Source organism: Pseudomonas kilonensis (assembly GCF_001269885.1).
GTDB lineage: Bacteria > Pseudomonadota > Gammaproteobacteria > Pseudomonadales > Pseudomonadaceae > Aquipseudomonas > Aquipseudomonas kilonensis.
This window is the reverse complement of the sequence record NZ_LHVH01000017.1, coordinates 746,620-803,028: the sequence shown is the minus strand read 5'-3', so window position 1 is coordinate 803,028 and position 56,409 is coordinate 746,620. Positions and strand designations below refer to the sequence as shown.

The 56,409-nt window shown below is 58.8% G+C and carries 54 protein-coding genes and 5 pseudogenes (2 of these 59 cut by a window edge); 29 read left to right on the top strand and 30 right to left on the bottom strand.

The features are described 5' to 3' along the window. Nucleotides 1-169, top strand: the 3' end of a protein-coding gene (locus tag AD662_RS10145) for a YceH family protein (protein ID WP_018610040.1). Its footprint begins 479 nt before the window's first position; only the last 169 of its 648 coding nucleotides appear in the window; its start codon lies off the left edge, out of view; it ends in the stop codon at nt 167-169. A 6-nt stretch (nt 170-175) separates the two neighbouring features. Here the strand turns inward: AD662_RS10145 and AD662_RS10140 are convergent, their stop codons facing one another. Beyond that, on the bottom strand, nt 176-997 hold the full coding sequence (locus AD662_RS10140) for a shikimate 5-dehydrogenase (RefSeq protein WP_018610038.1): 822 nt from the start codon (nt 995-997) through the stop codon (nt 176-178). Between the two features lie 263 nt (nt 998-1,260). On the opposite strand from AD662_RS10140, the gene AD662_RS10135 reads away from it, so the two are divergent. Next, entirely contained in the window at nt 1,261-1,611 is a 351-nt protein-coding gene (locus tag AD662_RS10135) for a hypothetical protein (RefSeq protein ID WP_018610037.1), read from the top strand. Nucleotides 1,612-1,829: 218 nt separating this feature from the next. On the opposite strand, the gene AD662_RS10130 is transcribed toward AD662_RS10135, so the two are convergent. The 6 genes and pseudogenes from AD662_RS10130 to AD662_RS10105 all read right to left on the bottom strand — a co-directional run bounded on the left by AD662_RS10130 (nt 1,830) and on the right by AD662_RS10105 (nt 10,120). Continuing rightward, nucleotides 1,830-3,350 (bottom strand): nucleobase:cation symporter-2 family protein, encoded by a 1,521-nt coding sequence (locus tag AD662_RS10130; protein WP_053186959.1) that lies wholly within the window; start codon nt 3,348-3,350, stop codon nt 1,830-1,832. 125 nt (nt 3,351-3,475) lie between these two features. After that, nucleotides 3,476-4,300: an arylamine N-acetyltransferase family protein gene (locus tag AD662_RS10125; protein ID WP_053186955.1), complete on the bottom strand. Its 825-nt coding sequence runs from the start codon at nt 4,298-4,300 to the stop codon at nt 3,476-3,478. A gap of 169 nt (nt 4,301-4,469) precedes the next feature. Then, nucleotides 4,470-4,663, bottom strand: a pseudogene (locus AD662_RS28400) (endonuclease/exonuclease/phosphatase family protein); the annotation flags it as partial. 68 nt (nt 4,664-4,731) lie between these two features. Next, nucleotides 4,732-7,308 (bottom strand): bifunctional diguanylate cyclase/phosphodiesterase, encoded by a 2,577-nt coding sequence (locus AD662_RS10115; RefSeq protein ID WP_053186949.1) that lies wholly within the window; start codon nt 7,306-7,308, stop codon nt 4,732-4,734. Nucleotides 7,309-7,513: 205 nt separating this feature from the next. Further along, nucleotides 7,514-9,085, bottom strand: a complete 1,572-nt coding sequence (locus AD662_RS10110) for a sensor domain-containing diguanylate cyclase (RefSeq protein ID WP_053186946.1) — start codon at nt 9,083-9,085, stop codon at nt 7,514-7,516. A gap of 375 nt (nt 9,086-9,460) precedes the next feature. Further along, entirely contained in the window at nt 9,461-10,120 is a 660-nt protein-coding gene (locus AD662_RS10105) for a ribonuclease T2 family protein (RefSeq protein WP_024616346.1), read from the bottom strand. 178 nt (nt 10,121-10,298) lie between these two features. Here AD662_RS10105 and chrA point away from each other — a divergent pair, with 178 nt between their 5' ends. Further along, a complete protein-coding gene (gene chrA / locus AD662_RS10100) occupies nt 10,299-11,657 on the top strand; it encodes a chromate efflux transporter (protein WP_053186943.1) in 1,359 nt (452 codons plus the stop codon). Here the strand turns inward: chrA and arsN2 are convergent. Next, a complete protein-coding gene (gene arsN2 / locus AD662_RS10095) occupies nt 11,654-12,085 on the bottom strand; it encodes an arsenic resistance N-acetyltransferase ArsN2 (protein ID WP_018610020.1) in 432 nt (143 codons plus the stop codon). The two genes, chrA and arsN2, sit on opposite strands and share 4 nt — an antisense overlap. Before the next feature lie 135 nt (nt 12,086-12,220). On the opposite strand from arsN2, the gene AD662_RS10090 reads away from it, so the two are divergent. Beyond that, on the top strand, nt 12,221-12,709 hold the full coding sequence (locus tag AD662_RS10090; RefSeq protein ID WP_053186938.1) for a hypothetical protein: 489 nt from the start codon (nt 12,221-12,223) through the stop codon (nt 12,707-12,709). A 207-nt stretch (nt 12,710-12,916) separates the two neighbouring features. Here the strand turns inward: AD662_RS10090 and AD662_RS10085 are convergent, their stop codons facing one another. Further along, the gene (locus AD662_RS10085) at nt 12,917-14,140 is read right to left on the bottom strand and encodes an MFS transporter (RefSeq protein ID WP_053186935.1); all 1,224 of its coding nucleotides are present in this window, start codon (nt 14,138-14,140) and stop codon (nt 12,917-12,919) included. 522 nt (nt 14,141-14,662) lie between these two features. Then, on the bottom strand, nt 14,663-15,712 hold the full coding sequence (locus AD662_RS10080) for an NAD(P)-dependent alcohol dehydrogenase (RefSeq protein WP_018610014.1): 1,050 nt from the start codon (nt 15,710-15,712) through the stop codon (nt 14,663-14,665). 186 nt (nt 15,713-15,898) lie between these two features. Here AD662_RS10080 and AD662_RS10075 point away from each other — a divergent pair, with 186 nt between their 5' ends. Together AD662_RS10075 and AD662_RS29760 are read left to right on the top strand one after the other, a co-directional pair. Next, a complete protein-coding gene (locus AD662_RS10075) occupies nt 15,899-16,807 on the top strand; it encodes an AraC family transcriptional regulator (RefSeq protein ID WP_053186934.1) in 909 nt (302 codons plus the stop codon). Nucleotides 16,808-16,932: 125 nt separating this feature from the next. Next, nucleotides 16,933-17,070 (top strand): annotated as a pseudogene (locus AD662_RS29760) (LysR family transcriptional regulator); the annotation flags it as partial. Nucleotides 17,071-17,080: 10 nt separating this feature from the next. On the opposite strand, the gene AD662_RS10070 reads toward AD662_RS29760, so the two are convergent. The 3 genes from AD662_RS10070 to AD662_RS10060 form a co-directional block, all read right to left on the bottom strand. Then, nucleotides 17,081-17,923 carry a nickel/cobalt efflux protein RcnA gene (locus tag AD662_RS10070; protein WP_053186931.1) on the bottom strand — a complete coding sequence of 281 codons (843 nt, stop codon included), beginning with the start codon at nt 17,921-17,923 and terminating at the stop codon, nt 17,081-17,083. Between the two features lie 7 nt (nt 17,924-17,930). After that, nucleotides 17,931-18,218 (bottom strand): metal-sensing transcriptional repressor, encoded by a 288-nt coding sequence (locus tag AD662_RS10065; RefSeq protein WP_053186928.1) that lies wholly within the window; start codon nt 18,216-18,218, stop codon nt 17,931-17,933. A 647-nt stretch (nt 18,219-18,865) separates the two neighbouring features. Beyond that, the gene (locus AD662_RS10060; RefSeq protein ID WP_018610006.1) at nt 18,866-19,141 is read right to left on the bottom strand and encodes a hypothetical protein; all 276 of its coding nucleotides are present in this window, start codon (nt 19,139-19,141) and stop codon (nt 18,866-18,868) included. 508 nt (nt 19,142-19,649) lie between these two features. Between AD662_RS10060 and AD662_RS29255 the strand changes: the two genes are divergently transcribed. From AD662_RS29255 to AD662_RS29245, 6 genes are all read left to right on the top strand, one after another. Next, nucleotides 19,650-19,820 carry a YhfG family protein gene (locus AD662_RS29255; protein ID WP_139213095.1) on the top strand — a complete coding sequence of 57 codons (171 nt, stop codon included), beginning with the start codon at nt 19,650-19,652 and terminating at the stop codon, nt 19,818-19,820. Further along, entirely contained in the window at nt 19,820-20,419 is a 600-nt protein-coding gene (locus AD662_RS10055; protein WP_053186925.1) for a putative adenosine monophosphate-protein transferase Fic, read from the top strand. Before AD662_RS29255 ends, AD662_RS10055 begins: the two co-directional genes overlap by 1 nt. 143 nt (nt 20,420-20,562) lie before the next feature. Next, on the top strand, nt 20,563-21,234 hold the full coding sequence (locus AD662_RS10050) for a metallophosphoesterase (protein ID WP_231139211.1): 672 nt from the start codon (nt 20,563-20,565) through the stop codon (nt 21,232-21,234). Nucleotides 21,235-21,963: 729 nt separating this feature from the next. After that, nucleotides 21,964-22,374, top strand: a complete 411-nt coding sequence (locus AD662_RS29250; protein WP_139213094.1) for a hypothetical protein — start codon at nt 21,964-21,966, stop codon at nt 22,372-22,374. Between the two features lie 597 nt (nt 22,375-22,971). Next, entirely contained in the window at nt 22,972-23,721 is a 750-nt protein-coding gene (locus tag AD662_RS10040) for a hypothetical protein (protein ID WP_139213093.1), read from the top strand. A 73-nt stretch (nt 23,722-23,794) separates the two neighbouring features. Next, nucleotides 23,795-24,790, top strand: a complete 996-nt coding sequence (locus AD662_RS29245) for a hypothetical protein (protein WP_139213092.1) — start codon at nt 23,795-23,797, stop codon at nt 24,788-24,790. 34 nt (nt 24,791-24,824) lie between these two features. On the opposite strand, the pseudogene AD662_RS10030 reads toward AD662_RS29245, so the two are convergent. Further along, a pseudogene (locus AD662_RS10030) lies at nt 24,825-25,477 on the bottom strand (Y-family DNA polymerase). After that, nucleotides 25,470-25,895, bottom strand: a pseudogene (locus AD662_RS10025) (LexA family protein). The pseudogenes AD662_RS10030 and AD662_RS10025 overlap by 8 nt, the downstream one beginning before the upstream one ends. A 330-nt stretch (nt 25,896-26,225) precedes the next feature. Here AD662_RS10025 and AD662_RS10020 point away from each other — a divergent pair. Then, nucleotides 26,226-26,732, top strand: coding sequence for a DarT ssDNA thymidine ADP-ribosyltransferase family protein (locus AD662_RS10020; protein WP_053186906.1), 507 nt, complete (start codon nt 26,226-26,228; stop codon nt 26,730-26,732). A gap of 1 nt (nt 26,733) precedes the next feature. After that, nucleotides 26,734-27,432 (top strand): DarT1-associated NADAR antitoxin family protein, encoded by a 699-nt coding sequence (locus AD662_RS28385; protein WP_074849621.1) that lies wholly within the window; start codon nt 26,734-26,736, stop codon nt 27,430-27,432. A gap of 97 nt (nt 27,433-27,529) precedes the next feature. On the opposite strand, the gene AD662_RS10015 is transcribed toward AD662_RS28385, so the two are convergent. Then, nucleotides 27,530-28,309, bottom strand: a complete 780-nt coding sequence (locus tag AD662_RS10015; RefSeq protein WP_053186903.1) for a DNA adenine methylase — start codon at nt 28,307-28,309, stop codon at nt 27,530-27,532. A 233-nt stretch (nt 28,310-28,542) separates the two neighbouring features. On the opposite strand from AD662_RS10015, the gene AD662_RS10010 reads away from it, so the two are divergent. Next, nucleotides 28,543-28,878 (top strand): GrlR family regulatory protein, encoded by a 336-nt coding sequence (locus AD662_RS10010; RefSeq protein ID WP_053186902.1) that lies wholly within the window; start codon nt 28,543-28,545, stop codon nt 28,876-28,878. A 50-nt stretch (nt 28,879-28,928) separates the two neighbouring features. On the opposite strand, the pseudogene AD662_RS10005 reads toward AD662_RS10010, so the two are convergent. After that, a pseudogene (locus tag AD662_RS10005) lies at nt 28,929-29,198 on the bottom strand (lysis protein); the annotation flags it as partial. 263 nt (nt 29,199-29,461) lie between these two features. Here AD662_RS10005 and AD662_RS10000 point away from each other — a divergent pair. Both AD662_RS10000 and AD662_RS09995 read left to right on the top strand, forming a co-directional pair. After that, entirely contained in the window at nt 29,462-29,704 is a 243-nt protein-coding gene (locus AD662_RS10000; RefSeq protein WP_053186896.1) for a CopG family ribbon-helix-helix protein, read from the top strand. Then, complete coding sequence (locus tag AD662_RS09995; protein ID WP_053186893.1) at nt 29,694-29,978, top strand: type II toxin-antitoxin system RelE/ParE family toxin; 285 nt, start codon at nt 29,694-29,696, stop codon at nt 29,976-29,978. The genes AD662_RS10000 and AD662_RS09995 overlap by 11 nt, the downstream gene beginning before the upstream one ends. Before the next feature lie 155 nt (nt 29,979-30,133). Here AD662_RS09995 and AD662_RS09990 read toward each other — a convergent pair whose 3' ends face one another. Beyond that, on the bottom strand, nt 30,134-30,442 hold the full coding sequence (locus tag AD662_RS09990) for a BrnA antitoxin family protein (RefSeq protein WP_028237682.1): 309 nt from the start codon (nt 30,440-30,442) through the stop codon (nt 30,134-30,136). Continuing rightward, nucleotides 30,420-30,695: a BrnT family toxin gene (locus AD662_RS09985; RefSeq protein ID WP_053178631.1), complete on the bottom strand. Its 276-nt coding sequence runs from the start codon at nt 30,693-30,695 to the stop codon at nt 30,420-30,422. Before AD662_RS09985 ends, AD662_RS09990 begins: the two co-directional genes overlap by 23 nt. A 177-nt stretch (nt 30,696-30,872) precedes the next feature. Between AD662_RS09985 and dusA the strand changes: the two genes are divergently transcribed. Both dusA and tal read left to right on the top strand, forming a co-directional pair. Further along, a complete protein-coding gene (gene dusA / locus AD662_RS09980) occupies nt 30,873-31,859 on the top strand; it encodes a tRNA dihydrouridine(20/20a) synthase DusA (protein WP_053186890.1) in 987 nt (328 codons plus the stop codon). A gap of 178 nt (nt 31,860-32,037) precedes the next feature. After that, complete coding sequence (tal, locus tag AD662_RS09975) at nt 32,038-32,964, top strand: transaldolase (protein ID WP_018609992.1); 927 nt, start codon at nt 32,038-32,040, stop codon at nt 32,962-32,964. Nucleotides 32,965-33,189: 225 nt separating this feature from the next. Here the strand turns inward: tal and rssC are convergent, their stop codons facing one another. The 3 genes from rssC to AD662_RS09960 form a co-directional block, all read right to left on the bottom strand. After that, the gene (rssC, locus tag AD662_RS09970) at nt 33,190-33,672 is read right to left on the bottom strand and encodes an anti-sigma factor antagonist RssC (RefSeq protein WP_018609990.1); all 483 of its coding nucleotides are present in this window, start codon (nt 33,670-33,672) and stop codon (nt 33,190-33,192) included. Beyond that, on the bottom strand, nt 33,672-34,853 hold the full coding sequence (gene rssB, locus AD662_RS09965; RefSeq protein ID WP_014339338.1) for a two-component system response regulator RssB: 1,182 nt from the start codon (nt 34,851-34,853) through the stop codon (nt 33,672-33,674). Before rssB ends, rssC begins: the two co-directional genes overlap by 1 nt. A 345-nt stretch (nt 34,854-35,198) precedes the next feature. Further along, a complete protein-coding gene (locus AD662_RS09960; RefSeq protein WP_018609988.1) occupies nt 35,199-35,888 on the bottom strand; it encodes an MlaA family lipoprotein in 690 nt (229 codons plus the stop codon). Nucleotides 35,889-36,089: 201 nt separating this feature from the next. On the opposite strand from AD662_RS09960, the gene pcrP reads away from it, so the two are divergent. Together pcrP and AD662_RS09950 are read left to right on the top strand one after the other, a co-directional pair. Next, entirely contained in the window at nt 36,090-36,710 is a 621-nt protein-coding gene (gene pcrP / locus AD662_RS09955; protein WP_053186887.1) for an HAD superfamily inactivated hydrolase PcrP, read from the top strand. 109 nt (nt 36,711-36,819) lie between these two features. After that, a complete protein-coding gene (locus AD662_RS09950) occupies nt 36,820-37,083 on the top strand; it encodes a DUF4404 family protein (protein ID WP_018609983.1) in 264 nt (87 codons plus the stop codon). A gap of 170 nt (nt 37,084-37,253) precedes the next feature. Here AD662_RS09950 and queF read toward each other — a convergent pair whose 3' ends face one another. Together queF and copI are read right to left on the bottom strand one after the other, a co-directional pair. Next, the gene (queF, locus tag AD662_RS09945) at nt 37,254-38,084 is read right to left on the bottom strand and encodes an NADPH-dependent 7-cyano-7-deazaguanine reductase QueF (RefSeq protein WP_013692631.1); all 831 of its coding nucleotides are present in this window, start codon (nt 38,082-38,084) and stop codon (nt 37,254-37,256) included. Between the two features lie 61 nt (nt 38,085-38,145). Then, nucleotides 38,146-38,691: a copper-resistant cuproprotein CopI gene (gene copI, locus AD662_RS09940; RefSeq protein WP_053178624.1), complete on the bottom strand. Its 546-nt coding sequence runs from the start codon at nt 38,689-38,691 to the stop codon at nt 38,146-38,148. Nucleotides 38,692-38,848: 157 nt separating this feature from the next. On the opposite strand from copI, the gene AD662_RS09935 reads away from it, so the two are divergent. Together AD662_RS09935 and AD662_RS09930 are read left to right on the top strand one after the other, a co-directional pair. Further along, a complete protein-coding gene (locus AD662_RS09935; protein WP_014339344.1) occupies nt 38,849-39,529 on the top strand; it encodes a heavy metal response regulator transcription factor in 681 nt (226 codons plus the stop codon). Continuing rightward, entirely contained in the window at nt 39,526-40,878 is a 1,353-nt protein-coding gene (locus tag AD662_RS09930) for a heavy metal sensor histidine kinase (protein ID WP_053186884.1), read from the top strand. The genes AD662_RS09935 and AD662_RS09930 overlap by 4 nt, the downstream gene beginning before the upstream one ends. A gap of 168 nt (nt 40,879-41,046) precedes the next feature. Here the strand turns inward: AD662_RS09930 and AD662_RS09925 are convergent, their stop codons facing one another. The 3 genes from AD662_RS09925 to AD662_RS09915 all read right to left on the bottom strand — a co-directional run bounded on the left by AD662_RS09925 (nt 41,047) and on the right by AD662_RS09915 (nt 44,296). Next, on the bottom strand, nt 41,047-42,291 hold the full coding sequence (locus AD662_RS09925) for a lipoprotein-releasing ABC transporter permease subunit (RefSeq protein ID WP_018604884.1): 1,245 nt from the start codon (nt 42,289-42,291) through the stop codon (nt 41,047-41,049). Between the two features lie 63 nt (nt 42,292-42,354). Continuing rightward, a complete protein-coding gene (gene lolD, locus AD662_RS09920; RefSeq protein WP_162843734.1) occupies nt 42,355-43,038 on the bottom strand; it encodes a lipoprotein-releasing ABC transporter ATP-binding protein LolD in 684 nt (227 codons plus the stop codon). Nucleotides 43,039-43,045: 7 nt separating this feature from the next. Further along, nucleotides 43,046-44,296 carry a lipoprotein-releasing ABC transporter permease subunit gene (locus tag AD662_RS09915; RefSeq protein ID WP_014339347.1) on the bottom strand — a complete coding sequence of 417 codons (1,251 nt, stop codon included), beginning with the start codon at nt 44,294-44,296 and terminating at the stop codon, nt 43,046-43,048. A gap of 94 nt (nt 44,297-44,390) precedes the next feature. Here AD662_RS09915 and AD662_RS09910 point away from each other — a divergent pair, with 94 nt between their 5' ends. Together AD662_RS09910 and AD662_RS09905 are read left to right on the top strand one after the other, a co-directional pair. Beyond that, entirely contained in the window at nt 44,391-44,987 is a 597-nt protein-coding gene (locus tag AD662_RS09910; protein ID WP_018604881.1) for a PilZ domain-containing protein, read from the top strand. After that, the gene (locus AD662_RS09905) at nt 44,984-45,706 is read left to right on the top strand and encodes a glycerophosphodiester phosphodiesterase (protein ID WP_018604880.1); all 723 of its coding nucleotides are present in this window, start codon (nt 44,984-44,986) and stop codon (nt 45,704-45,706) included. The genes AD662_RS09910 and AD662_RS09905 overlap by 4 nt, the downstream gene beginning before the upstream one ends. Before the next feature lie 42 nt (nt 45,707-45,748). Here the strand turns inward: AD662_RS09905 and sthA are convergent, their stop codons facing one another. Both sthA and AD662_RS09895 read right to left on the bottom strand, forming a co-directional pair. Continuing rightward, nucleotides 45,749-47,143 carry a Si-specific NAD(P)(+) transhydrogenase gene (gene sthA / locus AD662_RS09900; protein WP_003183399.1) on the bottom strand — a complete coding sequence of 465 codons (1,395 nt, stop codon included), beginning with the start codon at nt 47,141-47,143 and terminating at the stop codon, nt 45,749-45,751. A 211-nt stretch (nt 47,144-47,354) separates the two neighbouring features. After that, nucleotides 47,355-48,353 carry an FAD:protein FMN transferase gene (locus AD662_RS09895; protein ID WP_235862391.1) on the bottom strand — a complete coding sequence of 333 codons (999 nt, stop codon included), beginning with the start codon at nt 48,351-48,353 and terminating at the stop codon, nt 47,355-47,357. 267 nt (nt 48,354-48,620) lie between these two features. Here AD662_RS09895 and tcuC point away from each other — a divergent pair, with 267 nt between their 5' ends. Next, nucleotides 48,621-49,919 carry an MFS transporter gene (tcuC, locus tag AD662_RS09890; protein WP_053186881.1) on the top strand — a complete coding sequence of 433 codons (1,299 nt, stop codon included), beginning with the start codon at nt 48,621-48,623 and terminating at the stop codon, nt 49,917-49,919. A 154-nt stretch (nt 49,920-50,073) separates the two neighbouring features. Here the strand turns inward: tcuC and AD662_RS09885 are convergent, their stop codons facing one another. Further along, complete coding sequence (locus AD662_RS09885; RefSeq protein WP_024617303.1) at nt 50,074-51,537, bottom strand: glyceraldehyde-3-phosphate dehydrogenase; 1,464 nt, start codon at nt 51,535-51,537, stop codon at nt 50,074-50,076. Between the two features lie 168 nt (nt 51,538-51,705). Between AD662_RS09885 and mfd the strand changes: the two genes are divergently transcribed. The 3 genes in view from mfd to AD662_RS09870 are tightly spaced (at most 11 nt apart) and all read left to right on the top strand, a layout consistent with a single transcriptional unit that may run on beyond the window. Further along, on the top strand, nt 51,706-55,155 hold the full coding sequence (mfd, locus tag AD662_RS09880) for a transcription-repair coupling factor (protein ID WP_018604873.1): 3,450 nt from the start codon (nt 51,706-51,708) through the stop codon (nt 55,153-55,155). Between the two features lie 10 nt (nt 55,156-55,165). Beyond that, the gene (locus AD662_RS09875) at nt 55,166-55,732 is read left to right on the top strand and encodes a CsiV family protein (RefSeq protein WP_018604872.1); all 567 of its coding nucleotides are present in this window, start codon (nt 55,166-55,168) and stop codon (nt 55,730-55,732) included. Between the two features lie 11 nt (nt 55,733-55,743). After that, nucleotides 55,744-56,409, top strand: partial view of a DEAD/DEAH box helicase gene (locus tag AD662_RS09870; RefSeq protein ID WP_018604871.1) — the 5' end (the start) only. 2,028 nt of this gene lie beyond the right edge of the window; 666 of the gene's 2,694 nt are visible here — the first part of the coding sequence; its start codon is at nt 55,744-55,746; the stop codon falls past the right edge of the window.

Sequence of the window (56,409 nt, the reverse complement as noted above, 5' to 3'; positions counted from 1 at the left end):
AGACCGCTATGTGCATGCCATGGGCGATCCGGCGGACATCGAGGCCATTCTCGCCGCCCGCCAGCACCCGGTAGAGCGCGGCGCCGGCGGTGGTGTCTCGCTGGAGCGCATCGAAGAACTCGAAGCCCGGATCGCGGCCCTGGAAGAACGCCTGTCGCGGCTGGAATAGCAGCGCCTACGCCGATCGGGCGAAGGCCACGGCTTTTTCAAATTGCTCCAGGTTGGGCCGCACGCCGGTATATAGAACGAACTGCTCCAGGGCCTGGATCGCAATGACTTCCAGCCCGGTGATGACCCGCTTGCCTTCGGCCCGGGCGCGCACGATCAGTGGCGTTTCTGACGGGATCGCCACGACATCGAACACGGTATCAGCCGCAGCGATGGTCTCGGGCTCAAACGCCAACTGGTCGGCCTCCGGGCCGCCGGTCATGCCGATCGGCGTGACGTTGATCAGCATCTGTGGCCGCCGGGTGCCCAGGTCAGCTTGCCATTCATAACCCAGGGACTCGGCCAGGGCTCGCCCGGCGGCTTCATTGCGGGCAACGATCAGCCCGTTCTTGTAGCCCCCATCGCGCAAGGCACTGGCCACAGCCTTGGCCATGCCGCCGCTGCCACGCAAGGCAAAGGTCGAGTCCTTGGGCACCGCGTGGCTTTGCAACAACTGGGCGATGGCGATGTAGTCAGTGTTGTAGGCCTTCAGATGGCCGTTGGTATTGACGATGGTGTTGATGGACTGGATCGCCGCGGCAGAAGGATCCAGCTCGTCCACCAGGGCTATGCAGGCTTCCTTGAACGGCATCGACACGCCGCATCCACGAATCCCCAGGGCACGGATACCGCCCACAGCTCCAGGCAAATCCTGGCTGCTGAACGCCTTGTAATAGAAATTCAGGCCCAATTGTTCATACAGGTGATTATGAAAGCGCAGGCCGAAATTTCCGGGACGCCCCGATAGCGACATGCACAGTTGGGTGTCTTTGTTGGGATTGATCTGCATGCGTGTCTCCTTGCAATTCACTTTCGGACAGACGGAATCACCGCTGCGAAAGGTTTTATTCGATGATGATACCGCCAGCCCCCGGCCCGGTCTCAGGCCCCCGGATGACGCGGCGCGGTAAAGAAAAGCGCTACAGACCTTACACAATATTTACCCAACGGCGTCGCAAATCCCGAGAAAATCGCTGTCATAGCAAGTATCCCCGCGACTCTCATCGGGTCTGTTGCAGACCACAGGCGTCGGGGCCGAAACGAGGAACAGCCATGAATCGTAAACTTCCCATCATCGCCCTGCTCCTGGGGGCACTCGCGGTCACCGGCCAGGCATCCGCCCACGGTCGTGGTGGTTGGGAGGGGCCCGCAGTGTTTGGCGCCATCGTCGGTTCGGCCATCGTTGGCTCGGCCCTCATCAACCGTGACCGGCCGGTGTATGTGCAGCAACCGGTCTATGTCCAGCCACAGCCGGTCTACTACCAGGCTCCACCACCGGTCTACTACCAGCCGCAGCCGGTGTATGTAGAGCGACCGATCTACTATCGCCCAGCGCCGGTGTATTACGGGCCACCACGGGGCTACTACTATGGCCCGCCTCGTGGTCATTACGGTCGCTGGTAATCAGCCTTCCGGGTGGCACAAAAAAGCCTGTGATCAATGATCACAGGCTTTTTCATATTCGCTGGTTAACCGCTCCCACTGTGTAGGAGCTGTCGAGTGCAACGAGGCTGCGATCTTTCCCCTGACAGTTGAGTCTCAAGCGAAAGATCAAAAGATCGCAGGCTTCGCCAGCTCCTACAAAGCCCAGCGGGAGCAAGCTCCCTCGCCACAGGGATTTGTCAGACGTGCTCACTGCTTTTCAGTCGGATCGGTGCATGCTCCGCCGCCCCGTGAACAGGCTCCGCCACCACGGGAATCTCGTTGCCATCGCAGTCGTGCAGCTTGCCATCGCTGAAGTAATCACCTTCACGGAGCGCCGCCAGGTCCTGATAGCGCAACACCCGCTCGGTGCCAGCGGCAAAAACCGATTGCTGGTCGGAGTTACCCGCAGTGAAGTGGTTGAACGCCAGGTTCAGCGCGATCGCCATGATTGCCGAAGAACTGATGCCCGAATGGAAAATGGTCGCGAACCAGTTCGGGAAATGGTCATAGAAGTTCGGTGCGGCGATGGGAATCATGCCAAAACCAATGGAGGTGGCGACGATGATCAGGTTGACGTTGTTGCGGTAATCTACTTTGGACAGCGTGCGGATGCCACTGGCAGCCACCGTGCCGAACAGCACGATACCGGCACCGCCCAGCACCGAGGTCGGCACCGCCGCGATCACCCGGCCCATGAACGGTAGCAGGCCGAGCACCACCAGGAACACCCCGCCGGTCGCCACCACGAAACGGCTCTTGATCCCGGTCACCGCCACCAGCCCGACGTTCTGGGCAAAGGCACTCTGGGTGAAGGAGCCAAAGATCGGCGCGATCATGCTCGACAGCATGTCAGCCCGCAAGCCGTTGCCCAGGCGCTTGGAGTCGACTTTGGTGTCGATGATCTCGCCCACGGCCAGGATGTCGGCGGAGGTTTCCACCAGGGTCACCATGATCACGATGCACATCGACAGGATCGCGGCGATGTGGAAAGTCGGCATGCCGAAATGGAACGGTGTCGGGAAGCCGAACATCGGGCCTTGGCTGACCGATGAAAAGTCCGCCATGCCGAGGAACACGGCGATAACGGTACCAATGACCATCGCCAGCAGAATCGACAACCGCGAGATGGTTGCGCTGCCCATTTTGCTCAGCAATAGCACCAGCACCAGGGTCACCGCCGCCAGGCCGATGTTGGCCATGCTGCCGAAATCAGCGGCGTGGCTGTTGCCCCCCATCGCCCAACGCGCCGCTACCGGCATCAGGGTCAGGCCGATGGTGGTGATCACGATGCCGGTGACCAGTGGCGGAAAGAACCGGGTGATGCGCGAAAACACCGGGGTAATCAGCAGACCTATCAGGGACGCGGCGATCACCGCGCCAAGGATGGCTTGAAAGCCGCCTTCCCCGCCGCTGCCGACAATCGCCACCATGGTCGCCACGCCCGAGAACGATACGCCCTGCACCAAGGGCAGTTGGCAGCCGAAAAACGGCAGGCCGAGGGTTTGCAGCAACGTTGCCAAGCCCCCCGCGAACAATGACGCGGCAATCAACAGACCGATGTCCGCGGGCGAGAGCCCGGCCGCCTGGCCGATGATCAACGGCACGGCGACGATGCCACCGTACATGGTCAACACATGTTGCAGGCCGTAAGCCATATTCGCGCCGACGCCAAGGTTTTCGTCCTCGGGCCGTGGGAGTGAAACATGGGGCGTTTTCATGGTGCGGGGGTTCCCTGTTTTTTGTTATGGGCACACTGTATTCAAAACTCAGGACAAATGTCCATAGAGTTGTATACAACTTGTTGCCATACACAGGAACAGAATCCCCCGGCCAACAGCCTTTTTTATGGCTGAAGCAACCCCACGATCGCCGGCCGCAACAGCTCGCGCGGTGGTACGCGCAGGCCAAACTCTTGTTCGAGCAAGTCGATCAACTCATCGGCATCGGTGATCAACCGGCGTTCGCTCTCCTGCCCTATCCGGTGCACCGCATAGCTGTTGCCGTTCAGGGTCTTGCGCAACCCGTCACCGGTGCGTGCAACCATCAACCGGCCCATGAACGGGGATTCCGGGTGGCTGCTGACGTACCAATTGCCGAGGGTATAGTCGATGTCTTCCTGGCGTTGCAGATCGAACAGGTACATTGGCCGCCATTCGTCGGCGACGTTGGCGCGCAGCAGGTAACCGTCCGCATGGGTGTCGATGCGGTACGGCTCATGGGGCGTGACTTGTGCTTCACGGCTGTCCAGCAGCAACGGCGCAGTGGGCACCATGCCACCAAAGCCGACGTCGGTGATGTAGCGCACGCCGTCGAACGTCACCAGGCTCAACCGGTGGGTGCGGGCCGCCCAGGTGCCTTCAGGTGCATTCATCACCACGCGGCCGGTGATGCCGCGGGCGTCGAAACCCAACGCCAGCAACAGCGCCAAAAATAATTGGTTGAGTTCATAGCAATAGCCGCCGCGTCCTTGCTCGAACACTTTTCGCTCGACCGATTCAAGGTCGATGGGCACGGGTTGACGCAGCAACGTCGACAGGGTTTCAAAAGGGAATTCGGCAGTATGGCGCCCTTGCAGTTGACGCAACGTGTCGAGGGTCGGCGCTGGAGGGGCATCGAAACCCAGGCGCCGCAGATAGCGAGCCGTATCGCTCAGTTGGGGATGACTCATGAGGGGTGTCCTTTTCCGGGGTCGGCGCAGCGCTCACGACAAGCGCACTGTTATTGGGCGCCAGGTATAAGGCATTCCCCTCACCGAGACAACAATCGACCGGGATGCCTCGCCCGGTCACCGCCGCTTGCGTGAAGCCAGGCGGATCCAGGTAGCGCAACGAATCGGTCCAGGACGCCTGCCCATGCCAGATCGCCCCGTACCCGACCGACTCCAGCTCCGCCGCCGGGAAATCCTTGTCCACGGCCTTGAGTTCTTGCAAACAGGCAATGTCAGGTTTTCCCGCTCCAGCCATTCCAGCAGGTTGGGCAGCCGGGCCCGGATGCCATTGATGTTGAAGGTCACGATCCGAAGGTTTTTCATGCGCCAGAACTCGAAATGCCAAGTCACCGTTGTGACCGACAACCGGACGTAGAGGTTGCAACAGGTCTTCAGGAAGCCGTTTTCGGCAAGGGCTGGCCTTTCTCCAACAAGTGCGCAAAGGCTTGCTTGTCGATCGGCCGGCTGAGTAAATAACCCTGTACTTCATGGCATTGGTCCGTGCCCAATGAACCGAGCTGGGCCAGGGTTTCCACGCCCTCGGCAGTCACCGTCAGCCCCATGGCCTTGCCCAGGTTGATGATTGCCTGCACCACGGCGCGGTCGTTGCTGCTGTTGCTCATGGAAGCAATGAAACGCCTGTCGATCTTGATGCCATCAAATGGATAGGTGCGCAGATAACCGAGGGACGAATAGCCGGTACCGAAATCGTCCATGTTCAAGCGCACGCCCAGTTCCTTCAGGGCATTCATGACCTGCAGAGCACCATCAACGTCGTTGAGCATCACGTTTTCAGTGATCTCCAGTTCCAGGCGACTCGCCGGGAAACGGGTTTCGATCAACACCTGTCGCACATCCTCCACCACATCGCTGCGCTCGAACTGCGCCGGTGACAGGTTGACCGAGACCATCAATTCTCCCGGCCAAGTCAGTGCTGTTTCGCAGGCCTCACGCAATACCCAACGCGAAAGCGGGACAATCAGGTCGGTTTGCTCGGCCAATGGAATAAACGCGTCGGGGGCCAACAAGCCTTGGGTTGGATGCTGCCAGCGAACCAACGCCTCGACCGCCACGATCTCTCGACCATCGACGGTGTAGCGCGGCTGGAAATGCAGGACGAATTCGTTGTTTTTCACGGCCTGGCGCAGGTCGCTTTCCAGTTGGCGACGATGCTGGATCTGATCGTTCATTTGCGAGGCGAAATAGCACCAGGTTTTCTTGCCCTCGGACTTGGCCTGGTACATGGCAATGTCGGCGCAGCGGATCAGTTCACCGGGCACATAACCCTGACGGTGGCTCAGGGCGATACCGATACTGGCGCTGATGTGCAACGAATGGGTTTCGTAGAAAATCGGTTGCTGCAGGCTGTCGATCAGCCGCCCACAGAATCGATCGATCTCAGTGGTATTGTCCATCCCGCCGAGCACCACCACGAATTCGTCGCCCCCCAGGCGCGCCACCAGGTCTTCTTCGCGGGTGCTGTCGCGCAGCCGCCGGGCCACTTCCAGCAACACCGCGTCGCCGGCCGGGTGGCCGAGGGAGTCGTTGATCGGCTTGAAATTGTCCAGGTCCACCATCAGCAACGTCAGGGGGGCGGAATGCTCCTTGGCCACCAGCGCATCATCCAGGTGTCGCGCCAGCTTGTTGCGGTTCGGCAGGCCGGTCAGCGCATCGTGCATCGACAGGTGCTGAACCTGGGCATGGGCGGCCACCTCATCGGTGATGTCGCTGGCGGTGCCGCGATAACCCACCACCTCGGCCTTGTTGTAGATCGGGCGTGCCGACACCCGGCAGAAGCGCAGTTGCCCGGAATAATCACGGTAGGAGCAGCGCAAGCTGTTGGCGTTCTGCTCCTCCGTCAACTTGATCAACCAGAGGGCAATCGGCGTAGTGTCGCAATACAGCAGTTGCTCGAGCTGCTGCCCCAGCCATTGCTGATCGGAAAACCCGGTGACCGTATTGAAACGCCCCGACAGATAAGTGATGTGCTGCTGCCCGTCGATTTCCCAGATCCAGTCGGAAGCGGCTTCGGCCACGGCCCGAAAGCGCTCCTCGCTGGCCTCAAGGGCGTGCGCCGACCGTTCCAGGCTGTCGTAACTGGCGTCCACATGCCGTGCCGTGCGCAATGCATAGCGAAAAAAGTAAGCGGTCAGCAGGGCCAGGATCAGCAGCGCCCCACCCAGCGGCGGCACCAGGGACCAGAGCAATTGCAGGCCCGGGCGCTCCAGTCGGGACACCAGGCTGTAGCCGGTACCGTCCAGCGACACGGCCGGCTGGCCGGGCTTGAGCTCGGTGTCTTTCTTGAGCTTCAAATCGGTGAGGCCATAACTCTTGCCCAGTTTGCGCAACTTGACGGGCGTCAGTTGGTCGACGAACAGCAGGACCGAGGTGCTTTGGGCCTCGACCTGGGACCGTTCGTCATTGGGCGTAATCACCGATGCGTTGACGATAGCCGGCCAGCCCTCGAACAATGTGTAGCGGACCATGGGTATCGTCAGGTCGGGCTGCGCCTGGAGCTGGTCCATCAGGTCCGTCAGCGGCGCGTCCATATAAACCGCGGTATCCGTTTGGACATTGAGCCCGCGTACCACGGCATATTTGGTGCGTAGCCGATCAATGACAAACAACCCCTCGTATTCATCATTGGTGAACAGGGTCTTGCCCATGTTCTGTTCGGCGTAGGCCCATTGCACATCGACTTCACCGTTGAGGTGGTCATAGGCCGTGGTCCAATAGGCATAGCTGGTGATGTAGTTTTTCGAGGCGGTGATGCGATTCTCGAGGGCGCGCTCGGTATAGAAATGCGTCTTGCGCAAATCCTCCGCGTCGAGCTTGTGCGCAATGTTGAACAGCGCGGCAATCGCCACCAGGACGCCCAGGACAAACAGCCCCCCGACCGCCACGACCAGGCGATGGGTAATCGGTGTGTGACGCGCGGTGCCTGAAGGGGTATCGGCAGTGGAATCCATTGACCTACTCCTGTCCTTTCAACGCTGGCTTCGCTATCGAGAACGGAGAGGACCGAGCCAGTCGTCTACCCAACCTTAGCACCCACTGCCTGATCAGTTGGCGAGCCCACGGTTTTTTGCGAAAGAGACTACACACCGCTTGAAGTTCGCCAGCGCAATGCCTCAATAGTGGACCGGGGCAGACTGCCGATGATTCCACCCGACCTCAACGATCCGAACGCGCCAGCGTATCGAGCCCGTCGTCGGTCGATAACACCGCCACACGGTTGCGGCCGCTGTGCTTGGCCTGGTAAAGCGCCGCATCGGCCCGCTGGATGAAGACTTCGATGCTGTCCTGGCCGCTGGGCACAAAGGCATAGCAGCCCAGGCTCACCGTGAGGTAACCGGTCGGAGACCCGGAATGGGTGATGTGCTTGTCGATGACGCTGCGGCGGATCTGCTCGGCCAACGCCATGGCCCCCGACAGATTGGTGTCGGGCAACAGGACCGCGAACTCTTCGCCACCATAACGCACCGCCAGATCGGCCTTGCGATGGCAGCAGCTCTTGAGCACCTTGGCCACTTCCGCCAGGCAATGATCCCCGGCCACGTGCCCATAGGCGTCGTTGTAGCGCTTGAAGAAATCGATATCGAGCATGATCAGGCTCAAGGGGCTGCGCTGACGGGCGCCCCGGCCGAACTCGATGTCCAGGGCCCGTTCGAACAGGCGCCGGTTCGCCAGCCCGGTGAGGCTGTCATGGGTGGCAATCAGTTCCAACGCTTCCTGAGCCTGGCGCAAGTCCGCCTCGATCCGTTCGCTGTTACGGACCTGGCGCACGAATACCCAGCCGAACAAGCAAATGCCCAGCACCACCAGGCCCACAATGAGACTGGATTGGAAAGCCCGGTCATGCCAGCCCGCCAGGATCGCGCCTTCGGACATCGCGGCGGTGACCACCAGCGGATAAGCCTGCAGATGTTGGTGCCCATACAGCCTGACGACACCATCGATGGTCGAACGGATGAGTGCATCGCCAGACATCCCACCCGCCAGGGCATGGTTGTAAATATTCTCCTGGGCCAGCGGGTGACCGATCCGCCCCTCATCGAAGGGACGACGAGCCAAGAGCGTCCCGTCAGACAAAGCCAGGGCCATCTCGCCTTGATCATCCAGATTGAAGCTTTTGAAGAATCGATCGAAGTACGACATTTTGATGCCGGCCATCAACACGCCTTGGAAGTTGCCATCCTGATCATTCAAGCGCCGGGAAACCGGAATGATCCAGCCGCCGTTTTGCCGGCTGCGGATTGCCGGGCCGATATGGGCGATCAGGGAGGCATTCTGTTGATGGAAAACGAAGTACTCTCGATCCGCCACCCCAGCACCCCGGTGCAGGTTTTCAAAGGAGGTCACCACCCAGTGACCGTGCTTGTCGAACAGGAACAGGCCATGCAATTGCTCGAGCGATTGCACACGTCGGGCAAAGGTTTGCTGCAAGCGTGGCTGTACGGCGGGACCGTAGCCGTCTACTTGGATCCAATCTGCCAGGCTGGCCAATACCAGATCAGCCTGGAGGAAGGTGTCCTGCGCCTGCTGGGCCATGGCCCGGCTAAGGGTCGCCGAAGCGACGCGGGCCGACTCCAGGTCGTGGCTGCGCGACTGCTCCAGTTGCAGATAAAGCAAACCGCACAGGCACAGGCATACCGCCGCGATAAACGAAACCGCTGCTTTGAGCAACGGCAGGCGCTTCAAGGCACCGCCAGGGACATGGAAAGGATCGAGAATGGAGATAGGCAAGCGAATTCCTGAAGAGGGCAAAACATGAGCGAATTCGCTCAAAGCCCTCAATATTCGTGAGCTTAGCCTACCGCTTGTGAGGCGGCAATTTGCCTGTGCAGCAGAGCCGATGGGTGGCTTGAGTGGATCCAAAAACTCGCCCTGGAGCCAACAAAAATACCCGTTTCAGAACGAAGAAATTCCCCGTGTAGGAGCTGCCGAAGGCTGCGATCTTTTGATTTTGATCTTTCGCTTGGGATTCAAGTGTATTGGGAAAGATCGCAGCCTCGTTGCACTCGACAGCTCCTACACAGCTCCTACAGCGCAGCCGAGCGGGAGCAAGCTCCCTCGCCACGGGTGTACGGATCGGAGACAGGGGTCAATGGGTCTTGGCTCTCACCGTACCGGCGGCACCCGGATCTCCCCGGCCCGGCATTGTGTCCTGACACCCCTGCCACACGCGGCGAACGCCAGGTCCTTGTCCATGCACACCCGCACTTCCGACAGTTGCGGCCCGCTGCAAATCACCGCAATGCCGTCGGGCGCAATGCCTGGATTGCTTTGGCGGAACAGCCGGATGATTTCATCAGCCGCGAAGTAATACGAGGAATTGAATGCCTGCAACTGCGGTGGGATTTTCACCGCGCCCAAGGCTTTGTCGGCAACCTCCAGGTAGCCCATGGCGCCCAGGCCACTGCAAGTGCCGTGCTTGGACCATTCATGCGCCATCAACTTGCGGGTGGGAAACAAGGTCAGGCCCTTCTGCTGCTCCGCCGCCGTCAACGGCACCTGAGGCGCACAGGATTGCGGCCAGCCGCCCCGGGTGTATTGCGGCCAGAGGCCATGGAGCACAAAGCCGTAGCCTTTGCCGGAACACTGCGCATCCTTCTGGTGAGTCAGGCAGAACGTCGGCGACCAGGACAGCGCCAGCAAATAGTAATCGAACACTCCGGCCACGGATTGCGCCCGTGCATTGCCGGATTCGCGGGCATTGGCCGCGCCCATGGAACCCAGTGTCAGTACGATCAGCACGACAATGGCAAGACGTTGTTTCATTGACCCACTCCTTGGGGCGATTGTGCGAAAGCAGGATGATCGGGCGATGATTGTTCCAACCTTGTGTTTCAAATCTCTGAAGGGCTGTTTTTTACAAGCAATCCTTGCCGGGGGCTATCTAAATTGCGTAACGCCCCATAACGTAGATCGCCTTTGACTTTTACGTGCCCCGTCGCCCATGAGCAAACCGATCCGAACCGATGACGAACAGCCCCTGACCCGACCCGACGCCGTCAGCCTGCGCGTGGCCTTCTGGTTCTGGCTCAAACTGGGCTTCATCAGCTTCGGCGGCCCTGCGGGGCAGATCTCGATCATGCACCAGGAGTTGGTGGAGCGCCGACGCTGGATTTCCGAACGACGATTCCTGCATGCCCTTAACTACTGCATGTTGCTGCCGGGCCCCGAGGCCCAGCAACTGGCCACCTACCTGGGCTGGCTGATGCATCGAAGCTGGGGCGGGGTGATCGCCGGGGCACTGTTCGTGCTGCCTTCGTTGTTCATTCTCATCGCGTTGTCGTGGCTGTACGTCGCCTTTGGCGAAGTGCCGATAGTGGCGGGCATTTTCTATGGCATCAAGCCGGCCGTCACGGCAATCGTGGCGCATGCCGCCCACCGGATCGGCTCCCGCGCACTCAAGAACAACTGGCTGTGGGCGATCGCTGCGGCGTCGTTCACCGCGATATTTGCCTTTGATCTCCCCTTCCCACTGATCGTGCTGGGCGCGGCGGTCATCGGTTATTTCGGCGGCCGCTGGGCACCGGAAAAATTCAGCCTGGGCGGTCACGCTACCCAGCACCAATCCTTCGGCCCCGCCTTGATCGACGACGACACGCCGCCTCCGGACCACGTCCGATTCAGCGCCTTCAGGCTCGCCCGACTGGCGATCATCGGTGCCCTGTTGTGGGCGTTGCCTATGGGCCTGCTGACCGCGGTGTTCGGCTGGGAAGGCACGTTTACGCAAATGGCCTGGTTCTTTACCAAGGCCGCATTGTTGACCTTCGGCGGCGCCTATGCGGTGTTGCCCTACGTGTACCAGGGTGCCGTCGGACACTTCGGCTGGCTGACGCCGACACAAATGATCGATGGCCTGGCCCTGGGCGAAACCACGCCGGGGCCGCTGATCATGGTCGTGGCCTTCGTCGGTTTCGTCGGAGGCTACGTGATGCAGGTGTTCGGTCCCGAACAGGCGTTTCTCGCCGGGGCCGTCGCGGCCACGCTGGTGACCTGGTTCACGTTCCTGCCCTCGTTCCTGTTCATCCTGGCCGGCGGCCCGCTGGTGGAATCGACGCACAACGCGCTGAAATTCACCGCGCCGCTGACTGCGATTACCGCGGCGGTGGTCGGGGTGATTCTCAACCTGGCGTGCTTCTTCGGTTACCACGTACTCTGGCCCAACGGTTTTGCAGGTGCCCTGGACTGGCCGTCGGCAATCATCGCAATCGCGGCGGCCATTGCGCTGTTTCGCTACAAGCTGGGGGTAATCCAGGTGTTGCTGGCGTGCGGGCTGGCTGGGCTGGCGGTGCACTTGCTGCGCTAGACGAGGCGTTTGCTCAGGTACGTCGCCGAAGCCGGGCACAAGGTTTTGAATTGGGCCGTCGCACCGATCGAAGCAGGCGCCAGCGAGCGGTCCCGCGCCTGATAGCCCTGGCCGGTAAAAAACGCGGCGGCGCTGTCAGTCAGCAGATGGAGCTGCTCTACACCCTCACGTTTCGCAAACGCCTCGATAGCGGCCAACACCGCTGCGCCAGCCCCCTTCCCCCGCTGCCCCTCGAGGACAACCAGCGAGCGCAGCAACCGGTCAGCCCCCTCCCCCTCGATACCAGCAAACGCCACATCGACGCCTTGGTGGCTGAAGCTGAAAAACTGTCGACCGGGATACGCCAGATCGTCGACGGGAAGACCGGCCAGGGTGAGTGCATCGCGCAAGGGTCGCAGGTCGTTATTGCTCAGCATTCTCATGTGCATGACGTGCTCCTCGTAAATTGTTCCGGCGCTCGTCATCGTACCGAAACTCAACAACACACCACCACATGACCCAGCGCAAATGATCACCCCAGCCCATCAGCTAAGCTCAACCTATCATCACGACAGGGAATCGACATGAGCAAGGCAGACGAGCTAGCGGCCAAACTGAGGAAAGCCCAGCAAACCCGCGCGGATACCGACAACTGCGCCGACCTGGCGATCGAGCATTGGCCCGCCCAAGTCTACGAATTGTATCGCCAGATCGAAATCTGGCTGGCGCCCGTGTGCGAGGCGGGCCTGGACATTCGGCGCAACCCCACCCATGTATTTGAAAGTCATTCCAGCGGCTCGACGTACAGCTACGCCATCGATCAACTGGTGATCGAAGGCAATCATCACCGCATTTCATTCGACCCGATTGCGCGTTTCTCGTCCAAGGGCGAGGGCTGCATTGAAGTCCATATGAAGGGGCAGGAACACTGCATCGTGCGCTCACTCGGCGAACATGGTGAATCGCTTTGGCATATCCAGGCCCTGCGCCAGACCGGGCAACCGCGTCTTGAACCCACCATGCTGGACGAGGACGCCTTGCTCGCGCTGGTAGAGCAAGGTCTGGGGCTTTAACGCAAATGGGCGACCCTTGAGGTCGCCCATTTCGTTGGAGAACCCACTAGAACTGCGGCGCTGATTCGACGGTTGGATCGCTCCCTGGCACCGGTAGCGTCAGTTCCTCCACCGGTCTTCCCACGAGTTTATGCAAGGCATTGTCGATTTCGTCAGCCGCGCCTTGCGCGTATCGGGTATCCGCCCAGCTCCAGTACGGATCGAACATCAGCCCGCCGAGCCATAGGGCGCTGCATCCGTAGTCGATGAAAACTCCCGGAGCGCTGACCGAGCGGCCAGCACCGTCAGAACAGCGGCAACGCCCAACACCGCCGCACTGGTTTCGAAGGTCGCGCGATAGCCACTCAGGTCGAACAGAAGGCCGCCCACTGTCGCACCCGCAGCGATGGCGAGCTGGACGATCGCCACCATCAGACCGCCGCCGGCTTCGGCATCTTCCGGCAGCGTTCGCGAAAGCCAGGTCCACCAACCTACGGGCGCCGCCGTGGCCACCAGGCCCCAGAGGCCGAGCAGGAGGGTCGCGATCATCACCGACCCGCCGAACCCCACCAAGGCAATGGCAATCGCGGCCATCAACAGCGGGATGATAATGAGCGTCCGATAGAGGTTGTTTTTCAAGCAGGCCCCGATCAGGAAGGTGCCCAGCAGACCCGCCACACCGATCACCAGCAGCATGAAGGACAGCATGGAAACGCTCACCTGCGTCACCGCTTCAAGGAACGGGCGCAGGTAGGTGAACAACATGAACTGGCCCATGAAAAATGTGCTGACCGCCAGCATACCCAGCGCGACCGGTGCCCGGGTCATCAACTTGAAGACATTGGTGCTGCCCTGCTTCGCCTGCGAAGGCATGGAGGGCAGGCGTAACAGCAGCCAGACCAGGGCGATGGCGGCGACGGGCACGATGCAGAAAAACGCGCCACGCCAACCGATGATCGACCCCAGGAAACTGCCCAGCGGCGCAGCGACCACCGTCGCCAAGGCATTGCCGCCATTGACGATAGCCAGTGCCTGCGGAACCTGATCGTCTGGCACAAGCCGCATGGCGGTAGCCGCCGACAACGACCAGAAGCCGCCAATCGCCACGCCGATCAACGCGCGACCGAGCATGAATACCGAGTAATTCGGCGCGAACGCCACCACGGTGCCGGAAACGATCATCAGCAAGGTCAGCCCCAGGAGAAGCCATTTGCGATCGACCCGGGCGGCGATCGATGCGATGAACAGGCTCGTGATCAGGGCAAAGGCGCCAGAGACGGCAATGCCTTGGCCGGCCTGCCCTTCGCTGACGTGAAGATCGGCCGCTACCGGCGTCAGCAAGCTGACTGGCATGAACTCCGAGGCAACGAGCACGAACGCGGCGAGGGCCATGGCAAGTACCGCGCCCCAGGCGGGTTGGACTTGTGGTTTAGGTAATGAGGTATCGGTCATTGGACAAAAATCCTGTGTTTCTTGTGTGGGAGCGAGCTTGCTCGCGATGATGGCGGCACATCCAACATCACCGTCTCAGGCAGACCGCTATCGCGAGCAAGCTCGCTCCCACAGTTTTGAATGGGGGTGTTCATGCATTCGTGCCCGCCACCTATTCCCCTGTGGGAGCGAGCTTGCTCGCGATGACGGCGGCACATTCAACATCACCATCTCTGGCAGACCGCTATCGCGAGCAAGCTCGCTCCCACAGTTTTGAATGGGGTGTTCATGCATTTCGTGCCCGCCACCTATTCCCCTGTGGGAGCGAGCCTGCTCGCGATGACGGCGGCACATTCAACATCACTCTCAGGCAGACCGCTTTCGCGAGCAAGCTCGCTCCCACAGTTTTGAATGGGGTGTTCATGCATTTCGTGCCCGCCACCTATTCCCCTGTGGGAGCGAGCCTGCTCGCGATGACGGTGGCACATTCAACATCACTGTCTCAGGCAGACCGCTTTCGCGAGCAACCCGGTGGCGCGTCTATCAGCCGACCAAGGTCGCGTTATCGATCACGAAGCGATACTTCACATCGCCCTTGAGCATGCGCTCGTAGGACGCGTTGATCTGCTCGGCCCGGACCAGTTCGATATCGGCGACGATGCCGTGCTCTGCGCAGAAATCGAGCATTTCCTGGGTCTCGGGGATGCCGCCGATCATCGACCCGGCGAGGGTGCGTCGCTTCATGATCAGGTTGAAGACATTCGGCGAAGGATGCGCAGTTGCCGGCGCGCCCACCAGGGCCATCGTGCCGTCGCGCTTGAGCAGCACCAGCAACGCGTCCAGATCGTGAGGGGCCGCCACGGTGTTCAAGATGAAATCGAAACTCTTGGTATGCGCGGCCATTTCTTCAGCATTGCGCGACACCACAACCTCGTCGGCCCCCAACTGCCTCGCATCCTCACGCTTGGACTCGGACGTGGTGAACGCCACGACATGAGCCCCCATCGCATGGGCGAGCTTGATGCCCATGTGACCCAGGCCACCAATGCCAACCACACCCACCTTCTTGCCCGGCCCGACGTTCCAGTGGCGCAGCGGCGAATAGGTGGTGATGCCTGCACAGAGCAGCGGTGCGACGGCGGCAAGCTGGGCTTCGGGGTGACGAATGCGCAACACATAGCGCTCATGCACCACGATGTTTTGCGAATAGCCACCCAGCGTCCAACCGGGCTCATCCGGGGTGGGGAAGTTGTAGGTCCCGATCATCCCGTCACAATAGTTTTCCAAGCCGCTGTCGCAGTCGTCACAGTGCTTGCAGCTGTCGACGATGCAGCCGACGCCCACCAGGTCGCCGGTCTTGAAGCCGGACACATGGGCGCCGACCGCTGCGACTCGACCGACGATTTCGTGGCCCGGCACGCAAGGGAACTGGGTACCCGCCCACTCGGCACGCACCTGGTGCAGGTCCGAATGGCAGATACCACAAAAAGCGATGTCGATCTGGACGTCGTGGGCACCTGGCGTGCGACGCGTGATCTGCAGGGGTTCAAGGGGCTTGTCACCCGCGTGGGCGCCATAGGCTTGTACACGCATCAGAAGACTCCTTGCTGGATTGAATGAGGTTGTATCTTCAAGGCTCGGCCCGGCCGGCCGGTAGTGCATTACGCTGAGATGCTTGCCTGATCCTATGAGTGTTTCTATTGCGTATAGGCAGCGCTTCGCTTGGCGAGTTAATGTTCTGCCTATAGCGCTTGAGCTCAGATGACACCCGGACCCGACATGGCCATTCAACGCAGATCCGTACAAGAGACTCTGGCCGCCATCATTGGCACCCGGACCCCACGCGCGGGGGACTTTGAAACGCCCATCGCCGGCCTCGTCTTCTTCCGGCGTGACGCCCCGGCGCCGCCGGTGACTTGCATGATCGAACCGAGCATCGTGCTGGTGGTTCAAGGCGAGAAGCAGGTCTGGATCGGTGGCGAAGCCTATGGCTACGACACCAGGCGATTCCTCATGACCTCCCTGGACATCCCGGCCAATTCCGAGGTGATGCAGGCCAGCCCGGAACAGCCCTGCCTGGGCCTGGTCCTGAGGCTCGACTTGCGCATGGTGGCCGATCTGATCGCCCAAGGCAGCCTGTCGCCGCCGCGTGATCGAGCGGTCGGGATCGGCGCGGGAATCGGCACCGCAACGCCGGACCTGCTGGAACCGTTCGCGCGCCTGCTGGGGTTACTGGATGAGCCCGAAGCCATCCCCATACTGGCGCCGTTGATCCAGCGCGAGATTCACTACCGGCTGCTGCTCAGCGACCAGGCCGCCCGACTGCGGCAGATCGTTTCGGTCGATAGCCAGGGCTACCGGATCGCCAAGGCCATCGACTGGTTGAAATTGAACTACACCGAAGCCGTGCGCGTAGACGACCTCGCGGCGCGGGTGCAAATGAGTGCGCCGACGTTTCACCACCACTTCCGCCAGCTCACGGCGATGAGCCCGCTGCAATACCAGAAGTGGCTGCGGTTGAACGAAGCAAAACGCTTGATGCTCAACGAGCACGTGGACGTGGCGAGTGCGGCCTTCAAGGTGGGCTATGAAAGCCCTTCCCAGTTCAGCCGCGAATACGCCCGCTTGTTTGGCGTGCCGCCCAAGCGGGACATTGCGGCGTTGCGCGGGCCGGCCAAGGCTGGTTGATTCATCAGTGGGAGCAAAGCTTGCTCGCGATGCAGGCACCTTGGCCTTCGGGAGACCGCGTCAGCTTCATCGCGGGCAAGCCTTGCTCCCACAGAGCGGTGCCTTTTGTGCCAACGCAACACACTTCAACGCGATTGGAGATTCGCTCGTACTGCGCGATTGCCAATCGCAACCCAACGATGCGTAAACTCTGGAAGACCTTGGAAGGCGCTTCGCTGCAGCGGCCGGGCAGCGCACCCTCTGCGCCAGAAGGTGCGAACTGATCGGTGGAGGCTACGCGTTCAAGCCGATCCAGCCATGGATCCCCACGTAGAGACCGACGCCGATGATCAACAGACTGGACAAGTAAGGTGCCCGGCGAGCAACGGTGCCCAGCCAAGGCCAGCGATTGGAAGCCTGCCGTGCACCAATGGCCGCCGCCGCCCCCACCGTCACCAGGGTAATCGCCAGGCCAATGCTGAAGCACAGGACAAGCAGACCGCCCAGCGCGACTTCTTTGACTTGCAGGCACAGCAGCAGCACGGTAATGGCCGCGGGGCAAGGAATGAGCCCGCCCGTCAGGCCGAACACGATGATCTGGCCGGTGGTGACCTCCCGATGGGTGAAGCGCTTACGGATGTCATTGGCATGCGCCTGCTCGTGGGCATCCTGATAACCCTCCAGCGACAGCGCCAGGCCTTTGGGTTCGGGATGCCCGTGGTCATGTTCGTGGTGGTGATGATGATGATCGTGATGATGGTGGTCATGTCCCTGTTGGAACCTGAACATCCGCTCGCCACGCCAGGTACGCCACAGCATCCACAACGCGATAGCAACGATCAGCGCGGCAGACGCCAGCTGGAAATAAGGCTCGGTGGTTTCAGCGTCCAACCCCTGGCCCAGGTACATGCCGCCGATCGCGACCAACCACACCACCGCAGTGTGGGATAGCGTAGCCGCCAAGCCCAGCAACACCGCCTGCTTGACCGAGCCCCGAATCGCCACGATAAACGCCGCCATCATGGTTTTCGAATGACCAGGCTCCAGGCCATGCAAGGCGCCCAGCAAGATAGCACTGGGGAAATATAGCCAGGCGTGAGTGCCACCCTGTTGCAGCAGTTCAGCAAAATTGGGCATGTCGAGCCTAGAGGTACTTGGTGATTTGTTTGAAAGCTTCCAGCGGCGCGCGCTCGCCTTTATGCAACGACGAAACGGTGTCCTCCAGGCAGTGATCGATATGATCCTGGATCAACGTCCGCTTGGCCTGGCACACCGCTTTCTCCACCGCATGCAACTGCTGGGCGATGTCCACGCACTCACGCCCCTCTTCGATCATCGTGATAATGCTGCGCAAATGACCGTCCGCGCGCTTGAGGCGCTTGACGATCGCCGCATGGCTTCGGTGGGGATGTTCGTGGTCGTGCGCACTCATGACTTGAGCCCTGGCTTTCGATGAATTTACCCCGTCATCCTATCCCCCCAGGGGGGATATAAAAAAACCCATCAAAACGCCGCCGACTAACCTGTGGGAGCGAGCTTGCTCGCGATGACGCCATCACATCCAACATCCTCACCAACTGCCCCACCGCTATCGCGAGCAAGCTCGCTCCCACAGAGGATTGAGGGTGTACGCAACATTTGTGTACCCACCAAACCCTGTGGGAGCGGGCTTGCTCGCGAAGGCGTCAGCACAACCAGCATCCTGCAAACTGACACACCGCTTTCGCGAGCAAGCTCGCTCCCACAGTGGATTAAGGGTGTACGCAACATTTGTGTACCCACCAAACCCCGTGGGAGCGGGCTTGCTCGCGAAGGCGTCAGCACAACCAGCATCCTGCAAACTGACACACCGCTTTCGCGAGCAAGCTCGCACAGAGGATTGAGGGTGTACGCAATATCTGTGAACACCCCGAAAAAAACTGTGGGAGCGAGCCCGCTCGCGATGACGGCATCACATCCAACATCCTCACCAACTGACCCACCGCTATCGCGAGCAGGCTCACTCCCACAGGATTGCAGACTGCACAGGGTGATGAGCAAGACAGTGCAGGCGACCCCGTGTGAAGTCGCCCACTACCCTTACAACGCGAGGACCTGCGCCTGCAATCGCCGCCCAATCACATCCAGCAAATCACACCCATCGCGCAGGGGGATCGCTAGCACTTGGGCGAAATCATGGAGTATCACGGCGTCCGTACTAATGTCGGACCGCATGGCGAGGTTTTCCAGCAACTGGGTGACAGCGGCGATGCGGTAAGCGGCGGTGTCGTGCAGCACGTCCAGCGGCGCTTCTGTGTCGATCAGGAGCGCGTGGAAATTGTTTTCGATACCGGTGATAGGCATGTAGCGGGACATGAGGGGTTACTCCTGCGGGGATGGGAGGTCAGTGCTAGGTTGAAGATGGGAATGCCACTGATGAAGGATCGAATCCGGGGTCGGAATTCGTAGGCTGAGCAGGAGGTGATAATTGAAGGAATGGAGGATAGATAGGATGAGGTTGAGATGATGCGTGCCTTGCGGACACAGTTTTAAAGCAACAGCTGTACCTTTTTTCATTGGGCGATCTCAGGATTAATTGAAAAAATCCTAGGCATTAGGGCTTCCACACCCTACCGCTGAATTTTCAGCGACGGAGAGAACTTAGCGCAGAGGGTGATGGGGTGGATAGTCAGCCGGGAACGACGCGTCTTGAGGGAAATTTCCGACGGGGGTGTCCGGCGATGGATTCAGCAGCGCAGCTATGAGCTGCAAGGACAAATCTCGAAACGAATGAGCGCTCACTCCTTTCGCCCGAGCCGCAACATAGGCCATGCCAACGGGATGGGCTATAATCCGCCAACCAGCGCGATTTGAGGTCCAGCCCATGGGCAATGTCAGCCTTGAAACCAAAAAGGCCTATGCCGCCAGGACGCGTAGATCCAACTACGCAGCCAGCCTCCGTCTGGAAGGTTTCAAAACGACCTTCGCCGACGGCGAACGCAAAATGCCAACGCGTGAAGAGGTCTTGAAGGCCTTCACCCAGAACAGAACCTGATGCCTGACAAATATGGAGTCGGCGAGGACGCTTATTGCTATCCCGGCTCCACCGTCCTTCGCAACAAACTCGATATTCGAGACGAACCGACCCTAAGCGAAGCCGAACAACAGCTCTCGGCCATCGCAGCGGACAACGTCGAGTTCAGCCCTCCTCCCTACAGCCTGACCTACCTTCAAAACATTCATCGAATCCTCTTTTCAGACCTGTTCGAATGGGCCGGAGAGCTGCGCACCGTTGGCATGTCCAAACAAGCCACCCGCTTCTGCCAACCTGAGTACATGGAGAAGGAAGCCAATAAGATCTTCGCCAACATGGCCGCGGCAAACTGGTTCGAGGGCATGGAGCGGGCTGAGCTGATCGTCGCTGTGGCAGAGGCCTATTCCGACATCAACGTCGTACACCCCTTCCGCGAAGGCAACGGTCGTGCGCAACGCATCCTGTTTGAACACCTGATCATGAATGCCGGATTTGAAATCAGTTGGTGGGGGATAGAGAAGGACGAGTGGATCTACGCCAATATCGCGGCTTATAACGGCGTCATGGAGCCTATGGAGCAGGTTTTTGAGAAGTGTATCGGGCTGGCGATTCAAGCTTGACCGCACAACGTTATCCCCTCGCTCAGCGCCTTACGGTTTATTTCGCTAAGTGATACAGTCGCCGTCAATTGACGTCTGCTAAAGCCACCGAAATGTACAGGACGAAATCATTCTCATCTAACAAGGAAGGTCGAGACTTTGTGGTGGGCGACATTCATGGGCATTTCAAATTTCTAACAATGGCCTTAGACAAACTAGACTTCAACACCGAGCTGGATCGTATTTTTTCCGTGGGGGACCTCATCGACCGCGGCCCCGACTCCATGGACGTATTAAACTGGCTTGAGAAGCCATGGTTCCATGCAGTGCGTGGCAATCACGAACAGATGCTTATTGACTGTATCTCCGGGCATGGGGATATCCCCCGACATATCCGAAATGGTGGAGCCTGGCTGTACGAGTTACAACCCACCATCCAGCATGAACTCTCAAAATCCTTGCAAGCACTTCCATTGATCATTGAAATCGACTTATTAAACGATCAAACAATTGGAATAGTCCATGCCGAAGCCCCCGTCATCCAAAGTAACGATGGCTGGCAGGAAGCCAAAGATGCAATCACAGGAAAAACTGGAGAGCAACATCAGCGGCAAGCCTTGAAGACAGCGCTGTATGCCAGAGAAAAAATCGAGCAAAACGACCACACGCCCATCAAAGGAATAGACCGACTCTATGTTGGACATTCAACTGTGCCCAGTATTATGCGCTTGGGCAATGTCGTATATATCGACACCGGCTGCTCATTTTCCGATGGCGCATTAAGCCTGGTTGATATCCAAACCGAATCCATCATTAGTATGAGCATGAGCCAGTGAGACAAGGCATCGCTCTGCTTAGTTTTTTTCGAGGCAAAATCGCCATCAGATGATAGTGGCCGAGGCTACCAGGGCGCGTAGCAGGCGATTCCGTTTGAGAAAACCAAAGACTCTGGCGCCCTAGCGACTCTGCAATCGATCCTCGCTCATAATTTAGGGAAGTTTCCTACACACCAATTTCTTGCTGAATTTCTATAAGGAAGCTTATAGTTCCGGCGTTCATCAATGAGTCAATGGCTATGAATTTTTATCAAGAGAGCGATAAGAATCGAGCGATTTGCAGTCACTGCGAAGGCTTGGTCCAGACGACATTTACCCGCAGAAACGTACCATTCGACGATGGTGTTGGTGAGGTAAATGGCGTTTTGGTTTCAGTGTGTGACGTATGTGATCAGGTCGTGGGGGTACCCGCGCAGTCCATTCCTGCAATCAAAGCAGCTAGAGAGGCTGCAGTTGTATCCATCGAAACAAGGCACCTGCTCGTATCTTGATCGATTGGATCAAGCGATGCACATGATCCCAATCCCCCTACAAGCTGTTTCACTGTTCCAGCGCTTTTCCGTCGCCCCCATGATGGATTGGGCGTAGTCGATCGTCTGCACCCCGGCCAGCCTTGTTAACTCCTCGAAACCGCATTGCTTTGTAGCAATTTCTAAGCAAGCAGCAATTACCGCCGACAACGGGCACTACCGGTACTATGCTTTTTCTTTTTTGAAAGGAGTCGATGCTATGTCAGACGAATATTCGCTATCGGATGTGCTGGAAAGGATGTACCAGAGCACTTTTGTGGATTCTCATCGGCTTGGCGATTCCTCAATGATGATCGAATTAAGCGACTTTGATGAGAGAGCAAACGTGCTTCGATTTGTAACGGACGAAGTTTCGGAATGCGAGTTCATTGAAACTTATTGGCTTGCCGGCCCTGACTCTGACGACGTAAGTCGTCCTAAAGATCCAAACCCTGACACTGCGCAGCCTCTACGTACATGCAAGCGTATTTACCCTTCGGTTCAGCCCCCCCGTCCACCAAGGCACCTATCAACATTCATCGTCTTAAAAATATTCATTACAGCAAAAGTCAGCTATGGACTTTTCATGAGAGCGAGTGCGCTGCACGTTGCAGCGTCACCGCTCGATTGAAAAGATTCTACATTAGAATGAATAGATATTTATTTATCTCACAATCTGACAAAAAAATTGTTTCTGTTCATTAACGCTTCGGAAAAAACATATTAGCTGAATTTCGAAATGCATAGGGATTCGAACCCCTACCTATCGCGATGCAGTCCGCTACAGGCCTATGAAACAAGGCAAACCAACCGTTGCTCACGGCCAGTTACGGCATACGGCGGCCCCCGTCATGCCCTAAAAATGCCCTAACGTACTGCACCACTTTCTGACGCATCGAACCGCCGTTCTCTGATGCTAACGGTCCAGACAAGGTGGTAGTCTCAGACTCCGAATCAGAGCCGACGAACACTGGAGGTTTGTATGCAAAAGGCTGTCAAATTAAGAAACCCTGCACGCAGAGAAACAACTGAAGGCCAGTGGGTGATTTTCCAACGTGATCAAGGACTCCTAGCTACTTGCAATCAGTCACTCCAGCACACGCCGATTGTGCTGGAGCATATGTCGAGTTCGGCTTTAGAGGCCGACATTCAAAGACAATAACGCTTTCTTGCCATATAAATGTCATCGTATCGATGACTTCTTCAAACAAGAACAGGTTCTTTGCACATGAATATTCAACCGGAATTCTTTGAATCAGTGAAAGAATTTTTGAAAGTCGCTCCCGGCTTAATACTTCTTCCTCTTTCCGGATATTTAGCATGGAAAAAAATAAACAATAAGATACTCGCATCTTTTTCCACATACCACAGTAGAACATCAGCATCGAGAATTGGAAACATCGTGCTAAGCAACCTTAAAGACAAGCCTGTTCCCATATTCTCTATTTATGCAACAATTGATCGACACATTGTAATCAAAGTAGAGGAATTCAACCCACCAATAATACTTAAGGGCCTTGAGAGCTTAAGCATCGACACCTCACCAGTTTCGAATTACTACATAGGCAAGGACGAATACGAACCAAATTTCATGCCGCCGCAAAAAATAGAACTTTATGTATTCAGCATCGGCCGCCCGATAAAATGCAAAATTACCAATCCACACTCGATAGAATCATTCAAAGAGTTTTCACACTACTCCACAGCTATAACCAGCACTAGAAAATTTAATGGATTCGTGTATAACGACAATGTTTTATACGCAATCATCTATCACTTCGAGGGAAAACTTAAGACTGCCTTCGTAGAGGATGGAGGCTTCATTACCAATGAATGGGACTTCCAATACAACATGATCCCAAAGGAACAAATGAAGAACATTAGCGGGGTCATCGACTTTCTAAAACACTGCAAGTACAATGAACTATTCACAAATTTTAGCGTTATCTCGCCAACTGAAAATGAACGACATCAATAGCCATTAGCCCCCATTTACTTATTTTCAAGCATGACACAAACAATTTTATCAGCTATCGAGATGGACTAATTCAATGCTGCAATTTTTCGCAGACCAAATTGATCAGATGGATTTGGCGCTTGACCAGCTTGCAATGCATGATCGAAACTTCGACCGTTTCGCGCTCATGCTTATCGACAATGTTGTTGAACTCACACTCCACAAGTATGCACAAGACCGATTTTATGAAAATGACATGTGGAAACGTTTTTCTAACCCAAGTACTGACCCGAAGCTTGTAGCTGCCGCCCTCGGACAAAATTTTGATTCAAAAATAAAGCTCGCAAGAATAAAAAAACTCATACCACCGGCCACATGCGATAGCATCCAGTATTTACATACTTTCAGAAACACCGCATATCATCGCGGACTTCGTCACGATGGAATACTTCACTCACTTGCACTATTTTACTTTAAGAGTGCATGCACGGTCCTTTCCAGTTTCTCACCCTTGATATGGTCATCAGGTAGCGGTGACAAAATATCTCATCGCGCAGCCAAATATATTGGAAAAATTGACTTCTTTATGTCCCGCCCCACCTTCGACTCCGCATGGAAACGGTTAAGCGAGGTTGCTGAAACTATGAATGACACGATGATATCAGACCTTCATTTTGACATGAGAGAAACAATTGAGCGCACAGACAGCTCGCTTAACTTCTTAGAAGAAAACGAGTTCGGCTCTCCTAAGGGCCGTGCATCTATAATAATCGACTGCCAAGTTTGGCCCTTTATTAATAGTAAAGCGGGCAAAAAATATGCCGAAGACAACAACATAACAATTAACAACACTGGAAACTACATTGAGCAAATTGCCTCCAGCTACCCATGGCCAGTCAAATCAGACCCGCTTCCTAGCTGGATGAACCGGCTCGACTCCCTTGCCAGAGAAAAAGACTCAGACGCAGCACTAAAAAAATATTGTGATTTCATGAAGCAAACAGACGAAATCCGTACGCACATCAGCGAAGCTGAGTCCCAGTTAGACGCTCACATCCAAAACATGATAGATGCCCATCGTGATAAATAACCATTTTCAGAAACACGGTGAACTATAAATCTTCTCAACAGCAACTCACTTTCCATAATTCCTTAATTTTCGTGGTTAGCTTTGACTAAGCATATTTCGCTGCATTGCCATACGGGAGTTTGAGGGACACTCGCCGAACGTAAAGTTCCTCTTCCCCACTTTTCGTTGATCATATCCAGCATCGTCATAAGATTTGACGCATCTACCGGTTGGGGGCTGGCGAACAGGTCCCTAGTATACTCACCAGGCTGGCAAAGATTGATGAGCATCACCTCTGCTTTGCTGTATTTGACAGCGCAGCACCTGGCTGCGGATCCGGCGACCGAGGCTGTCCAAGTCACTGATGCCGGTGAGGTCGACGAAGGCTTCGTCGATGCTGTAGACCTCGACAGCCGGCACCATTGACTCGATCAGGGTCATGACTCGCTCGCTCATGTCGCCGTACAGCGCGTAGTTCGAGGAGAACGGGACGATGCCGTGTTGCTTGAGCTTGAGTTTGATCTGGAAATACGGCTCGCCCATTTTCACGCACGGCTTGGCGTCGTAGCTGCAGGAGATGACGCAGCCGTCATTATTCGACAGAACCACGATAGGCACTTTAGCCAGGTCTGGACGGAACACGCGTTCGCAGCTGGCGTAGAAGCTGTTGCAATCGATCAGACCGAATACCGGCAACGCCTTAGACATGGCTGCGCACGCTGCTGATGATCACACCCCAGATCGCCAGCTCGTCACCTTCAAGGAGGTACCGTGGCGGATACTGGGGGTTTTCCGACATCAGGATGACCTCCCTACCGCGTAGGCACAGGCGCTTGCAGACGGGTTCATTGTTCAACAGCGCAATGACTATATGGCCGTGGGCTGGCTCGATGGATCAGTCGACAATGGCCAAGTCTCCCTCATAGATTCCGGCGCCCTGCATGCTTTCACCGGTGAGCGACACCAGGTAGACGTGTGGCGCACGAATGTTCAGCACCTCATCCAACGATATCTGCGCTTCGATGTGATCCGCTGCCAGCGAAGGAAAGCCGGCCGGGACGCGGAAAAGACACAGTGGCACCTTCGAGCCGCCTTCACTGATGGGACCTAGAATTGAGTAACTCATGACGCACGACCTCCAATACTGTACAGATATACAGCTAACTTTCTGAAAGCCTTGCGGTCAATTTTTGTAGGAAGTATCAGATAGGCGGGCAGGCGATGTGCGGCCGCCTCTAGCAGTACAGCGGAATTCACGATCTTCTTACAGCGCTGAGATGCCCGAAAGATAAGATACGTAGCACGCAGCTGCCTAGCTGAGCCAATTGACCACGCGGCGGCCCTCTCGCTGTAATCGAAGCTCGAACATTTTTTGCCCTGCCTTCTTGACACGGCTCAGACCTGTCGATACGTTCGATTGTTGTATAGCAACAGCAATCTAAAGGACTATTAATTTATGCGGGATGCACTTAAGAAATATAATGTGGGATGCCTATGGCACTTTACCGACAAGAAAAATATTGAGTCGATTAAGAATCATGGACTACTTTCTTGGAAGGAGCTTGAACGTAGAGGTATCGCCCCGACTGTTCCAGGAGGCAATACATGGAGTCATGACGCTGACAAACATGTAGGCGTTGACAATTACATCCACCTCTCCTTCAACAAAGATAACCCTATGCTATATATAGCAACGAGAGACAAAAGAATTACTGATCCTGTATGGCTTCAGATAGACTTATCAGTCATCGGCGCGGATACAAGATATACAAATGATGTAGCAAACAAAGCCGACGTACCAATGCTTGATAATAAGACCGCTATTGCAACAATTGACTTTGAAGCCCTCTTCAAATACATGGACTTCGGCATTCAAGGCAATAAAGAAAGAAAGAATGCAGCTGCAAAAAGTGAAGTATTAGTTCCCATCATGATTGGTTTAGATAAAATAAAAGGTTTATGATATGGCTAGCCGCCCAATATTTTTAGCATTAGCGGAGGCTGATCACCTAGTAAGCGAGCGATCATTCGAATTCCATTGGAGTTCCGGATTCTCAGCTACTCAAAAGAAAAAAAATATTTTAGCTCTCCACGAAATTGCGAGACTTGAAGGTATATACCCTGTACTCGAAGTATCAACCAAGTCCGAAGAAAAAATAGGCCAACGATTAAGCGCATTTAACCTTAAGATAAAAACTGCTCAAGGAGAAATGACAATAGAGTCGGCTTTTCAAGGAAGTAAAGTTTTTTCGGGTGGTGGCCCTTACACAGACCTCTACGGAGTTGATAGCAGGTCCGCAAAGAAAGATGAACGACTGAAAACTTCAGGGCATTTAATCGGTTTCGACTTTATGGGGCAGCGATGGCCATTAGAGCCTAAAACGGCATTTTACGATTGGCTGTACCTGACTGCACTTAGTCCGCACAAAGAGTTTTTACGAATATTATATAGATACGAAGGTTTTTCAGATATTGAATTCAATCCAGAACGGTCTATAAATTGCCAAGCACGAACATGCGCTCTGCTCGTTTCACTACTAAAACTGGATGCCTTAGACGACGCGCTGACTTCTCAGCAACACTTCATTTCTGTGATCGAACGAGACTCCTACAAGCAACCGCACTCCAACCGTCCTGTACAGCGACCACTGATCGACGACTGATTAAAAATCCAGGTGCAAAGAACAACAGTGCCATAGAAATGTAGTGATTTGTATAGGCCTGCAAGATCGTACACAGGCCTAATTTACTTAGTTTAATTTAGAACAATCCTCCAAGATCCTTAGAATCCCAATTCATGATCACAAGCTCACCACTGATCTCGGCCTTTCCTTGTCGCTGGTTGGTGTTGCTGTAGCGAATGTCCAGGGTTTCAAAATGGAAGCCTTCGAACACGCGGCGGATGTCCGGGTGGTCGTTGATGCTGACCATCACCTTGCCCTTGCAGCGGCGCATGAAGTCAGCCATCCGCTCGTAATTCTCGAACGGGAAATCCACGCCATATCCAGCGGTCTGCCAGTACGGCGGGTCCATGTAGTGGAACGTGTGAGCGCGGTCGTAGCGCTCAGCACAATCAAGCCAGGGGAGGTTTTCGACGTAGGTACCGGACAGTCGCTGCCATGCGGCCGAGAGGTTCTCCTCGATCCGCAGCAGGTTGATGGCCGGGCCAGTGGTCGCGGTGCCGAACGTCTGCCCGGTGACCTTGCCGGCAAAGGCATGGTGCTGCAGGTAGAAGAACCGGGCGGCGCGCTGGATGTCGGCGAGGGTTTCAGGACGGGTCATTTTCTGCCACTCGAATACCTGGCGAGAGCTGAGCGCCCATTTGAACTGGCGCACGAATTCTTCCAGGTGGTTCTGCACAACCAGGTCGCCGTTGATGTCGTTCAGGACTTCAACCGGGGCGGCCTGGGGTCGCATGAAGTAAAGCGCGGCACCGCCGGCAAAGACTTCGACATAACATTCGTGAGGCGGAAAAAGCGGAATGAGGCGGTCGGCTAGGCGGCGCTTGCCGCCCATCCAAGGGATGATGGGTGAACTCATTGAAAGCAAGATCTTTACTGTATGGATAAACAGGCGCTAGGCTCGCCGCGCTTTGTGCACGGAGCAGGAGCCTTGGCTGGACTTGCAGGGACATCTGCAGGAACAGTGGTGGCATGGATGTTGGGGCATCCATTGCCAGCCGCTCTTTTTCTAAAAACTAGCGTCCAGCATCTTTCTTGATAATTCTGAAAGGTGGCCTAGCATCAGATGGCCATCAACCAAGAGCAGAAAGAATGTCAAACGGAATATTTGAAGTGGATTTCAGCTCAAACCGTCCCGATCACGGTAGCGGCCTTGTTGTAGTCAAGGATGGCTCCGTCAATGGGGGCGATGCCAACTACCTTTATCAAGGTACCGTGCCTACCACATCGGGGCAGTTCACAAGCCAGTTCCGGGTTTCGATGTGGAGACCTGGGAATACGAGCGTCTCGGGGCTGGACAACTACGACCTAGACGCCACTGGAGAAATCAACTACGAGAGAGGGTCTATTTCGCTGACTGGCTCCGTCGTCGGAGCCCCGCATATCCAAATCACACTATCTGGCCGAAAAATCACCCCGGCCGTGTAGTAGCGCACCAGTGGATAGCTGGCCTTTCGCAGCTATCCATCCCTGTCTCGCTACCGGAAGACCTCCCTGACATAGACCTGGCAGGCGGCCAGGGCTATCAGCCGCCGGTCGCCGGCATCGGTGATGCCGATAATTCGTTGAGCATGCGCTGGGTCAAGTTGGGCGCGTGTGGGTCCATGAACCACGCCGCCGGCGCTAGTGGTGGCTTGCACGGCACAGCCGTTGGCGGTATCGGCGGCATCGAGTAGAACTGACAGCCGGACGTCAGCAGTAGTGAGGCGATCACGCAGGCGATCTTGATCACGTTGGGCATTGGTTAGCGAAAGAAATGGGACAGATTCATTAAATTTTCTATCAAGAAGGCAATAAGAGTAAGAGCCGAGCAATTTGTAGTCACTGCACAGGCCTAGCCCAAACCAGATTCGCCCGCAGAAATGTACTCTCGACGGCGGCGTCGGTGAGACTTTTCAGATCTGCGCAGGGGGGAACAATTCACGTCGAGACACACCTTGCGACGGCCTGCTGATTCAAGCGCTCGGTCAACGGTGTAAGATGCCCGAAAACGTCCACCATCGAGGCTGCCATGTCCGGCATATCCCTGAATCTGCCCGAAGACCTATCGAACTCCCTCGCCGATCTGGCCAAGACCAACGGCCAAAGTGCGAGCTACCTGGCGATGGACGTTCTTCGCGACTACATCGAACACGAAAAAGCTCTGACCACACAGATCGAACTTGCCATAAAGGAAGCTGACCAAGGCAAATTTGCTACCGATGAGCAAGTCGCAGCGATGCGCGCTCGGCGCTGGAGTCAGAATGCAGGTTGAGTGGCTGGAAAAAGCACTCAAAAACCTGGAGGACGAAGCCAACTATATTGCACTTGAAAACCCCAAGGCTGCTGACGACTTCTCCGAAGCGATCTTCGCCAGCGTAGAAAAATTGGCTCAGTTTCCCGCGATGGGTCGAGAAGGACGAGTCAAACAGACGCGGGAATGGGCAGTCCCAAACTGGTCTTACCTGATTCCGTATCGCGTACACGGTGATCGCCTCCAAATCCTCGGCGTATTTCACACTCGACAACGCCCCCGCACCAACTGGTGAAGTCGGCGCAATATTGCACTCCCAACACCTCCTGCCCTTCCCTGATAAACTGTGCCATCCGCCTCGCTTATACCGCTACCGAGACAAAGCTAATCAGCAGACAACAAAAAGCCGCCTTATCGGCGGCTAATTATTTTGCGAATAATATTTGGCGACTAAGCCTTCAGTTCTTCTGGTGTATGCGTCTTGAGCCAATCGGCCAAGGCGGCGTTCATCCGTGTTTGCCAGCCCGGGCCAGAAGCTCTGAATCTCTCCAGCACGTCAGCATCGAAACGAACATTGACGTGCTCTTTAGTGGCTACCGACTTGGGTCGACCACGCTTTGGCTTGAGCATTTCCTTTGCCTGAGCTTTGCCAAACAATCCCCCAAGCACCTCGCTGGCTGGTTTGGCTTTGGCAAAGTCTTCGGTCGACCATTCGGGGTTTGCCGTATCGACCCTCTCAGGACTGGGTTTCTTGGTCATAATTTTTGACCTCCCGTTTGTTGGCTTTACGAAAGCTGATGACGTGGACCGCGTCACCCCGTGGGGTAAACACTACGACATGCAGCCGATCCCCTATGTACCCCATCGCCCGATAACGACACTCGCCGTAGTCGAATCGATCATCTTCCAGGATCAATGCTGTAGACCATTCAAAGTCCCGCACGAGGGCAAACGGAAGTCCACGTTCTTCGACGTTGCGAGTGTCTTTGGCTGGGTCATAAGTAATCTGCATGCAATTATCGTAGCCACATTAAATCATCAACACAAGGTGTGAGTTGAAACACTGACCGAGCATCCGCTCTGCCAGGTTGTCATCAAAGATTGAGTGGCTAGGCTTGAGAGCCCGCCAAGTACCCGACAAGCATCCCTGATAAACTGCGTCCATTCGCCCCGATGAATCAGATTCCCAATGCCCTTACAAACTGCACCACTCTCCCACCGCTTCTCCGTCGCCCCGATGATGGACTGGACCGACGCCCACTGTCGCTTCTTCCTACGCATCCTCTCCAAACACGCCCTGCTCTACACCGAAATGGTCACCACCGGCGCGCTACTCAACGGTGACCACGAACGTTTCCTACGCCACCACCCATCCGAACACCCGCTAGCCCTGCAACTGGGCGGCAGCGTCCCAGCCGACCTGGCCGCCTGCGCCCGTATGGCCCAGGACCACGGCTACGATGAGGTGAACCTCAACGTCGGCTGCCCCAGCGATCGGGTGCAGAACAATATGATCGGCGCCTGCCTGATGGGGCATCCGGATTTGGTGGCTGACTGTGTGAAGGCCATGCGCGATGCGGTGTCGATTCCGGTGACGGTCAAGCATCGCATCGGGATCAATGGGCGGGACAGTTACGAGCAGTTGTGTGAGTTTGTCGGGACGGTGCGGGAGGCCGGTTGCACGAGTTTTACCGTGCATGCGCGGATTGCGATTCTGGAGGGGTTGTCGCCGAAGGAGAATCGCGACATCCCGCCGCTGCGTTATGACGTGGCTGCGCGGTTGAAGGCGGATTTTCCGGAGTTGGAGATTGTGCTCAACGGCGGGATCAAGACGCTGGAGGCGTGCCACGAGCATTTGCAGACCTTCGACGGTGTGATGCTGGGGCGCGAGGCCTATCACAACCCGTATCTGCTGGCTGAAGTCGATCAGCAGCTGTTCGGCAGCACCGCGCCGATCATCACCCGGGCCGAGGCGCTGGCGCAGTTGCGACCTTATATCGCCGATCACCTGGCCGCTGGCGGGGCGATGCATCACATCACTCGTCACGTGTTGGGCCTGGGCACCGGGTTCCCGGGGGCGCGGCGGTTTCGGCAGTTGTTGTCGGTGGATATTCACAAAACCAAGGATCCATTGGCGCTGCTGGATCAGGCGGGGCAACTGCTGGAAGGGCGTTAACCGTCACTTGCTTTGAACCTGCGCGCTGTTTTGGCATCGTATCTACCGATACCGCCCCGGCCTTTCAAACAGCCGTTTTCAGGTTGTTGCCGCTGGGGCCCGTCGATACCCCTTCACGCCCTTGAGTGGCTGCCGGCCCTCGGGTAATGTCAACGGACCCATAGGACAGAGCACGCTCATGACTTCCAAGCTGGAACAACTCAAACAATTCACCACCGTCGTGGCCGATACCGGCGACTTCGAGGCCATCGCCCGCGTCAAACCCGTGGACGCGACCACCAACCCTTCCCTGCTGCTCAAGGCCTCGGCCATTCAAGGTTATGCCGAACAGCTGAACGCCTGTGTGGCGGACTGCAAGGGCGATGTGGGCCTGGCCAGCGACCGTTTTGCCGTGGCGGTCGGGCAAGAAATTCTGAAAGTGATCCCTGGGCGTATTTCCACTGAAGTGGACGCGCGCCTGTCGTTCGACACCGAGGCCATGTTGAAGCGTGCGCATCGCCTGATCGATCTGTACGACAAGGCCGGCATTGGCCGCGAGCGCGTGCTGATCAAGATCGCTTCCACCTGGGAAGGCATTCGTGCCGCCGAGCAGCTGGAGCGTGAAGGCATCCAGTGCAACCTGACCTTGCTGTTCTCCTTCGCCCAGGCCGCCGCCTGCGCCGATGCCGGGGTGTTCCTGATTTCGCCGTTCGTGGGCCGTATCTACGACTGGTACAAGAAAGCCAATGGCAACGACTATACCGGCGCTGATGATCCGGGCGTGCAGTCGGTGACGCGCATCTACAACTACTACAAGGCCAATGACTACAAGACCGTGGTCATGGGCGCGAGCTTCCGCAACCTCAACCAGATCGAGCAACTGGCCGGCTGCGACCGCCTGACCGTCAGCCCGGACCTGCTGGAAAAACTGGCAGCCGACGAAGGCAAGCTGGAGCGCAAGCTGGCGCCAGGGCAAGCCGGGGAAACGCGCTTGATCCTCAATGAAACGCAGTTCCGCTGGTTGTCCAACGAGGACGCCATGGCGACCGAGAAACTGGCAGAAGGTATTCGTCAGTTTGCCCGGGACCAGGAGAAGCTGGAGGCGTTGCTGCAAGCCAAGCTTTGAGCTGATTCACAAGGCATGCAAAAAGGGCGAACCTTGGTGGGTTCGCCCTTTTTTATTGGGATTTGGCTTCGCGCTGAGGGATCAGGTGGCTGAACCGGCGCTTTCGCGAGCAAGCCCGCTCCCACAGGGGGATTTGGGTAGGATTCAGTTTTTTTGACCGGCGCAAGACCTGTGGGAGCGGGCTTGCTCGCGAAGGCGTCCGTCAGGCCAATACATGCCCCGAGGTCAAGGCCCCTCTAGCGCATTCACCAGGTCATGGAAGGCTTCACGATTGGAGTCGTTGAGCCCCATCAGGATCTTGTGGGCTTCGAGCACCTTGATCCGCACTTCTTCTTCGGACTGGTCCTGGTCAGGCAGGTCGTCCAGGCATTCCGGGCACGGCACAGGGTCGCCCACGATGTTGAACACCTGGTCGAAGCCCATCGATTGCAGCAGACGGGTAATGTCGTTGTGGGTGGTGACGACTGTCGGCAGCAGGCCGACCTTCTGCCGCGACAGGATCGACAGTTTGGCCAGCAGGCCCAATGTGGTGCTGTCGATGCTGCGGGTTTCGGTCAGGTCGATCACGATGGCGCTGAAGTTCAGCGAGGTGAAGATCCGCTCAATAGTCGCATCCAGCGCCGAACACAGGGTCAGGCGCACTTCACCGACAAACTTCAGGACAAAGGTGCCGTCCTGCTCGGCGAACTGGATTCTACCGGTACTCATCAAAGGTTCCTGCTCAACACTAACAGGGCGATATCATCCGGCATCTCCCCGAGCGTGGCTAATCCAAACACTTGACGCAAGCCTTCCAGGCTGCCGCCCGCTGCACTCACCCGTTCAGGCAAGGCCGCTTCTTTCTCTTTGAGTGTAGGTTCTGTCAAAAGGTCCAAAATGCCATCAGACATCAGCGTCAGGCTGAATGTCGGCGGCAATTCCAGTACGTGGTCTTCGTAGGTGGCCTCGTTGAACAGGCCCACCGGTAAACCACGCCCTTCCAGGTAACGAACGCTGTCTGGTGTATACAACACAGGCAAAGGCAGGTGACCGCCGATGCTATAGGTCAACAAACCAGTCTCCTCGTCGATGACTCCACCGACCATTGTGACGTGTTTGCCCAGCTTACAACTGATCAGGCCTCGGTTGATATGCCCAAGGACTTCCGAGGGCTTGAACTCTGGCAGCGTGCCGTTGCGCTTGGATTCGAACAACAGGCGTGTGGTCATGAATTTCAACAGCACCGTCACGAATGCCGAAGAAGCACCATGGCCGGAAACGTCCGCCAGGTAGAACGCCACACGTCGTTCATCGACCCGGAAATAGTCCACGAAATCGCCCGACAGGTACAGCGACGGGATGATCTGGTGGGCAAAACGGAAATCGTCGACGGTCCAGGGGCTGACCGGCAGCATGTTCATCTGCACCTGGCGCCCGGCGTTCTGGTCTTCCTGCAACAGGTTCAGGCTGGCTTCCAGTTCGCGGTTGGCGGTTTCCAGCTTTTCGCGGTAACGCTGGTTCTCCAACAACAGCCGCGAACGGTCCAAGGCCCGGCGCACCGAGTGCTCGAGCACCGCGAGGTCTTCAAGGGGCTTGATCAGGTAATCCGCCGCGCCCAGGCGCAATGCCTCGACCGCGTCGTTCATCACGCCCGCGCCCGAAACCACGATCACCGGGGTCTGCGAGGAAATCTCGGTGACCTGGCGAATGAGTTCGAGTCCGCCCATCTGCGGCATGCGCAGGTCGCAGATGACCAGGTCGGGCTTGTCTTGCTCGAATACCTGAAGACCCTGTTGGCCATTGCTGGCCTGCAGGACGCTGAAACCACTGTCTTCCAAGTAGGCTGCGAGACTGGCTCGCACCACTTCGTCATCATCGATTATCAGCAGCGTGGCACTGGTTTTTGGCATGTGGGCAAACGGCGCCAGAATTAGGTTGGCGTAGCGGGCTGGGCGGTCTGGCCTGGCACGCACTACTGGATTCGCTTTCTAGCCTCTCTGTCGTACCGGCTTCAGGCCTTTGCCCTACACACAACTACATCAGAGGTGCCCTTCTAAGGCGCAGACGGTACTCCCATCCGCGGGGCGTTTCAAGCTCATGCAGATAGCCGCTTGCCGTCTTTATTTGTCAAAGCACAGAGAGTTATAAGAACCGAGCGAAGCGTAACTCAATGGAAGGATCAAACCTGCTCAAAGCCGACGCCAAAGCACAAAAGGCGGCCTTTTGGGCCGCCTTCGTGGTTTTACAGGTCGAAATTAAAAATCGTCTTCGACCTGGCCATCCTTGACCTTGAATTCGCGGTTTTGCAGGTAGGCGTTGCGGATGAAGACATACTTGTCGCCGCTCACCATCTTCTCGGCCGACAGCAGGCTGGCGCGGGTGTCGACGACGTTCAGGCCTCGAATAGAGTTACGCACCGAGACGTTATCGATATAACGATACGGGGCCGTGTAGTCATCGACCAGTTTGGCCGGCGCGTCACGCAGGGTGCTTGGCCCCAACAGCGGCAACATCAGATACGGCCCACTGCCCAGGCCCCAGTAGCCCAGGGTCTGGCCAAAATCTTCATCGCTGCGCTGCAGGCCCATCTGGGTGCCCACATCGAAGAAGCCCAGCAGGCCGAAGGTGGTGTTGAAGACCAACCGGGCGGTGTCGACCCCGGCAGCGGCCGGCTTGGCCTGCAGCACGTTATTGGCCAGGTTGCCGACGTCACCGATGTTGCGGAACATGTTGTGGATGCCGTCTTCGAGGAACTGCGGCGTCACGTATTGATAACCCTGGGCCAGTGGCTTGAGCGCATAGGTATCAACAGTGTCGTTGAAGGTGAAGATTGGACGGTTGATGCTTTCCCAAGGATCTTCTTCCGTGGCGGCCTGAGTGGCGAACGGTACCAGCAGGGCGCAGGTGGAAAGACACAGCTGAGCTAGACGATGGCTCCAGCGCATAGAGGAAAACTCCTTGGATTGTTCAAGCAAGGGCGCCGAGCCCAGGCGGTAAGCTGGCTAGTATAAGACGGAACGCGTGGATAGGCAGCACCGAAAAAACAAGCGGGCGTAGGACGTTTCCGCGACCACTGCCCTTCATTTCACTGTCACCGGACTGTCATCGTGGCCCTTTAGGCTGCTGGTTATTTCAAGGACGTTCCCATGCCCCGCCCCGAAACCCTGCCCCTCCCCGCCGCCAGCCTGACCGCCGTCCTGTTTGGCCTGAGCGGATGCCTGGTGGATTTCGGCGCACGCATCCGTCAGCCAGGGGCAGCGCCGGATGAGCATGCACAGCCGACACCGGGCGCCCTTGAGAGCTTGCACCACTTGCAGCGCCAGGAAATCCCCTGCGCCTGGCTCGACGAACTGCCACCTGCCGTCAGCCATGCCCTGGCGGCTTCATTGCCGACATGGATCAAACCGCCGCAACTTCCAGCAACAAATAATCCTTGGCCGGCGCCGCATGCCTGTTGGCAGGCGCTGATGGCGCTCAATGTCCAGCAACTGGACGGTTGCGTGTTGGTCAGTGGCGAACCCCGGTTGTTGCAGTCGGGGCTCAACGCCGGTTTGTGGACCATCGGCCTGGCGTCCTGCGGCTCGCTGTGTGGCCTGGCGCCTGGCGAATGGCAGGCGCTGAGCCAACAGGAGCGGGAAACCAAGCGCGCCAAGGCCACCGTGCAATTGTTCGGCCTGGGGGTGCATTCGGTGATCGATCACCTGGGCGAACTCGACACTTGCCTGGCGGACATCAGCCTGCGCCGACTCAAAGGCGAGAAGCCATGACCGGGATCATGCAGGGAGCGTGAGTGTGGATTACTCTTAAGGCAAGCCACGGACTTTTGACCCAGCGTCGCGGTCCATGGCTGTGCCTATCAATAAAGGGAGTACGCCAATGCCTGCCCGCGAACTGCAAGAACAGCTCAACAAACTGCGCGAGCAATTGGAACAGAATCCACCACTTTCCGAAGTCGAGCGCGATGACCTGCACGCGCTGATGCAAAAGATCGAACTTGAGCTTGAGCTGGAAACCAAAGCGCCGGACAACAACCTCGCCGACAATGTGAACCTGGCGGTCGAACGCTTCGAGGTGGAACACCCCACCCTTGCCGGGACCTTGCGCAACATCGTGCAAGCCTTGGGCAATATGGGGATCTGAACCCTTTAAATGCAAAAAGCCCTGCTATCGCTAGCGGGGCTTTTTAATGTTGGCAATCTGAAATGCAATCCACTGTGGGAGCGGGCTTGCTCGCGAAGGCGGTGTGTCAGCCAAATGGATGTCGACTGATACACCGCCTTCGCGAGCAAGCCCGCTCCCACATTAGATACTCATTGGCGGACCAGGCGATGGTTCGGCAGTTGGACGTCTTCAGTGCTGCGATACGGGTTGATATCCAGCCCGCCACGCCGCACATACCGCGCGTACACCGTCAGTTTCTCCGGCTTGAGCAAGCGCTGCAGGTCGAGAAAGATCCGCTCCACGCACTGCTCATGGAAATCCGAATGCTGGCGAAAGCTGACGATGTAGGCCAGCAGGCTGGCGGGGTCCAGGGCCGCGCCGCGATATTCCACCGCCACGCTGCCCCAGTCTGGCTGGCTGGTCACCGGGCAGTTGGACTTGAGCAAGTGGCTGTGCAGGCTTTGCTCGACGATGCGCGAAGCATCGCAACGCAGCAGTTCCGGGCGCGGGTGCGCGTAGGAGTCGACGCTGATGTCCAAATCGTCGATGCACGTACCGGGCAGCGCCACGATGCCTTCACGTTCCACGTCCTTGAGGCTGCGGATCCGCACGCCCACTGCTTTGCCGGCAGCCGCCGACAGGTCCTGGCGCAGGGTCGCTTCCAGGCTCGCGGTATCGGCGAACGGGGTCTGGTTCAAGGAGTTGAGGTACAGCTTGAAGGATTTGGACTCGATGATATTCGGCGAATCCGCCGGGATCGCGAATTCACCGATGGCCACCACAGGCTTGCCGGACGGCAGCAGCCACGACAGCTCGAAGCAGTTCCAGAAATCCACGCCTTTGTACGGCAGGGTCTCGGCCGTCAGGCCCAGTTCCGCCCATTTCGCCGTGCGCGGGATGGGGAACAGCAGTGACGGCGTGTACGTGGCGATGTATTCGCTGGATTTGCCCAGCGGCGAATGTTCGGCTGCGGGATGCATGACGGAAACCTGACTGAAGAATCAGCCGATTCTATCAGCCTTTGCCGCAGCCTTTGAGTGCTTACTGACTGACTGTCAGGTTGCCCTTCATCCCGGCCTGGTAATGACCGGGGACATTGCAGGCAAATTCCAGCCGGGTAGCCTTGCCAAAAGCCCAGGTCAGCTCGGCGGACTTGCCCGGCTCAACCAGCACGCTGTTAGCGTCGTCGTGACGCATCATGCCGTCTTTACCACCGTGTCCCATTGAGGCCGGATTCATCGAGGCATGGTCCATTCCCGGCTTCATTCCGGTCGGCGTCAACATGCCGCTCTGTTGCATCTTGAGCATTTCCTGCTGGTGCTGGGCATGCATCGCGGCGTTACCGAGGTTGAATTCGTGCAACAACTGGCCTTTATTGATCAGTACGAACCGCACCGTCTCGCCCGCCTTGATATCCAGCGTACCGGGATTGAACGACATGTCGCCCATCACCACCTCGATGGTGCGACTGGCCTTGGCCGCCGGTGCGGGCTGGCCGAAATCAAAGTGCGCACCGGGCGACGCCCACAACGAGCTACTCAAAACCCACGCAGAGGCGGCCAGGATCAGACGGTTTACCATCAACATGTTCATACTCCGACAAGGTAAGGTTCAACTTGCCCAAGACTCTAGATCGGTGCGGCTGCCAATTGACTGACAGTTGCATTACAACTCTGTCAGGTTGTGCCACGGCCCCGGCCGCCGCGGTATAACGCCCACGTTCAAACCATGCCCTGAGCTGCCCATGAAACTGCTGATCGTCGAAGACCAAACCAAAACCGGCCAATACCTGCGCCAAGGCCTGAGTGAAGCCGGGTTCAATGCCGACCTGGTGGCCGATGGCATCACCGGCCAGCAACTGGCCTTGAGCGGTGAATACGCCTTGCTGATCCTCGACGTGATGTTGCCCGGCCGCGATGGCTGGCAGATCCTGCAAGCCGTTCGCGGGGCCGGATTGGATACGCCGGTACTGTTTCTCACCGCGCGGGATGCGGTACAGGATCGGGTACACGGCCTGGAACTGGGCGCCGATGATTACCTGGTTAAGCCCTTTGCCTTTTCCGAGTTGCTGGCGCGGGTACGCAGCCTGCTGCGGCGAGGCAGTTCGACGCAACAGGAAACCAGCCTGCAGCTGGCCGACTTGCGCCTGGACCTGATCCGTCGCCGCGTCGAACGCAGCGGGCGGCGCATCGACCTCACCGCCAAGGAATTCGCCTTGCTGGAAATGCTCCTGCGCCGCCAGGGCGAAGTGCTGCCCAAATCACTGATCGCGTCCCAGGTCTGGGACATGAATTTCGACAGCGACACCAACGTCATCGAAGTCGCGATACGACGCCTGCGAATCAAGATTGACGACGACTTCCCCAGCAAACTGATCCACACCGTGCGGGGCATGGGCTATGTGCTTGAAGAGCGCGCCCTGTGAGGGGGCGGTGGTCGCTGAGCAGTCGCCTGGCGCTGCTGTTCGCCGCCTGCACCGCGGTGGTGTCATTGTTCGCCGGGGTCTTGTTCAGCCGTGGCAGCGAGGCGCACTTCATCGAGCTGGACCAGCAACTGCTCGAAGGCAAGCTGATCGGCCTGCGCCGGGCCCTGCAAGACCTCGACGCAGAGCAGACCCAGGCGCGCCTGGAAGATGAACTGAGCCGCCAGGCCGACCTGGCGCTGCGCATCAAAGGCAGCGATGGTGTGTGCTGGTACGACAGCTCGATCCGGATTCCGGCTCAATTGCCGGAGCGTCCCGGCCTGTCGACCCTCAGCGATGCCGACACCGATTACCGCGTATTGAATGCCCCGCTGTATCCCGACCGAGCTAATTCGCCGCAACTGACCCTGCTGCTGGACATCACCCACCACCAGCACTTCCTGCAACGCATGCAGCGCCTGATCTGGCTGACCGTCGGCCTCTCGGCCCTGGCCACCGCCCTGCTGGGTGCCTGGGCCGCCCGGCGGGCCTTGCGCCCCTTGCGGCGCATGGGCGCCATCGCCAGCAACGTCTCGGCCCGCTCACTCAACGCCCGACTGCCCGAAGAGCAAATGCCCGCCGAACTGGCGGAATTGGCCCACAGCATCAACGCCATGCTCGGACGCCTCGACGATGCGTTTCAGCGGCTCTCAGCGTTCTCTGCCGACATCGCCCATGAATTGCGCACGCCGCTGTCGAACCTGCTGACCCACACCCAGGTCACCCTCACCCGCGAACGGCCCCTGGAGGATTACCGCGAGGCGTTGCACAGCAACCTCGAAGAACTGCAATGGATGGCGCAACTGGTCAACGACATGCTGTACCTGGCCAAGGCCGACCACGGCCTGCTGGCGCTCAATCGCGAACCGCTGCAATTGGCCGAAGAGGTGGACGTGCTGCTGGACTTCTTCGCGCCCCTGGCCGAAGACGCCAACGTACGCTTGAGCCGCGAGGGCGAGAGCCGCATCGAGGGTGACCGCAACATGCTGCGTCGGGCGCTCTCCAACTTGCTGGACAATGCGCTGCGCTTCACCCCCGCTGGCGGCGAAGTGCGGGTGCGCATTGTCGATGAGGCTCAAGGAGTGAACATCAGCGTGGAAAACAGTGGCGAGGGGATTGCAGCGCACTTGCTGCCGCGCCTGTTCGACCGCTTCTACCGCGCCGACCCGGCTCGCCAGGAGGGCAGCAGCGAACACGCGGGACTCGGACTGGCCATCACCCGCTCGATCATCCGCGCCCATGGCGGGCAGATTCGCTGTGAATCGGCCGATGGTTGGACGCGGTTCCTGATCGAATTGCCGAAGAGGGATTAAGTCCGACGCCCCCCCCTGTGGCGAAGGAACATATCTGTGGGAGCAAGGCTTGCCCGCGATGCAGACGCCTTGTTTCCCCCGCAGACCGCGTCGCCTGCATCGCGGGCAAGCCTTGCTCCCACAGCGGAGTCTTCAGCAAGCCCTTCTGCCACAGAGGTCTGTGTCGTATCAGGAATACCGCAACGCCTGCGCCGGTTCGATCTTCGCCGCACGCCATGCCGGGTACACGGTGGCGAGGAAGCTCAGGATGAACCCGGCCGAGCAGATCAGCACCACGTCGCCACGCTGCAGCTCCGACGGCAGGTTGCTGACGAAGTACACGTCGGAACTGAAGATGTGCTGGCCGCTGACCCGTTCCAGCCAGCCCACCAGCGCACTGACGTTCAGCGCCGCGATCACCCCCAGCACGCCGCCAATCAGCGTGCCGACAACGCCGATCACCGTGCCCTGGACCATGAAGATCGCCATGATCTGCCGCGGCGTGGCGCCGATGGTGCGCAGGATCGCGATGTCCGCGCCTTTGTCGTTCACTACCATGATCAGGGTGGCGATGATGTTGAACGCCGCCACCGCGACGATCATCAGCAACAGCAAGCCGATCATGGTTTTTTCCATTTTCATGGCACTGAACAGGCTGCCCTGGGTGTGGGTCCAGTCGTCGGCCTTGTAGGCCGCGCCCAGGCCGGTGGCGATGTCACCGGAGACCTTGGGCGCCGCGTACAGATCCTTCACCGCCAGGCGCACGCTTTGTACCTGGTTCGGCTGCCAATGCTGCATCTGTGCGGCATCGGCCAGGTGGATCAGCGCCATGGAGCCGTCCAGCTCGGCGCCCACCTTGAACACACCCACCACATTCAGCCGCTGCATCCGTGGGGTGATGCCACCGGGGGCCGTGCTGACTTCCGGCACGATCAGGGTGATTTTGTCGCCGACGTTCAAGCGAAAGCGTCGGGCGGTGATTTCGCCAATCACCACGCCAAACTCGCCCGGTTTCAAGGCATCGAGACGCCCCTGGACGATATGCTGGGCGACGATGGACACCTTGCCTTCCTGGGCCGGATCGACGCCGCTGATCTGGATCGGCTGCATCGAGCCCTTATGGCTCAGCATCCCCTCCATCTCGGTAAACGGCACGGCAGCGATGACTTCAGGATTTTTCAGCGCCGCGGCGGCCACCGGCTGCCAGTCGTCGATCGGATTGACGCCGACGAGGGTAGCGTGGGGCACCATGCCGAGGATGCGCGAACTCATTTCGCGCTGGAAGCCGTTCATCACCGACAACACCACGATCATCGCCAGCACACCCAGGGCGAGGCCGATCATCGAGGTCATGGAGATGAACGAAACAAAGCGATTGCGGCGCTTGGCGCGGGTATAGCGCGTGCCGATAAAAATCGATAACGGTCTGAACATTCGCGGGGCACCGTATGAAAATAAAAGACCCGGCACGTGTTTCAAGTACCGGGTTTCGGTCGGTCAGATGGGCGTCAGGCAACCTTCCTGCAAGTGCAGGACGCGGTCCATCTGCCGGGCCAGGTTCATGTCGTGAGTCACCACCAGGAACGCGGTGCGCATCGACGTGCTGAGCTCCAGCATCAAATCCTGGATGCCTTGGGCGGTGTGGGAGTCGAGGTTGCCGGTCGGCTCGTCGAGCATCACCAGACCAGGCTTGTTGACCAGGGCCCGGGCAATCGCCACGCGCTGGCGCTCACCACCGGACAGCTCGGCCGGCTTGTGCTCCAGGCGATGCCCCAGCCCTACCCGCTCCAGCAACGCCGTGGCGCGCTGACGGGCCTCGGGAATCGCCGTGCGACCGATCAACAGCGGCATGCAGACGTTTTCCAGCGCGGTGAACTCGGGCAGCAAATGGTGGAACTGGTAGACGAAGCCCAGGGAACGGTTGCGCAGCAGGCCACGGGCCTTCTCGTTCAGCGCCGAAAGTTCTTCGCCGGCCAGCCAGACACTGCCGGCGGTTGGCGTATCCAGGCCGCCCAGCAGGTTGAGCAAGGTACTTTTGCCCGACCCGGAGGTGCCGACAATCGCCACGCGCTCGCCAGGATGCAACTCCAGTTGCAGGCCCGACAACACCACCACCGACTCCGGGCCTTCCTCGTAGGATTTGCCCAGGTTGCGGCAGCTCAAGATTGCTTTTTCACTCATGCCCGACTCACTCATAACGTAACGCCTCCGCAGGCTGGGTGCGCGCGGCACGCCAGGCAGGATACAGGGTGGCGAGGAAACTCAGGACCAACGCGGCGCCGCAGACCATCAACACGTCATCGGCCTGCAATTGCGATGGCAGGTAGTCGATGAAGTACACGTCGGCGTTGAGAAACTTGTGCCCTATCAGGCCTTCCAGTCCGGCAATCGCGGCGCTGACATTCAGCGCGGCGAACATCCCCACCAGGGCGCCGACGAACGTACCGATCACACCGATGACCGTGCCCTGGACCATGAAGATCCGCATGATCTGCCCCGGCGTGGCGCCGAGGGTGCGCAGGATGGCGATGTCGCCCTTCTTGTCGTTCACCACCATCACCAGCGTGGAGATGATGTTGAACGCCGCCACGGCAACGATCAGCAACAGCAGCAGGCCGATCATGGCTTTTTCCATGCGGATCGCCTGGTACAGGTTGCCGTGGGTGCGGGTCCAGTCCCGGGCGTAGTAGCGGTCTTCGCCGAGCTGCTGGGCGATGGTCCACGCAACGCGCGGTGCCTGGAACAGGTCGTCGAACTTCAACCGCAGGCCCTGGACCTGATCCGGCTTCCAGCGATGCAGGCGCGCCAGGTCCTGAAGGTTGGTGACGCCCAGGTAACCGTCCAGCTCGCCGGCGCCGACATGGAAAATGCCGACCACGGTAAAGCGTTTCATGCGCGGGAACATGCCGCCCGGGGTCACGGTGACCTCCGGGGCGACGAAGGTCAGCTTGTCGCCGATGGCAACGCCGAGCTTGGCCGCGGCCTTGTCGCCGATGACGATGCCGAAACTGCCTGGCGCCAGGTCGTCGAGTTTTCCCTGCTGCATGAAGTTGTCGATGATCGACACCTGCCGCTCGAGCCCGGGGTCGATGCCATTGAGCAAGACCTTTGACACCTTGCCGTCGTTGGTCAGCAGCCCCTGCATCTGGGTGAACGGCGCAACGGCCAGCACCTGCGGGTTCTGCTTGACCTTGGCGGCCAGGCTCGGCCAATCGCTGATGGCTTCGCCGGATTCGAGGGTCGCGTGGGGCACCATGCCCAGCACGCGGGTGCGCATCTCATGGTCGAAGCCGTTCATCACCGAGAGCACGACGATCATCACGACCACGCCAAGGGCCAGCCCGATGATGGACGTCAGGGAAATGAACGATACGAAATGATTGCGACGCTTTGCACGGGTATAACGCGTGCCGATAAATACGAAGAGAGGTCTGAACATGTCGGGGCTTGTTCGGAGGGAAAAGGAACGTCCTTGTGGCGGGGGTCACAAACCAGCTTTACACTCAGACCACCGCCGCTACCATGGGTTCGCCATGTCGACATTAGATGAAGAAGATCGCCGCGAATACTACCGTATCGAGGACACGATCGCACTGGAAATTCGGCCCCTGTCCATTCCTGAAGCTGCTGGCCAGGAAGTGTTGCAGGATGCTTCTCCATTGTTCAATCTGCTCAGTGAATTGCACCTGAGCGAATTCGAATCACAGCACCTGCTGCGCCAGATCAGCGAGCGCGAACGCAGCATCGCGGCGTACCTCAAGGCAATGAACAAACGCATCGACCTGCTCAGCCAGGTCATTGCCCTCACTGCGCTCGGCGAAATCGGCGAACCGCAACCGGTGATCATTTCCGAAGGCGGTATCGACTTCCAGTCCCCTACCCCCATCGCGGTGGGCGCGCACCTGTCGGTCAAACTGGTGCTGATGCCCCAGGCCCTCGGCTTGTTGCTGCGGGCGCGGGTCACCCACTGCGACCCCAAGGGCGACGGCTACGACGTGGGCACCGAGTTTGAACGCCCGACCGACGCCCAGCGCCAGTTGCTGGCCCGCTACATCCTGCAGAAACAGGCGCAAGAGCGTCGCCTGGCCCGGGAACAGAACGACTCAGGTATCAATAAGGAAGAACCGTGACCCTCATTTATGGCCACCGCGGCGCCAAGGGCGAAGCGCCGGAAAACACCCTGACCGGTTTTCAGGAGTGCCTCAAGCACGGCGTACGCCGTTGCGAACTGGACCTGCACCTTTCGATGGACGGCGAGTTGATGGTGATCCACGACCCGACCCTCAAGCGCACCACCGATCGCCGGGGCAAGGTGGTCGAGCATACCGCCGCCGAGCTGGTGACCTACGATGCGCGCAAGGGTGGCCCGGGCTGGATCAAGCCGTGCCCGATCCCACGTCTGGAGGAGCTGTTCGAAAAGTGTGATTTCGAGCACTGGCAACTGGAGGTCAAGAGCGCCTCGCGCACCCGCGCCGCCGCCACGGTGCTGGGCATTCGCGAAATGGCCCAGCGTTTCGGGCTGCTGGACAAAATCACCATCACGTCCAGTTCCCGGGAAGTGCTCAAGGCAGCCCTGGACCTGACCCCGGACATCTCCCGCGGACTGGTGGCCGAATACGCCTGGCTCGACCCGTTGAAGGTCGCCCAGAGTTACGGCTGCGAGATTCTGGCGCTGAACTGGACCCTGTGCACGCCGGAACGCCTGGTCAAGGCGCAGCGCCAGGGGCTGCATGTGTCGGTGTGGACCGTCAACGAGCCCGCGCTGATGCGCAGGCTCGCCGACTTTGGCGCTGACAGCCTGATTACAGACTTTCCCGGTTTGGCCACTGCCACCCTCGAGAATTGCTGAAATCGGTCTCCCCGGCCGGCTCAGGCCACCGGCCGGAGCCGCTCAAAAAAGCCGGTTGAGCCCGTCATAGGCCGCTACCCGATAGGCTTCGGCCATGGTCGGGTAGTTGAACGTGGTGTTGACGAAGTACTTCAACGTGTTCAATTCGCCGGGCTGGTTCATGATCGCCTGGCCGATGTGCACGATCTCCGACGCCTGGTAGCCGAAGCAGTGCACGCCCAGCACTTCCAGGGTCTCGCGGTGGAACAGGATCTTCAGCATGCCTTGCGGCTCGCCGGCGATCTGCGCCCGCGCCATGCTCTTGAAGAAGGCCTTGCCCACTTCATAAGGCACCTTGGCCTGGGTCAGCTCCTGCTCGTTCTTGCCGATCGAGCTGATCTCCGGGATGGTGTAGATGCCGGTCGGCACGTCGTTGACGAAGCGCCAGCTGCCATTGTCGACAATGCTGCCAGCGGCCGAGCGGCCCTGGTCGTGGGCGGCACTGGCCAGGCTCGGCCAACCGATCACGTCGCCGGCACCGTAGATGTTCGGTACGCAGGTACGGTAGTTCTCGTCGACTTCGATCTGGCCGCGGCTGTTGACCTTCACGCCGATGTTTTCCAGGCCCAGGGTGTCGGTGTTGCCGGTACGACCGTTACACCAGAGCAAGGCGTCGGCCTTGATCTTCTTGCCGGACTTGAGGTGCAGGATCACGCCATTGTCGACGCCTTCGACGCGGTCGTAGTCTTCGTTGTGGCGCACGGTAATGTTGTTGTTGCTGAAGTGATAGCTCAGGGCCTGGGAGATTTCCGAGTCCAGGAAGCTCAGCAACTGGCCGCGGTTGTCCACCAGTTCCACCAGCACACCCAGGCCGCTGAAGATCGAGGCGTATTCGCAACCGATCACGCCAGCGCCGTAGACGATGAGCTTACGCGGGGTGTGACCCAGGCTCAGGATGGTGTCGCTATCGTAGATACGTGCATGGTTGAAATCGATGTCGGCCGGACGATACGGGCGCGAACCGGTGGCGATGATGATGTGCTTGGCCACCAGCTTCTCGACCACGCCATTGCCACAGACCACTTCGACCGTCTGCTCGTCGGCAAAGCTGCCGGTGCCGAAGAACACGTCCACGCGGTTGCGGGCGTAGTAACCGGTGCGCGAGGCCACCTGCTTGGAGATCACCTTCTCGGCGCTCTTGAGCACGTCCGGGAAGGAGAACCAGCGCGGCTCGCCGATGGCCCGGAACATCGGGTTGGTGTTGAACTGCATGATCTGCCGGACCGAGTGACGCAAGGCCTTGGACGGGATGGTACCCAAGTGGGTGCAGTTGCCGCCGACCTGCCGACGGCTGTCGACCATCGCCACCTTGCGCCCTGCCTTGGCCGCGTTCATTGCCGCGCCTTCCCCCGCCGGGCCAGAGCCCAGTACCACCACGTCGTAGTTGTAGACAGCCATGCGTACTCCTCAGAACAGGCCGCGGCACCACACTTGGCACCGACGGCTAAATCATGCCGGCCCGCGGCATGAAGGAACAATTTGGGGCCGGTTCACGAGCCCGGCCACAGTCTATAGAAGCGTCAACGCCGCGCACATTACCCCTTGGTCGCGTCGTAGGCTAGTTTTGCCTGCGCTATTTCGCCACAGGTACGCTTTCGTAACGCTGTCATCATTGGCTTTTTCCGCTGCTCATCCGTTCAAACACATCGTTGGTGCGGGTGACAAAACCATCTTTGTCCCGCAGCACGAAAAATACCCCGACACCATGCTTTTCGGCATAGTCCCAACCCCGTTCAGGACCGAGAATCAGCAACAGCGTCGATAGTCCATCGGCCATCAACGCCGAAGGATGAATCACCGTGACTGACGCCAGGTTATGTAGGACCGGCGCACCAGTACGAGCATCAAAGGTGTGGGAATAACGCCTGCCGCCCTGTTCGAAATATTTACGGTAGTCGCCCGAGGTGGAAACCCCGTAGCCGTTGACCTCGATGACACGCTCGGCCACTTGCCGATCGTCCCGGGGTTCTTCCAGGGCGATACGCCAGGCCGAACCATCGGGTTTACGCCCGACGGCCTTGAGTTCTCCGGTGGCTTCGGCCAGGTAACTGTCAATACCCAGGGCCTGGAGCCTGGCGGCGATGCGGTCGACGGCATAGCCCGCGGCGACACTGTTGAAGTCGACTTCCACCGCAGTGTCCTTGCACAATCGGTCGCCCTCGATGCGCAAATGACCATGACCGACGCGCTGGCGCACCAAGGTCAAGGCTTCGGCGGTCGGTACTTTTTCTTCGCGAGACTGGGGACCGAAGCCCCACAGGTTCAGCAGCGGTTCCACGGTCAGGTCGAAGGAGCCGTCGCTTTGAACCGACAACTGCTCACCTACGCGGACCAACGCCAGGACCGGGCCAGGCATGACCTGACAGCTGTTGGCCGGCAGCGCGTTGAAACGCTCGATGTCCGAGTCGCTGCGATAGGTCGAGAGTTGCCGATCCACTTCAGCAAGGATGCTTTCCACCTCGATTTGCACCGCTTTCGCAGTGGGCCCGGCGGAATGCCTGACGTACTGAATCGAATAATGACTGCCCATGGTCGGGCCGTCGAAGCGCTCCAGGGTGTCGCCGTTGCCGCAACCCGACAACACGCCGGCCAGCACCACAAGCCCCATCCATCGTCCAGTTAACAAATCTTCATCTCCCCTCAAAACCGCGCCGGCCATTATGAACCCCAGCGCATGCAAAAAACCTGTGGAAGCCAATGGAGCCCTGTGGGAGCAAAGCTTGCTCGCGATGCAGGCGATACGGTTTAGCTGCAAGACCGCGTCATCGTTCATCGCGAGCAAGCTTTGCTCCCACAGGCTCCCAAGTACCAGGTTCCCAGGTTCACACCGGGTGCAGCGCCTTCATACAAGATTTGCCAGAGTGAGTACCTACACATGTCTTCCAACACGAGCAACGGCAAGGCGATTTTTCGCGTTGTCAGCGGCAACTTCCTGGAGATGTTCGACTTCATGGTCTACGGCTTCTACGCCACGGCCATCGCCAAGACATTCTTCCCCGCCGACAGCGCGTTCGCCTCGCTGATGCTGTCCCTGGCCACGTTTGGTGCCGGGTTCCTGATGCGTCCCCTCGGGGCGATTTTTCTCGGTGCCTACATCGACCGCCACGGCCGTCGCAAAGGCTTGATCATCACCCTGGCGCTGATGGCGATGGGCACCATACTGATCGCCTGCGTGCCGGGCTACGCTGTCCTCGGCGTGGCGGCCCCCTTGCTGGTGCTGCTGGGCCGATTGCTGCAAGGCTTCTCCGCCGGCGTGGAACTCGGTGGCGTGTCGGTTTACCTGGCGGAAATCTCGACGCCGGGGCGCAAGGGCTTCTTTGTCAGTTGGCAATCCGCCAGTCAACAGGCTGCCGTGGTGTTCGCCGGCCTGTTGGGGGTGGGCCTCAATCACTGGCTGAGTCCCCAGGAAATGGGGGATTGGGGCTGGCGCGTACCGTTCCTGGTGGGTTGCATGATTGTCCCGGCGATCTTCATGATCCGTCGTTCGCTGGAAGAAACACCTGAGTTCCAAGCGAGAAAACATCGTCCTACCCTGGCGGAAATTGTCCGTTCCATCGGTCAGAACTTCGGTATCGTCTTGGCCGGTATGGCGCTGGTGGTGATGACCACGGTGTCGTTCTACCTGATCACCGCCTACACACCGACCTTCGGCAAGGCCGAGTTGAACCTGTCGGACGTGGATGCGCTGCTGGTCACGGTGTGCATCGGCTTGTCGAATTTCTTCTGGCTGCCCGTAATGGGGGCGTTTTCCGACAAGATCGGACGCAAACCCCTACTGCTCGGTGCGACGGTCCTGGCGATTCTCACCGCCTATCCGGCGCTGTCCTGGTTGGTGGCGAACCCCAGCTTCAGCCATTTGCTGATCGTCGAGCTGTGGTTGTCGTTCCTGTATGGATCGTACAACGGTGCAATGGTCGTGGCCTTGACGGAAATCATGCCGGTCGAGGTGCGCACCACCGGTTTCTCGCTGGCCTACAGCCTGGCAACAGCGACGTTCGGCGGGTTTACCCCGGCGGCTTGTACCTACCTGATTCATGCACTCGACAACAAGGCTGCGCCGGGGATATGGCTCAGTGGTGCGGCGGTGCTGGGGTTGATTGCGACCTTGGTGCTGTTCAAGGGCAATCGGCATGCACTGCGCACGGCGCAGGCCTCTGTAGTAGGCGGCGCCTGACAGATCGCCTTCGCGAGCAAGCCCGCTCCCACAGTTTGTCCGCGTACATCCTGTGGGAGCGGGCTTGCTCGCGAAGAGGCCGGCCCAGCCAACACAAACCTCCAGATACAAAAACGCCCCGACAAGTCGGGGCGTTTTCACAAGCGGCTAAAGCTTAGCGCGGGAAGGCTGGCGGGTTTACACCGGCCATGTCTTCCATCACGCGAACCACCTGACAGCTGTAACCGAATTCGTTGTCGTACCAGACGTACAGAACAACGCGGTTGTCTTGGCTAATGGTCGCTTCAGCATCCACGACACCGGCGTGGCGCGAGCCGACGAAGTCGGTGGACACCACTTCCTGGGAATTGACGAAGTCGATCTGCTTGTGCAGGTCGGAGTGCAGCGCCATGTAGCGCAGGTACTCGTTCATTTCTTCACGGGTGGCGGCTTTCTCAAGGTTCAGGTTGAGAATGGCCATCGACACGTTCGGCGTCGGCACACGGATCGCGTTGCCGGTCAGCTTGCCAGCCAGCTCAGGCAGGGCCTTGGCAGCGGCGGTGGCAGCACCGGTCTCGGTGAGGACCATGTTCAGCGCGGCGCTGCGGCCACGGCGGTCGCCCTTGTGGAAGTTGTCGATCAGGTTCTGGTCGTTGGTGTACGAGTGAACCGTTTCGACGTGACCGTTGACGATGCCGAACTTGTCGTTCACCGCCTTGAGCACCGGCACGATGGCGTTGGTGGTGCAAGAAGCAGCGGAGACGATCTTGTCGTCAGCGGTGATTTCGCCGTGGTTGATGCCGTGAACGATGTTCTTCAGCTTGCCTTTGCCAGGCGCAGTCAGCACGACGCGGTCGATGCCCGGGCAGGCCAGGTGCTGGCCCAGGCCCTCGGCATCACGCCATACGCCGGTGTTGTCCACCAGCAGTGCGTCCTTGATACCGTACTGGGTGTAGTCCACCTCGGTCGGGCTCTTCGCGTAGATCACCTGGATCAGGTTGCCGTTGGCGAGAATGGTGTTGTTCTCTTCATCGATGATGATGGTGCCGTTGAACGAACCATGGACCGAATCACGACGCAGCAGGCTGGCGCGTTTGGTCAGGTCGTTCTCGGCGCCCTTGCGCACCACGATGGCGCGCAGGCGCAGGCCGTCGCCGCCACCGGTTTTTTCGATCAGGATGCGCGCCAGCAGACGGCCGATACGACCGAAGCCGTACAGGACCACGTCAGTGCCTTTGCGAGCCGAAACGTTCTGCTGGCCAACCACATCGGCCATCTCTTCACGAACGAACTGTTCGGCGCTACGGCCATTGCCTTCGTTACGGAATTTGAACGCCAACTTGCCCAGATCCACCGAAGCCGAGCCGAGCTTGAGCTCGCTCATGGCTTTGAGCAGGGGGAATGTTTCGTGGACGGAGAGTTCGCTGTCGTCGGAAGAACGGTGGCGCGCAAAGCGGTGGGCTTTGAGGATCGCGATGACAGACTGGTTGATCAGGCTGCGGCCATAGATCGAGCTCACCACGTTGTTATTGCGGTAGAGCTGACCGATGAGAGGGATCATCGCTTCTGCGAGAGCTTCACGATCAATCCATTCACCAAGACACTGGTCGGGCTTCTGAGTCACGGTAACCTTCCACATGTAGGGGCTGAAAAAAGGGGCTACATTATGCCGCCGAGTCCTCGGCGGAGCAATGCGCGCCTGTCGCACCGTGGTTTTCCTGTCTGCCCGGGTAGTCTGCGACTGACAGCAGCCCCCTTCCCCCGCTACAATTGTCGACTTTGTCGCAATGCTGGAGCTCAATCTTCCGTGCCCGTTCTGCGTCTTCCGCTTCTCCCTGCCGCGGCAGGTAAACAGCACTGGGGCAACCTGCCCGGTGCCGCCCTGAGCCTGGCCATCGCCGAGGCTGCCAGCGCTGCAAAGCGCTTCACCCTGCTGCTGACCGCCGACAGCCAAAGCGCCGAGCGGCTGGAACAGGAGCTGAGTTTCTTCGCTCCGGATTTGCCGGTCTTGCATTTTCCGGACTGGGAAACCCTGCCCTACGATCTGTTTTCGCCGCACCAGGACATCATTTCCCAGCGAATCGCCAGCCTTTATCGGCTGCCGGAACTCAGTCATGGCGTTTTGGTAGTGCCGATCACCACGGCCCTACATCGCCTGGCACCGACCCAATTCCTGCTGGGCAGCAGCCTGGTGCTGGACATCGGCCAGAAGCTTGATGTCGAGCAAATGCGTACCCGCCTTGAGGCCAGTGGCTATCGTTGTGTCGACACGGTGTACGAACACGGCGAGTTCGCGGTACGCGGCGCCTTGATCGACCTGTTCCCGATGGGCAGCAAACTGCCTTATCGCATCGACCTGTTCGATGACGAAATCGAGACCCTGCGCACCTTCGACCCGGAAAACCAGCGCTCCATCGACAAAGTGCAGTCGATCCGCCTGTTGCCGGCCAAGGAGTTCCCGCTGCAGAAAGACGCCGTGACCCGCTTCAAGGCCCGCTTTCGCGAGCGCTTCGATGTGGATTTCCGGCGCTGCCCGATCTTCCAGGACCTGAGCAGCGGGATCACGCCCGCCGGCATCGAGTACTACCTGCCGCTGTTTTTCGAAGAAACCTCCACCCTGTTCGATTACCTGCCCCAGGACACCCAGGTGTTTTCCCTGCCGGGCATCGAGCAGGCCGCGGAAAACTTCTGGAACGACGTGCGCAACCGCTACGAAGAACGTCGCGTCGATCCTTCCCGGCCTCTATTACCGCCGGCCGAGCTGTTCCTGCCGGTGGAAGACTGTTTTGCCCGCCTCAAGAGCTGGCCACGGGTGGTGGCGAGCCAGCAGGACGTGGAAACCGGCGTCGGCCGTGAACGTTTCCCGGCCAAGGCGTTGCCGGACCTGGCCATCGAAGCCAAGGCCACGCAACCTCTGGCGGCGCTGGCCGGCTTTCTCGATGCATTCCCCGGTCGCGTGTTGTTCACCGCCGAATCCGCGGGTCGTCGCGAAGTGCTGCTGGAGCTGCTTGAGCGCCTGAAGCTGCGACCGAAGACGGTGGACAGCTGGCCGGACTTCGTCGCCGGCAAGGATCGCCTGGCGATTACCATCGCGCCGCTGAACGACGGCCTGGTCCTGGATGACCCAGCCTTGGCACTGGTGGCCGAAAGTCCTTTGTTCGGCCAGCGCGTCATGCAGCGCCGCCGTCGCGAAAAACGCGCCGACGCTGCCAACGACGCTGTCATCAAGAACCTCACCGAACTGCGCGAAGGCGCGCCCGTGGTGCACATCGACCATGGCGTAGGCCGCTACCTGGGCCTGGCGACGCTGGAAATCGACAGCCAGGCCGCCGAGTTCCTGACCCTGGAATACGCCGAGGGCGCCAAGCTCTACGTGCCGGTGGCGAACCTGCACCTGATCGCCCGCTACACCGGCAGCGACGACGCCCTGGCCCCGCTGCACCGCCTGGGCTCGGAAACCTGGCAGAAAGCCAAGCGCAAGGCGGCCGAACAGGTGCGCGACGTGGCCGCCGAGCTGCTGGACATCTACGCCCGCCGCGCGGCCCGCGAGGGCTACGCCTTCGCCGACCCGAAAGCCGACTACGAAACCTTCAGCGCCGGTTTCCCGTTCGAAGAAACCGTCGACCAGCAGACCACCATCGAAGCCGTGCGCGCCGACATGCTCGCGCCCAAGCCCATGGACCGACTGGTGTGTGGCGACGTGGGCTTCGGCAAGACCGAAGTGGCGATGCGCGCCGCGTTCATTGCCGTGCACGGCGGCAAGCAGGTGGCGATCCTGGTGCCGACCACCCTGCTCGCCCAGCAGCACTACAACAGTTTCCGCGACCGCTTTGCCGACTGGCCGGTGACCGTGGAAGTGATGAGCCGTTTCAAATCCACCAAGGAAGTGAACGCCGCCGTGGCCGACCTGGCCGAGGGCAAGATCGACATCGTCATCGGTACGCACAAGCTGCTGCAGGACGACGTGAAGATCAAGAACCTGGGGCTGGTGATCATCGACGAAGAGCACCGCTTTGGCGTGCGCCAGAAAGAACAGCTCAAGGCCCTGCGCAGCGAAGTCGACATCCTGACCCTGACCGCCACGCCGATCCCGCGCACGCTGAACATGGCGGTGTCGGGCATGCGCGACCTGTCGATCATCGCCACGCCGCCGGCCCGGCGCCTGTCGGTGCGCACCTTTGTCATGGAGCAGAACAAAAGCACGGTCAAGGAAGCCTTGCTGCGTGAGTTGCTGCGTGGCGGCCAGGTCTATTACCTGCACAACGACGTGAAGACCATCGAGAAATGCGCCGCCGACCTGGCCGAACTGGTGCCCGAAGCGCGGATCGGCATCGGCCACGGACAAATGCGTGAGCGTGAACTCGAACAGGTGATGAGCGACTTCTACCATAAGCGCTTCAACGTGCTGATCGCCTCGACCATCATCGAGACCGGCATCGACGTGCCGAGCGCCAACACCATCATCATCGAGCGTGCCGACAAATTCGGCCTGGCCCAGCTGCACCAGTTGCGCGGCCGAGTCGGGCGTAGCCACCACCAGGCCTATGCCTACCTGTTGACGCCACCGCGCCAGCAGATCACCCCGGATGCGGAAAAGCGCCTGGAAGCCATCGCCAATACCCAGGACCTGGGCGCCGGCTTCGTGCTGGCCACCAACGACCTGGAAATCCGTGGCGCCGGCGAATTGCTCGGCGACGGCCAGAGCGGCCAGATCCAGGCCGTCGGCTTCACCCTGTACATGGAAATGCTCGAACGCGCGGTCAAGTCGATCCGCAAGGGCGAACAGCCGAACCTCGACCAACCCCTGGGCGGCGGGCCGGAAATCAACCTGCGGGTGCCGGCGCTGATCCCGGAAGACTACCTGCCGGATGTCCACGCGCGGCTGATCCTCTACAAGCGCATCGCCTCGGCCAGCGACGAGGAAGGCCTCAAGGACCTGCAGGTGGAAATGATCGACCGCTTCGGCCTGCTGCCGGAACCAACCAAGAACCTGGTGCGCACCACGCTGCTCAAGCTCAAGGCCGAACAACTGGGCATCAAGAAAGTCGACGGCGGCCCCAACGGCGGCCGGATCGAGTTCGAGGCCCAGACGCCGGTCGATCCACTGGTGCTGATCAAGTTGATCCAGGGCCAGCCCAAACGCTACAAGTTCGAAGGTGCCACGATGTTTAAATTCATGGTGCCCATGGAGCGCGCGGAAGAGCGCTTCAATACCGTAGAAGCGCTGTTCGAGCGCCTCACTCCGACCACTGCTTGAAGGACGCCCCATGCGCCTGTTTCGCTCACTGACCTTGTTGTTGACCCTGGTCGCCCCCCTGGCGTTTGCCGACGACCTGTATCAGGTTGAAATGATTCTGGTGCGCCAGAACGCCGAGCCGGCGATTATCAGCCGCGCCGCACCGGAAGACTGGGACGCCGGCGCGCAACGCCTGGGCGCGGACAGCCAGCGCACGCCGGCCCTGGGCCACATCGTCGAGAAACTCACCGCCAGCGGCCAATACACCGTGTTGATGCACAAGGCCTGGCAGCAGACGCTCGGTGAACAGGGGCGCAAAGTTGCCATCAGCGACGGCGCCGAACAGTTCGGGCAATTCCCCATCGAGGGCACCCTGGAACTGAAGCTGGGCCGTTTCACCGACGTGGATGCCGATTTCTGGATCAACCAGATAAACGCCAATGGCCTGGTCACCGCCAGCGAGCGCCTCAAGCAGCAGAGCCACACCAAGAATGGCCAACTGAATTTCCTCGACAACGGGCATCTTGGCCTGCTGATCAAGATCACCTCGTTGACCGCGCCCGCACCACGGCAGGCACCTGAAGTCATTCCGGACTGATTGGCGCGCCTATGCCCTCGCCCCTGAGCAAACCCCTGGCACCTTCCTGGGTCAATCGATTCAAGGAACAGAGCCTGGAGCGCGGGCGTCGTTATGCGCTGGAAAACCGCGTCAGGATCGTCGAGGCCGGCGACAGCACCATCACCGCCAGTTGCGAAGGCTCTGGCGGCAACGTCTACCGTCAGACCATTCGCCTTAAAGAGTCAGCCAAGGGCGCACTGATTCTGCTCGAAGCCGCGTGCTCCTGCCCGGTGCGCATCAACTGCAAGCACTGCGCGGCGGTGTTGCTGCAAGTCCAGGAAACCCTGGCCTACCCGGCCGCCGAAAAAGACGCGCAGTTGCTGGAGAAACTCCAGGCGGTGCTGGACAACCGCAGCCCCAAGGCCCCGCCACAAGTGCTGGTGGACAACGTGCAACCGGTGCCGCGCCTGTGGCTGGCCAGTATCGAGTTCAGCGCCTTCGAGCCGCGCAACGGCAAGATGCAGCGCTACATTCAACACCGCGCCGCGCTGTCGTTCAGCTACCTGGACGAATACGTCAGCGGCCAGCGCAACACCGACGTGCTGATTCGCCAGGAAACCCAGACGCTGCGGATAAAACGCCACACCGATGTGGAACAGTCCTACCGCGAACAGCTGCGAATCCTCGGCTTCAAGGTCGCGACCCGACAAAGCAAG

Excerpts from the sequence above, each read along its gene's own strand:
- pcrP (WP_053186887.1), top strand. The coding sequence starts at position 36,090 with ATGCCCCGCCCCGAAACCCTGCCCCTCCCCGCCGCCAGCCTGACCGCC.
- AD662_RS10090 (WP_053186938.1), top strand. The coding sequence starts at position 12,221 with ATGAGCAAGGCAGACGAGCTAGCGGCCAAACTGAGGAAAGCCCAGCAA.
- sthA (WP_003183399.1), bottom strand. The coding sequence starts at position 47,143 with ATGGCTGTCTACAACTACGACGTGGTGGTACTGGGCTCTGGCCCGGCG.
- queF (WP_013692631.1), bottom strand. The coding sequence starts at position 38,084 with ATGCATCCCGCAGCCGAACATTCGCCGCTGGGCAAATCCAGCGAATAC.
- AD662_RS29255 (WP_139213095.1), top strand. The coding sequence starts at position 19,650 with ATGGGCAATGTCAGCCTTGAAACCAAAAAGGCCTATGCCGCCAGGACG.
- AD662_RS09895 (WP_235862391.1), bottom strand. The coding sequence starts at position 48,353 with ATGGGGCTTGTGGTGCTGGCCGGCGTGTTGTCGGGTTGCGGCAACGGC.
- AD662_RS10135 (WP_018610037.1), top strand. The coding sequence starts at position 1,261 with ATGAATCGTAAACTTCCCATCATCGCCCTGCTCCTGGGGGCACTCGCG.
- AD662_RS09990 (WP_028237682.1), bottom strand. The coding sequence starts at position 30,442 with ATGACCAAGAAACCCAGTCCTGAGAGGGTCGATACGGCAAACCCCGAA.
- AD662_RS10130 (WP_053186959.1), bottom strand. The coding sequence starts at position 3,350 with ATGAAAACGCCCCATGTTTCACTCCCACGGCCCGAGGACGAAAACCTT.
- AD662_RS09985 (WP_053178631.1), bottom strand. The coding sequence starts at position 30,695 with ATGCAGATTACTTATGACCCAGCCAAAGACACTCGCAACGTCGAAGAA.
- AD662_RS10015 (WP_053186903.1), bottom strand. The coding sequence starts at position 28,309 with ATGAGTTCACCCATCATCCCTTGGATGGGCGGCAAGCGCCGCCTAGCC.
- lolD (WP_162843734.1), bottom strand. The coding sequence starts at position 43,038 with ATGAGTGAAAAAGCAATCTTGAGCTGCCGCAACCTGGGCAAATCCTAC.
- AD662_RS10105 (WP_024616346.1), bottom strand. The coding sequence starts at position 10,120 with ATGAAACAACGTCTTGCCATTGTCGTGCTGATCGTACTGACACTGGGT.
- AD662_RS10000 (WP_053186896.1), top strand. The coding sequence starts at position 29,462 with ATGTCCGGCATATCCCTGAATCTGCCCGAAGACCTATCGAACTCCCTC.
- AD662_RS09925 (WP_018604884.1), bottom strand. The coding sequence starts at position 42,291 with ATGTTCAGACCGTTATCGATTTTTATCGGCACGCGCTATACCCGCGCC.
- AD662_RS10140 (WP_018610038.1), bottom strand. The coding sequence starts at position 997 with ATGCAGATCAATCCCAACAAAGACACCCAACTGTGCATGTCGCTATCG.
- arsN2 (WP_018610020.1), bottom strand. The coding sequence starts at position 12,085 with ATGCACATGAGAATGCTGAGCAATAACGACCTGCGACCCTTGCGCGAT.
- AD662_RS10055 (WP_053186925.1), top strand. The coding sequence starts at position 19,820 with ATGCCTGACAAATATGGAGTCGGCGAGGACGCTTATTGCTATCCCGGC.
- AD662_RS09915 (WP_014339347.1), bottom strand. The coding sequence starts at position 44,296 with ATGTTCAGACCTCTCTTCGTATTTATCGGCACGCGTTATACCCGTGCA.
- AD662_RS10020 (WP_053186906.1), top strand. The coding sequence starts at position 26,226 with ATGCGGGATGCACTTAAGAAATATAATGTGGGATGCCTATGGCACTTT.
- AD662_RS10040 (WP_139213093.1), top strand. The coding sequence starts at position 22,972 with ATGAATATTCAACCGGAATTCTTTGAATCAGTGAAAGAATTTTTGAAA.
- dusA (WP_053186890.1), top strand. The coding sequence starts at position 30,873 with ATGCCCTTACAAACTGCACCACTCTCCCACCGCTTCTCCGTCGCCCCG.
- AD662_RS28385 (WP_074849621.1), top strand. The coding sequence starts at position 26,734 with ATGGCTAGCCGCCCAATATTTTTAGCATTAGCGGAGGCTGATCACCTA.
- AD662_RS09960 (WP_018609988.1), bottom strand. The coding sequence starts at position 35,888 with ATGCGCTGGAGCCATCGTCTAGCTCAGCTGTGTCTTTCCACCTGCGCC.
- tal (WP_018609992.1), top strand. The coding sequence starts at position 32,038 with ATGACTTCCAAGCTGGAACAACTCAAACAATTCACCACCGTCGTGGCC.
- AD662_RS10125 (WP_053186955.1), bottom strand. The coding sequence starts at position 4,300 with ATGAGTCATCCCCAACTGAGCGATACGGCTCGCTATCTGCGGCGCCTG.
- AD662_RS10115 (WP_053186949.1), bottom strand. The coding sequence starts at position 7,308 with ATGGATTCCACTGCCGATACCCCTTCAGGCACCGCGCGTCACACACCG.
- copI (WP_053178624.1), bottom strand. The coding sequence starts at position 38,691 with ATGTTGATGGTAAACCGTCTGATCCTGGCCGCCTCTGCGTGGGTTTTG.
- rssB (WP_014339338.1), bottom strand. The coding sequence starts at position 34,853 with ATGCCAAAAACCAGTGCCACGCTGCTGATAATCGATGATGACGAAGTG.
- AD662_RS09950 (WP_018609983.1), top strand. The coding sequence starts at position 36,820 with ATGCCTGCCCGCGAACTGCAAGAACAGCTCAACAAACTGCGCGAGCAA.
- AD662_RS09910 (WP_018604881.1), top strand. The coding sequence starts at position 44,391 with ATGTCGACATTAGATGAAGAAGATCGCCGCGAATACTACCGTATCGAG.
- AD662_RS10085 (WP_053186935.1), bottom strand. The coding sequence starts at position 14,140 with ATGACCGATACCTCATTACCTAAACCACAAGTCCAACCCGCCTGGGGC.
- AD662_RS10080 (WP_018610014.1), bottom strand. The coding sequence starts at position 15,712 with ATGCGTGTACAAGCCTATGGCGCCCACGCGGGTGACAAGCCCCTTGAA.
- AD662_RS10065 (WP_053186928.1), bottom strand. The coding sequence starts at position 18,218 with ATGAGTGCGCACGACCACGAACATCCCCACCGAAGCCATGCGGCGATC.
- AD662_RS09995 (WP_053186893.1), top strand. The coding sequence starts at position 29,694 with ATGCAGGTTGAGTGGCTGGAAAAAGCACTCAAAAACCTGGAGGACGAA.
- AD662_RS10075 (WP_053186934.1), top strand. The coding sequence starts at position 15,899 with ATGGCCATTCAACGCAGATCCGTACAAGAGACTCTGGCCGCCATCATT.
- rssC (WP_018609990.1), bottom strand. The coding sequence starts at position 33,672 with ATGAGTACCGGTAGAATCCAGTTCGCCGAGCAGGACGGCACCTTTGTC.
- AD662_RS10070 (WP_053186931.1), bottom strand. The coding sequence starts at position 17,923 with ATGCCCAATTTTGCTGAACTGCTGCAACAGGGTGGCACTCACGCCTGG.
- AD662_RS09875 (WP_018604872.1), top strand. The coding sequence starts at position 55,166 with ATGCGCCTGTTTCGCTCACTGACCTTGTTGTTGACCCTGGTCGCCCCC.
- AD662_RS10060 (WP_018610006.1), bottom strand. The coding sequence starts at position 19,141 with ATGTCCCGCTACATGCCTATCACCGGTATCGAAAACAATTTCCACGCG.
- chrA (WP_053186943.1), top strand. The coding sequence starts at position 10,299 with ATGAGCAAACCGATCCGAACCGATGACGAACAGCCCCTGACCCGACCC.
- AD662_RS29250 (WP_139213094.1), top strand. The coding sequence starts at position 21,964 with ATGTCAGACGAATATTCGCTATCGGATGTGCTGGAAAGGATGTACCAG.
- AD662_RS09935 (WP_014339344.1), top strand. The coding sequence starts at position 38,849 with ATGAAACTGCTGATCGTCGAAGACCAAACCAAAACCGGCCAATACCTG.
- AD662_RS29245 (WP_139213092.1), top strand. The coding sequence starts at position 23,795 with ATGCTGCAATTTTTCGCAGACCAAATTGATCAGATGGATTTGGCGCTT.
- AD662_RS09885 (WP_024617303.1), bottom strand. The coding sequence starts at position 51,537 with ATGTGGAAGGTTACCGTGACTCAGAAGCCCGACCAGTGTCTTGGTGAA.
- AD662_RS10010 (WP_053186902.1), top strand. The coding sequence starts at position 28,543 with ATGTCAAACGGAATATTTGAAGTGGATTTCAGCTCAAACCGTCCCGAT.
- tcuC (WP_053186881.1), top strand. The coding sequence starts at position 48,621 with ATGTCTTCCAACACGAGCAACGGCAAGGCGATTTTTCGCGTTGTCAGC.